Below are 57,671 nucleotides of genomic sequence, written 5' to 3'. Positions count from 1 at the left end.
TATCTCTGTCTTTTTTGGCCTTGTCTTTGTTTTGTCTTATCTTTTCTTGTTTCTGTGAGACTTTGTTGTTGCGTTATTAGACAGGTTCACATACCTGCCCGGAAAGAACAATATGTATCATTTGCAGGAGGCTGCCATCGTTCAAAAACGACATATTTCACCAATGACAATTGCGCGGGCGAAAATGACAATCCACCCGAAAACCCTTGCTGCGTAAGAGTTTTCGGGTTCTCACAAGTGACAATGCAAATTCGACATATTTACGGCGAAAGGCAATAGTCCCTACAATTTAAACATGTAAGCGTTAGCATTCATCGGGCCGGAAAGAGCAGCCCCGAACAGAACAACCAGACAAAAGCCGGCACGGGCGTGAAAGGAGAGATGGAAGGACATGAAAGAAAGTGTGGAAATTGCAGGTCCCGAAGGTGTGGATTTGCAGCAGCCGAGAATGGGAAGATCACCAGGGAAAATGAGGAGACTGGCAAGCGGGAAGTCGACCTGGTCCAAAATGCTGCAAAATTGGGAGCTGTACCTTTTTGTTGCTCCAGCCGTTTTATACTTTTTAATTTTCCACTATGCCCCGATGTACGGGATTCAGATTGCATTCAAAAACTTCATTCCTGCCAAAGGAATTTTGAACAGTGAATGGGTCGGCTTTCAGCATTTTGAGCGGTTCTTCAATTCTTATTATTTTGGAGATTTGCTCTGGAACACGTTGAGCCTCAGCTTGTATGAGCTGGCGATCGGGTTTCCGCTGCCGATTATTTTGGCGCTGGCCTTCAATGAAGTGAAGAATGGTTTTTTCAAGAAAAGTGTGCAAACGGTTACGTATGCGCCGCATTTTATATCGGTCGTGGTCATGGCAGGAATGATCATTACGTTCCTCAGCCCGTCATCCGGTATGCTGGTCCGTCTGATTGAGCTTTTTGGAATCGATGCACCGAAATTTCTCGATGATCCCAGCTGGTTCAAGACGGTATATGTAATCTCGGGCGTCTGGCAAAACGCAGGCTGGGGAACGATCATCTATCTGGCCGCACTGTCCGGGGTTGATCCTCAGCTTCATGAAGCTGCTATCGTCGACGGGGCAAGCCGCTTTAAGCGGATGCTGCACATTAATTTGCCAACAATCGTGCCGACCATTTCGATTCTGCTTATTTTGAATATGGGAAATGTGCTTGGCGTGGGATATGAAAAGGTACTGCTGCTGCAAAACTCGCTCAATATGGAGTCATCGGATGTCATTTCGACCTTTGTGTACCGGTCGGGATTAGTCAATGCCCAGTTCAGCTTCTCAACGGCTGTCGGCTTGTTTAATTCCGTGGTGAATGCGATTTTGCTCGTAACAGTAAACCAGATTGCCAAACGCACCAGTAAGACAAGCCTATGGTAGAAGGAGGGTCGGCTGATGGTCACAGCCATGAAAGAATCCAGGTCTGACAAATTATTTTTAGTATTCATCTATCTGTTCCTGGCAGCAGCGCTCGTCGTCGTTCTGTATCCGCTCATTTATATCCTTAGCGCTTCAATCAGTACACCGAAATTCGTAAGCTCGGGAGAAATGTGGCTGCTGCCGAAAGGGCTGACGCTGGACGGCTACAAGCTCGTTATGCAAAATCCGAAAATTTGGATCGGTTACGGCAATACCATTTTTTACACCGTTCTCGGAACGTCCATCAATCTGCTCGTTACGCTGCCTGCGGCGTATGCGCTGAGCCGCTCGGATTTTATCGGACGCCAGTTTATTATGGCGATGTTCCTGGTCACGATGTTTTTCAGCGGCGGGCTGGTGCCAAGCTACCTGCTGGTGAAGGAGCTGGGCATGATCAATTCGATCTGGGCGCTTATCCTGCCTGTATCGGCCTCGGTATGGAACATTATTGTCGCCCGGACATTTTTCCAGTCAACCATTCCGAAGGAGCTGCAGGAGGCGGCCCATATGGACGGCTGTACGAATATGCGCCTGTTCTTCCAGATTGTGCTGCCGCTGTCGGCACCGATTATCGCGGTGATGGCCTTGTTCTACGGGGTATCGCACTGGAACAGCTATTTCTCATCACTCATCTATCTCAATGATGAAATGAAGTACCCGTTGCAAATGGTGCTGCGCCAAATTCTTGTTCTGCAGGAGATGACTGCCGAGACAACCGGCGCTTCAATCAGCGGCGACATTGCGGCTGCAATGAACAACAAGGCTGAGATTGCCGCCCTTGTCAAATACGCTGTCATTATCGTATCGACGCTGCCGATTATCGTGGTGTACCCGTTCCTTCAGCGTTATTTTGTTCAGGGTGTCATGATCGGTTCTGTGAAGGGTTAAGAGGATTGCTGCCTGACCGAAGGATTCATTTTTCGAAAGCTAAGGCAAGTATGGAGGGTAATAACGAGGTTCACCCGGACTTCGATTATTATAGAATGATAAGTGAGGGACAAAAGGGAGGACTTGAACATGGGCAAGGGGAAAAAAGGTTGGGCGCTGCTGCTCGCAGTCGTCATGCTGACCACAACACTGCTGTCAGCTTGCGGATCGCCGGACAAGAAGGAAGACAAAGGAAGCGGCAGCAAGTCAGGAACGGTCGAAGTCAGCAAGGAAGGCTTCCCGATCGTGCCGGAGCAAATCAACCTGACGCTGATGGCGCCGGATGTCGGCGTGCAGAACTGGAATGATATGGCCGTATTGAAAAAGATGGAAGAACTGACGAACATTAAATTTACGTATAACAATGCGCCGAAGGACAGCTTCGATACGAAGAAGAATCTCGTCTTCTCCAGTGGCGAATACCCGGATGTATTCCTGGCTGCGGGACTGACGGCGGCGGAGCAGATGAATTACGGGGAACAGGGCATTCTGATCCCGCTTGAAGGCCTAATCGACGAATATGCGCCAAACATGAAGAAGATTCTCGAAGAAAATCCGTCTATCCGCAAATCGATTACGGCACCGGACGGACATATCTACGCGCTGCCTGTCGTTGATTTCAACCAGCCATGGTACCGCAATCCAATGTGGTATAACGGCAAGTTCCTGAAGAAGCTTGGCATCGACAAGCTGCCGGAGACGACAGAAGAGCTGTACACCTACCTGAAGCGCGTGAAGGAAGAAGATCCGAACGGCAACGGCAAGAAGGACGAGATTCCATTGTCCTCCGTTAACCTGAGAGATATTCGTACCTGGCTGCTTGGCGCATTCGGTGTGTACGAGGAAGAAGTCTATGTTGATGACAATCAGAAGGTTCACTATACGCCAATGGAAGACGGCTACAAGGAATATCTGAGCTATTTGAGCCGTCTGTGGAATGAGGATCTGCTGGATCACGAGAGCTTCTCCCAGACTTCCGAACAGAAAAAAGCCAAGGCCCAAAACAATCAGGTCGCGTTGTTCTCCGACTGGCATGCTTATATGACGATGGGCGGCGAGCCGGGCATGGAGGACCCGATGTTTGTGCCGGTCAAGAGCGATTTTGTAGACAAGCCTGTCATTGCCCGTAACCGCGGCATTACCATTGGAGCATTTGCCATCTCCAACACGAATAAATATCCGGAAGCGTCCATACGCTGGGTAGATTACCTGTACTCCTATGATGGCGCACTGCTGTTCAGCAAAGGGCCGGAAGGCATGCTGTGGAAGTACACGGATGAAGCGACGAAGAAGAAGGAATATTTGCCGGTTGAAAATATTGAGACTGTCCGCTCGACGTTGACGCCGAACTTCGGCATCGCAATCCCGTCGGTGACAACAGATGAGCTGCTCAAGGGCTTGAAGACAGATTTTGACCTGTGGGTAGACAAGGAGTCCAAGGAGAAGCTGCTTGATAAAGGTTCACGCATTCCATTCCCGATTCTGTTCCTGACCTCGGAAGAGCAGGCAGAGGTGAACGTGCTGAGTTCGGATCTGAATACGTATGTCCGCCAGATGGAAGCCAAATTCGTTACCGGCGCGGAGCCGATCAGCAATTGGGACAAGTATGTCGCTACAGTAAAGAAAATGGGCGGCGACCGCATGCAGGAGATCTATCAGGCTGCTTATGACCGTTGGAATTCCAACTAACCCAAATTTGAACGCCAGATTTCAGACAGGAGGCTGCAAGCAGCTATGAAAATTACAAGACATCCAGAGAACCCGATTGTTGTGCCGGGAGGTTATGATTGGCGCAAGGTAACGGTGTTTAACCCTGCTGTTATTATCGATAACGACAAGTTCTATATGATCGAACGGACGGCTGAATCGCTCACCCCGTGCAAAAATTTCCTCGGGCTGCTGGAGAGCGGGGACGGCGTGCATTTCACCCATGTCAAGGATGAGCCGATTCTTACGCCGGATATGCTGGGCTTTCCGTACGGCAGTGTGCAGGACCCGCGTGTTGTCAAAATTGACGGCACATTCTATATGAACTATGCGCTGCGTCCTTGTGCGATGAGCTATTATCCGACGGGTGCAGGCATTCCGAAGCGTGAAATCCCGGTCTACCCGGACGGCTGGGGAGAGCAGGAGGGGCACTGGCTGACCCGTTCCTCGATTGTCAAATCGCAAAACCTGATCGATTGGGAGTTTGTATCGGATACGACACCGCTGGATATTAATGACCGCGACAATATTTTGTTCCCGGAGAAGATTAACGGCAAATTCGTGCTGCTGCGCCGCCCGGAGGAATATGTGGGTGAAACTTACGGAACGGAGAAAGCCGCGATGTGGATTACGTATTCCGAGGATTTGATCCATTGGGAGGAGCCGAAACTGCTGGCCAAAGGGGAGAACATGGACTGGGAATGCCGGAAAATCGGCGGTTCTACCCCGCCTGTGAAGACGGACAAGGGCTGGCTGGTGCTCTATCACGGCGTCGATGACGAGGTTGTGTACCGTGTCGGTGCGCTGCTGCTTGATCTGGAGAACCCGGAGAAGGTCATTGCCCGGACGCATAACTTCATCATGGAGCCGGAGACGTACTATGAGAAGTTCGGCTACCAGATTCCGAATGTTATTTTCCCGACAGGCAATGTTGTGAAGGACGGACTGCTGTACATCTATTACGGTGTAACGGATACGGCGATTGCACTGGCAACCGTTCCGCTTGATGAACTGGTGGACTATATTTTGAACGAACCGAAATAAGGGATGAAAACAGACCGGGCCCAAGGAAAGAAATCTCCTTGAGTCCGGTCTTGTTTACAGGGGCTGCATGGCTGGCCGCCGGAGCAAGCCGGCTTCTGCGATACAAGGGATATCATTTGAGGTATCCGGTTCGTCTGATTTCCGCCGGCAGGTGATGCAGTTTCACGATGCTTAATTGGAGTCCAGCGCCATCGGTGAAGCGCTATGCTGCTTGCGGTACTGGCCTGGTGTGCAGCCGGTCTCCTTTTTGAACTTGCGGATGAAGTTCGGCGCGTCCAGGTAGCCGACGCTCTCAATAATTTCTTTGAGCGGGGCGCTGGTATGGATCAGGAGCCGCGTCACTTCATTCAGGCGGCACTGCCATATATATTGCGAGAAATTGACGCCGCTCTTATCCTTGAAGCTGCGGCTTAAATAGGAGGCCGACACCGAATATTTGAGCGCGACATGCTCCAGGCTCAGCGTATAGTCGGCAAAGTTCTGGTCGACATAGGTGACGATATCATCCATCAGGCTGGGCTGCTCTGTCTCGGCCGCAAGCTCGACCTGCTGGCAGACCTGGCTGGCGAGGGCGCTCAGCTTCGCCTCCAGCTCCTCCAGTGTCTCGAAGGAGGTGAAGGAGGAGATGCTGCGCAGAAGCCCGTTCATCCCGAGCTCTGATGCGGTGCGGAGCAGGGAGTTCAGCAGATCAAAGCAGATGCAGCGCAGCAGGGCGACCGGCATGGCCTCCTGCTTGATCTCCTGGATCATGCTGCTGATCATTTGCAGCGCGACCGCTTCGTTCCCCTGCTTCAGGCTTTGCTCCAGCTTGAGCACGGACTTGCGAGGGAGCCAGAAGCTGTCGCTCGCCGTGCTGGTGCCTGACATATCTGTTAGCTGGTCAAAGTAAGTGACCCGCCCGCCGGAAGCGAGCCGCAGATGCTCCAGCGCCGTGGCCGCTTCGATGAACGACTGGTTCAATCCCTTCAGATCGGGATAGACTGTACCTGCCCCAATGGCTGGCAGACTGTGCGCATGCTCGATAATCATAATATGAATGGCCTCAATGACCTGGCGGATGCGCTGGTTCTCCGGCAGTCGTTCGTCCGGCAGCAGGGAGATCATCAGCGCAAATTGATGATTGGCTGCGAATTCGACGCCATACACCTGCGCATGAAGATCAGGCAGCTCAATGTGGCTCAGCATCTCCTGCAAGAGCTGCTGGTCTTCCCAGGTACGCTCTGAATCCGCTGCTTTATCCCAGGCCAGAATCGCGGAGAAATAGAGCGCGCCCGATTCGGGAATTTCCAGGCCGGACTGGGTAATCATCCGCCCGATTTCCGGATCATCCGGCTTGCCGTGCTTGAGCAGCAGGAGCAGGCACTGGTTGCGGACATACGGCTCCTGCATATCAATCCGTGCGTTATACTCATGAATGGTCTGTTTGATCCAGTCCCATTCATTCGGGGCTTTGGTCATCTCCTTGCCGCCGCCCTGTATCCGGGCAAATTCCATCAAATCCTGTATCGGATGGTACTGGCGCTTGGCGAGCAGCATGGCTGCAATGAGGCCGACGATGACCGTAATTCCGAATACAAGAAGAATGATCGTCTGAATACGGCCGACCCGCTCGAAGAACTGGTAGCTGGGCATTGCCGTTACATAGCTCCAGCCGTTCACTTTGGATTTGACCGAGACGACAGAGTGCATGACGCCGTCAAGCATCATGTTGTGAATGCCGGGCTCCAGCTCCGTAAGCGCTGTCAGATCAGCCGAGGGCAGACTTTTGCCGTTTGAGCTTGCGGTCAGCACCTCGCCGCTGCCGGAGAAGATATAGCTGTTCCCGGTGAAGCCGTTCAGGATGGAGCTCATGACGCCTGTCAGCCTGGATTCCTTCATGATGTACATGACCGTCCCATAAGGGTAAGGGGCATTGATTTTGATCGGGACAAGCACGGTCAGCATCGGTTCCTTGCGGGAGTGGACGGTGACATTTTCAGCAGGGCGGACGACCGTCATCTTGGACTCGTCCAGGGCAGCCACAACGTCCTCGCGCTTCCAGTTCTCATATTGATAGAGACGGTCAAACACGACGTTCACATTCGTCATGCCGTTATAGGAATAGATTTGGTTGTCGTGATGGTAGTAGAGGAACAATTCCTCCAGCATGCTGCTGTTCGCCTTATAGCCTGCCAAGGCTGCAATGGCTTCGCGGCTGTGCAATGGATGGCTGACCATATAAGGGGTGAGGCGCTCGTCATAGGAAATTTTGCTGGCGATTTCGAGAAGTCCGCTCATATGGCCGTCAAGCGTCGTCTTCACCTGGTTCAATTGATTGACATTGGATTGCTCAATCTCGGAGCGCAGGCTCACAACCGCATTCTGATAGATAAATATAGTTACACATGTAAGCGGAACCAAAAAAATAAGAATATAGGATAACGCATATTTTAAAAGCAGCCGGGATTTGAAATGGCTCCAGTTCATACGGATTTTGGCTGAGACGGCTGACTTTAGTGCGGATACGGTCACAGGGTGTCCTCCTTCAATTTGCGTGTTTCCAATCTGCTCCGTTATTAAACATTATAACGTTATATTTATTTTAATGCTAGAATGTGTTAAGCTGTTGGCAAATGAAACTTGCTGGATTGCTTATCCACACTGTACCAAGAAAGGGGGAAAGCAACAAGGATGGGAACTGTATTGCGCAATGTCCGGCTGCTGGAGGGGCATACATCACAGCCATCAACTGCCGATAGTCCGGTTGCCGGCAGAGGGCAGGCTGTCGATATTGTGTTCGATGGGGAACGGATTAGCCGCATTGTCCCGGCTGGCACCGGAGAGGGAGATACGCTGTGGGATGGCGCCGGGAGCGGAGCCTATGTGTCCAGCGGCTGGATCGATATGCATGTGCATGCGATGAGCGAGCTTCATCCGTATGGGGATGAGATCGACGAGATTGGCGTAAAGCACGGGGTGACAACAATCGTGGATGCCGGGAGCTGCGGGGCTGACCGCATTGGCGGGCTGTATGAAGCAGGCAAGAGTTCAGCTACGAGGCTGCTGGCCTTCCTGAACATCTCCCGCATCGGTCTTGAGCGGATCGATGAGCTGTCCCGGCTGGAATGGCTGGATGAAACTCTTGTGCATGATGCCATCCGCCAATACCCGGAATTTATCGTGGGCCTGAAGGCGAGAATCAGCCGCAGTGTTGTGAAGGAGCAGGGGATTGAGCCGCTCAAGATTGCACGTAGGCTGTCAGCAGGGACGGGGCTGCCGCTGATGGTTCACATCGGTTCAGCGCCGCCGGCTATTCAGGAGGTGCTCCGGCTGCTGGAGCGCAGAGATATTGTGACGCATTACTTGAACGGCAAGCCGAACAATGTGTTTGGAGTGGACGGACAGCCGCTGCCCGAGCTGCTGGATGCTGTAGCGAGAGGCGTGCATCTGGATGTCGGTCACGGTACGGCGAGCTTCTCCTTTGATATTGCGGAGAAGGCAAAGCTGGCAGGTGTTCCGCTGCATACGATCAGCACGGACATTTACCGGGGCAACCGTCTGAACGGTCCGGTGCACAGCATGTCTGCGGTGTTGACGAAATTTTTGTATTTGGGCTACAGCATAGAAGAGGTCATTCGTGCAGTTACCGTGAATGCCGCATCTTGGCTCGGCAGGCCGGAGCTTGCTGAAATCCGGGCGGGCGCGAAGGCGGATCTGACGGTCTTTACTGTAGAGCAGGGTGAACAAGAATTAATTGATTCAGAAGGCGCAAAGCGGACAGCAGAGCAATACATTCAACCAAAGGGAGTTGTTCGAAATGGATCATTCATTGCATGCTAGATACGGGTTGAAACGGGTGGTCAATGCGAGCGGAAGGATGAGCATTCTGGGCGTATCGGCGCCTACGGACGGCGTCATGAACGCGATGAAGACCGGGGGCCAGCAGTATGTGGAGATGGCGGATTTGGTCGAGAAGTCCGGCCAGTACGTCGCCCGCATCCTCGGCTCCGAAGCAGCTGTTGTCGTCAACTCCGCATCCAGCGGGATTGCGCTGACAGTAGCGGCAGCGGTGACACGCGGCAATCGCCGTACAAGCCTACGGCTCCATCAGGAGAAGATCGAGAAGAACGAGATTATTATGTTCAAGGGGCACAACGTCCAGTACGGAGCGCCTGTAGAGACTATGGTATGGCTGGGTGGCGGACAGATTGTGGAGGTCGGCTACGCGAATGAAGGGCGCAAGGAGCATATTGAAGAAGCGATCGGCGAGCGCACAGCCGCTATTCTCTATGTCCAGTCGCATCACTGTGTGCAGAAAAATATGATCAAGGTCGAAGAAGCCTGGGAAGTTGCGCAGAAGCACGGCATTCCGCTGATCGTCGATGCGGCGGCTGAGGAGGATATTCAGAAGTATGTGCAGTGCTCGGATCTGGCGATCTACAGCGGCTCGAAAGCGATTGAAGGCCCAACCTCCGGCATTGTCGGCGGCAAGGCAGCATATGTGGATTGGGTGAAAGTGCAGCTGCACGGCATCGGCAGAAGCATGAAGGTCGGCAAGGAGACGATCTTCGGCCTGCTGCAAGCACTGGATGAGTATATGGTCAAGGAAGACAAGAGCGAAGAGGAAAAGGCCGCACTCGAAGCGCTCCAGCAGGTTACGAAGCTTGCAGGCGTAAGTGTAAGCATTGTGCAGGATGAAGCGGGAAGAGCGATCTTCCGCGGACGTGTCCGCATTGATGAGCAGGCGGCTGGCCTGTCGGCCAAAACGGTCAATGATCAGCTTCGCGAAGGTCCGATTGCCGTGTATACACGGGATTACGGCGTGCGCCAGGGGTATTTTGATATTGATCCGCGCTCCTTGCAGGGTGATGATCTCCAGGTCATTGTGAATCGCATTGAAGACATTATAGGGGGGAACAAGTAAATGTCCGGAATTTATAATCGTTTATACAAAAATAAAGCAGCGCTCAACGTTCTTGCCAACAGTATTGAAAATGCAAAAGAAGTGTTCGAGGCATCCGAAGGGCATGTGATCGTCGGCGTTCTCTCCAAGGATTATCCGAATGCCGGGGCAGCCGTAGAGGCAATGCAAGCTTACGGACGTGAAATTGAGGATGCCGTATCCATCGGCCTCGGAGCAGGCGACAACCGCCAGGGGGCAGTTGTGGCTGAAATCGCCAAGTCCTATGCGGGCAATCATATTAATCAGATTTTCCCGGCAGTAGGAGCGACCCGCGCCAACCTCGAAAGCCAGGGCAAGGACAGCTGGATTAACAGCCTTGTGTCACCATCCGGCAAAGCGGGCTATGTCAATATTTCAACTGGCGTATACAGTGCAGGCGTAGAAGACAAAGCCATTGTTCCGATCAAGGCGGCGATTGCACTCGTTCGCGACATGGGCGGCAATGCGCTGAAATATTTCCCGATGCAAGGGCTCAAGCTGGAAGAAGAGTACCGGGCTGTGGCTAAAGCCTGCGGTGAGGAAGGCTTCGCACTGGAACCGACTGGCGGCATTGATCTGGACAACTTCGAGCCGATCGTCGAAATCGCGCTGGCAGCGGGTGTGCCGCAAGTCATTCCGCATGTGTATTCCTCCATTATAGATTCCGCTACTGGCAGCACCCGAATTGAGGATGTGCGAACGCTGCACAGCAGACTGAAAGCATTAGTTGACCGCTATGTCTAAGGTTGCCGCTTTCGGAGAGGTGATGATGCGCCTGGAGGTTCCGGGCTATTCCACTCTGGCGCAGGGCAGCAGTCTGGACTATTCATTTTCGGGAACCGGGGTCAACGTTATGTCGGCCCTCTCCCGGTTCGGCCATTCCGCCTATCTCGTCAGTACGCTGCCGGATAACCCGCTCGGGGAGGCAGCGCTGGCCTATTTGCGCAAGCTTGGCATTCATACGCCATGGGTTCAGCGGGGCGGCAAATATGTCGGCCAGTATTTCCTGGAGCATGGATTCGGCGCCCGTCCAAGCAGGGTCACGTATACAGACCGCCTGGGCAGCAGTTTCAATACAGTTGCGTACCCGGAGACAGAGTGGGGCCGGATTGCCGATGGACTCGATGCCGTGCATTTTTGCGGCATTACGCTGGCAATGAATGATTTGGCCCGGATGCAGATGAAGCGGCTGGCCGGTGAGGTGAAGCAGCGCGGCGGCATCGTTATTTTCGACTGCAATTACCGCCCTTCCCTGTGGGGCCCGGATGCCTACGGGCAGGCGAGGCCTCATTATACCGATATGCTTCAAGCGGCGGATATCGTGTTCATGAATGAGAAGGACGCGATCTTCACGCTTGGTATGGAGACAGGCGAATGTGATAGAATAGCACAGTTGGAGCAGTTGATCCCGCAGGTCGCGAGGGAATATGGCATTCGGACGATTGCAGGGACACACCGGCAAATTAACGGGGACAATACGCATACGCTGACGGGCTATATATATAAGACAAGCGCGGGCAGGGAGGCACAGACTAAGGCCATGGAAGCGGCAGGCGGTGGCGGATTCACCTACTCCAGGCCGCTGACCTTCCCGGTCTATGACCGGGTCGGTGCCGGGGATGCCTATGCGAGCGGGATTATTCATGCCGAATTGCAGGGCTACGATCCGGAGTATGCGGTGGAATACGCGGCGGCGGCTGCGATGCTGGCTCATACGGTTCCTGGCGATACGCCAATTTCCTCGGAGTCTGATGTGGTGAAGGCGATGTCGGACCGGACCCGTGATGTTGAAAGGTAGTGTGATGATAAGGTGTCCATTTCGCGTAAAAAAGGACCTTTATATTTGCAAGTCAAAAAGATTGTGAAGGACCGGATTCTGCACGGCATTTACCCGCTGGGGACGAACATTCCTCCCGAGCCGCAGCTTGAGAAGGAATTCCAGGTGAGTAAAATGACAGTGCGCAATGCGATCCGTGAGCTGTCAGTGGAAGGCTACGTGGAGAAAAAGAGCGGAGTGGGCACCATTGTGCTCCGGAATACGTCCCTCTCGAAGCTTTCCAAAGGGAAACGGTTCACAGAGCTGCTGGTCGAGGAGGGCCATCGGCTGGAGAAGAAGCTGATTTCGGCCGCTCCTGTCCGGCTTGAAGCGGGCACTGAGCTTGGCTCACTGTTCGGGGCCGCATGCCACCGGATCGAGCGGTTATATGTGCTCAATGATCAGCCGTATATTCATATTATCCACTTCCTGGCGAGTGAGACGCACGATCCTGATATTTCGGATATGCAGTCGCTGTACGAGCTGCTGGAGGAAAAAAATATCGTGCTGGACAATTTTCGCGACCGGTTCCTAGTTGATTTTGCAACACCGGAGACCGCGAAGCTGCTTGGCTTAGAGGCGGGAGCGCCTGTGCTCAAACGGCTGCGCTACTCCTACGATGCGGAAGGCCGGCTGATTGAATACAGCATGGGCTGCTATCATACAGAGCTGCATCATTATCTGGTCAATTACGATACGTAAAAGCAGACAGGTAACCTTTAGGCCCGGTAGTGGGTGTAAGTCTGATTATAACGAGCTTAGCCTGTGTGTCATCCCCTTTGCAGAAGGGAATGGCTCCCACAGGCTTGTTTGTGCTGGAGCCGGGCGATTCAGCCTTTATCAAGCAGTTCATTACGCTTGGAGAAAACGAAAATCCCGGCAGCTATGATTCCCGCAATGAGCAGCACGGCCAGCCAGTTCCGGCCCAGCCAGTCAAAAAATCCGGCCATCTGCGAGCACCTCCTTGATTTTGCTTATAGTATGACCAGGGATTGTCAGGGCAAATCATCGGGTGACTATATATTCATTAATCGCAGCAGTAGGTCCCAAGACAAAAGCATCAATGTATGGTTTAATAAGGAAATAACAGGTGCAGACAGCGAAATTTGATGAAGGATGGGATGCATGTTGCGAATGATGGAGAAGAATCAGACGAACAGAAAATTGGGTTCGCTACTGCTTCTAATCATAATGATGATACTGGTATCTGCTTGCGGCGGGGACAAGGGGCTGCAGGCTGATCCGAACAATAAGGGAGATATAGGCGAAATTATAGACCCGGCAGAGCCGGAACCACAGCCGGAGCCGGGATTCAAGGCGCCATTCACAGGCTTGAAGCTGGAGGAGAAGGCGGAAGCACGCCCGATCGCGGTAATGGTGAATAATTATAAGGCGGCGCGTCCGCAGTCCGGACTGACCCATGCCGACATTGTATGGGAAGTGCTGGCGGAAGGCGGCATTACCCGTCTTGTGGCGATCTTCCAGAGCTATGAGGGGACAGATAAGATTGGCCCGATCCGCAGCATCCGGCCGTATCTGATCGAGATGGGCGAGATGTATCAGGCGGTGCTTGTCCATGCCGGCGCAAGCAATGACGGCTATGCGATTCTGCAGCAGCAGCGCAAGCAGCATCTGGATGAAATCTCGAATGCGGGACCGTTCTTCTGGCGGGAGAAATTCCGCAAGCCGCCGCATAATCTTTACTCCAGTCTGGAGAAAATGCGCGAGGGCGCCCAGCAGAAAAAGTACCCGGATCAGGTGCTGATCCCGGCGATGCCTTTTGCCGCTGAAGGGGAAGTTCCTCCCGCCACAGCAGCTGGTGTAAAGGCGGAAGAAATTGATTTGTATTTTTCCTTGAAAAATTATCATGTTTCTTATACCTATGATGCAGACAAGCACTTATACAGCCGTTTTATTAATAAGGAACCGCATATTGACCTGGATAACGAGCAGCAGCTGACGGCGTCCAATCTGGTTGTGCTCGGCACCCGCCATAAGACGCTGGATGATGTGGGAAGATTGTCGGTTGACCTGACCAGCGGCGGTCCGGCGATGCTGTTCCAGGAAGGCAAGATGGTAGAGTGTGAATGGGTGCGCAGCACCAAGGATGATATTATCCGGATTATGAAGGACGGGCAGGAGCTGCCGTTTGTGCCGGGCAAGACGTATTATCATCTGGTGCCGCTGACACCGTCGTTTGAAGAGCATGTCACGATTGGATAAACCAGGCCAATTTGGCGAATAATGAAGGCGCAGAGCTTGCGCCTTTTTTTGTTGCTTCGAGAGCCGCTGCCCGCCGCTATTGCGGGCAGCCTATGGGAGGCTGCTCCCGGTGTATCTGTCACTGAAAGATGACGAAAGATCATCCAAATGTAAAATAATTTGAATGAATTTGTAAATCATCCATAGAAGTATTAACGACAAATTTTACATTGCGAAAACACTTGTCGAGAAAATGTGAAAAAAGACGATTTTTTTTCATAAACGTTGACACTGTCTTAACAATTCTAATGTAAAGTATGTTAAGATAAGTTTCGGCTGGTCAGCTTAGCAATAAGCGGAGCATGCCACTTACTGTTGTCCTGGTAAGGCATGACTTATTTTCTGAACCCTGCCATCTTGTGCCAAAAAGCAGGACGAGCCTTGGCCCGCCCGGAATTTCGGCCTTGATGATTGTGGACATTCAGAGCTGCTGGCTGTCGTTCCAACTTACAATAATGCTCACTGCAAAGGGGATTTTTCGAAGGTGAAGAAAAAGAATATATTTTTCAAGACGCTCGAAGACATGTCCGACACGATTGTAGAAGCGGTAGAATACTTCTCTGCAAACGTGGCCGACCTGAAGGATATTACGGTGTTTGCCAAGGACATGAAGGAATTCGAATCCAAATGCGACCGTTACGTGCATACCATTCTGACTGAGCTGAACAAGACATTCATTACGCCGATCGAACGCGAGGACATTATGGCGCTCACCACTTCCCTGGACGATGTGCTGGATGGTATTGAGGCTTGTGCTTCCCGTTTTGAAATGTATCATATTCAAGAGCCGGATGAGTATGTCATTCTCTTCGCTGACAATCTGGTTCGCAGCGCGCATCAGATCAAGAAGGCCATTTACCTGCTTAGCGAGAAGAAGCTGCTGGCGATCCGTGAACCTGCCATTGCGCTCAACGAGCTGGAGAATCAGGCGGATGACCTGCTGCGTGTCTGTGTGAAGAGCTTGTTCGCAACAGAGAAAGACCCGATTGAGCTGATCAAGCGTAAGGAAATTTACGAGCGTCTGGAGCAGACCACCGATTGCTGTGAAGATGTTGCCAATACACTCGAATCTATCGTCATGCGAAATAGCTAGGAGCGAGGGCCAACATAATGGATACAGCTTTTATTATCTTATGTGTCGTTGTTTTCCTGGCGCTTGCTTTTGACTTTATTAACGGTTTCCACGATACGGCCAATGCGATTGCAACGTCGGTATCGACCCGGGCACTGTCGCCGCGGGTGGCGATCCTGCTTGCTTCGACCATGAACTTCATCGGTGCGCTGACCTTTACCGGCGTGGCGAAGACAATTGGGGGAAGCGTCGCAAACCCTGCGCAACTGGAGCATGGGGTACAGATCGTTATAGCCGCCCTGCTGGCTGCAATAATATGGAATCTGGCCACTTGGTGGTTCGGTATTCCATCCTCCTCGTCCCATGCGCTGATTGGTGCGCTGGCGGGTTCGGTTATCGGAGCGGCAGGTATTTCCGGAATTAACGGAAGCGGGTTTACGAGCATTATTCAGGCGCTGATTTTCTCGCCGCTGATTGCCTTTACACTTGGTTTTATTCTGATGTGGGTGCTGAAGAAGGTTTTTGCCAACCGCAGCCCGCACCAGATCAACAAGGGCTTCCGTACGAGCCAAATTTTCACTGCGGCATTCCAGGCGTTCACGCATGGTACGAATGATGCACAGAAGGCAATGGGGATTATCACCTTTGCCCTCGTAGCCGCAGGCATTCAGGACAATCTGGATGTACCGCTGTGGGTTAAGCTGTCTGCCGCTACGGCGATGGCACTCGGAACTTCTGTCGGCGGATGGAAAATCATCAAGACGATGGGAACGAAAATATTCAAAATCGAGCCGATCAATGGCTTTGCTGCTGACGCGGCATCCGCTGCGGTTATTTTGACGGCGACCATTACGCATTTCCCGGTCAGTACGACACATACGATCACGTCCTCGATTCTCGGGGTGGGCAGCGCGAAGCGCTTCTCTGCTGTAAAATGGTCGGTTGCCGGACGGATTCTCATTGCGTGGGTTATCACGATCCCGATCTCCCTTGTACTCGGAGCGGTCCTGTTCAAACTGATCGAGTGGATCTGGCTGTAATTCATATAAGAAAAAGACTCTCCCTGCAGAGATATGCCCCTTGCAGCAGACAGGATGAACCCGTCATCCTGTTGCTGCGAAGGAAGCATATCCGGGGCGCGTAATAGCGCCGGGGAGAGTCTTTTTTTACATGGCCTAACGCCGTGAACGGCGTCTTGTGCTGCGTCCGGTTCCCGTTCTGCCGCCTGTGCGGCGTCTTGGTCCTGCTGTCCGGCGTGCGCTTCCGCTGCCTGTTTTGCGTCTGCGTCTGCGTGGTCTTCTTGTTGGTTCCAGCCACGCGTCATCATCATCAGACGCGGTAGTGGAGGCGCCCTTCTTGCCGAAGGTACCCATAATCAGCTTGAACATTGGCGCCATCTGCTGGAAGCTGGACACCATCTTCTGAACCTTGCCCATGGTGCCGATAATGCCGTCAATGCCGCCCATCCGGTCCAAGATGCCTTTGATATCGCCCAGCTTGTCGAGGGACAAGGGGCCTTTGCTATCGCTTGGGATGAGGGAGGTGCTGGAATCAGCGAACGAATCTGCCGCTCCGGCAGCCTGCCCTCCGCCTGGCCCAAAGGAATCGGTAAGACCCGGAAAGGCGGAGACTTGCCCGGTCTGGTTGCGGCTGTAATGGGAGCGATGGGATGGCGGGTAACGATGATTCACATCAATCACGACCTTTTTCAAAATTTCGCCTGCGAAACGGAGGCTGTGGCGATGATAGGCTTCTTCGATATTCGTGCCGATGTATGCGGCGGGATTTCATTGCAGTCTGCAAAATAGATTGTTGTCCGCTCGCCTAGCGTTTTCGTCAACTTCCGTCTATCCTGGGTTATTGTATGTGGTAGGCAAACATAAGGTTTGGACGGATGTCCCGAGTTGCCCGGATTTGTAAAAGTTTATGGAGTTTTGAGGGGAGAGGTCTCTTTTTCTCTGTAAAGCGTGAATACGGCAATGCTTGAAAAATCATACCAATACTTATACAATGTAGAAGAGGTTATAGACGTACGGTATGATAAATGGAGCATGTTATTTTGTCGGGCCAAGCCTGATCCGGGATGATCTTGTTGTCTCCGCGAAACGCTGTTCATGAACGAATGGGACAGCCGTTTACGCTTATATAGGGGTGAATACATCATATGCAACTGAAAAAATTGAATGATAAAGCGATAGACCAGCTGTTTGAGGCGGTATTGACGCTCAAGACGGTAGAGGAATGTTATATCTTTTTCGACGACCTGTGCACAGTGAACGAAATTCAGTCGCTGTCTCAGCGCCTGGAGGTTGCGCGCATGCTGGGCAAAGGCTCGACATACAGCCAGATCGAAGCGGAAACCGGGGCCAGCACGGCTACGATCTCGCGCGTGAAGCGCTGCCTGAACTACGGAAATGACGGCTACAAGATGGCCTTAGAGCGTCTGGAGCGTTAATTTTATGAAGGCTGGAATTTTGGTCATCAGCCACGGTTCAAGAGAGGAAGCCTGGGTTAAGCTGGTAGATGAGGCGGTAGCACAGATTAAGCTGTCGCAGCCTGTGCCGGTTGTCTCCTCCTTCCTTGAGATTGTGGAGGGGCGCTTGATTCAGGACGGCATTGATCAATTAGAAGCGGAAGGCGTAACAGATATGTACGTGCTTCCGCTGTTTGTGTCTTCGGGAAGTACCCATGTGGACGATATCGGGCAGGGCTTCGGAGAGCCGCCAGTTTCCCTTGAGCGTGAGGGTGATCTGGGGGCGTTTGTAATTCGCAGTGCCCGCGTGGAATACGGTCAGCCGATCGACAACGATTCGTTCATTGCTGAGCTGCTATATGAGAATATCCGGGAGCTGTCGGAGCAGCCCGGGCAGGAGGAACTGCTGCTGATCGGACATGGCAGCCGGGAGAAGGCCTTCCACGGCCGCTGGCGTGATGGCCTTGGCCAGCTTGCGGAGCGGGTGCGGGCGCTGGGCGGCTTTGCGGGTGCGAAGACGGCGATGCTGCTGCCGAATCAGGCCGCGTGTGTGATGGGTTCGATGAAGAAAAAAGCCCCGCAGCGGGCGGTACTCGTGGTGCCGCTCTTTTTGAGCAGGGGCTATTTTACAAATAAAGTGATTCCGTCGAGGCTGGACGGGCTGGAATATCGATATAATGGAAGAACGCTGCTGCCGCATCCTTTTGTCACGAGATGGATGGAGCAGCAGATTGAGGGCTGGCTGGGACGGCTTGCTGCTGGTGAATATACTGATCCTATGCGGATGCAAGAGGAAGGCGATTAAAAAAGCAGCGGCAAAAGGCTGAAGTGCAAGCAGCACAGCATTCCGGCGGGAAGGAGCGGGAAATCTAATGGACTATAAACGGGCACGATTAATTTATAACCCAACCTCGGGCCGTGAGGAGATGAAGCGGCGTCTGCCGGATATTTTGCAGCGGCTGGAGATGGGAGGCATTGAAACCAGCTGCCACGCCACCACTGGTGAAGGAGATGCCACGCGGGCGGCTACAGAGGCGATTGAGCGCGGCTTTGACATGATCATTGCGGCTGGCGGGGACGGAACGCTGTATGAGATCATCAACGGCATGGCTGAGCAGGAATACCGGCCGCCGCTGGGCATTTTGCCGCTGGGGACGACCAATGATTTTGCCCGGGCGCTGGGGATTCCGAAGCATTGGGAGTATGCCTGCGATCTGATCATTCAGCAGTATACACGGGCGCTGGATGTCGGCAAGGCGAACGAGCGATACTTCATTAATATCGCGGGCGGGGGCTCGCTGACGGAGCTGACCTATGAGGTGCCGAGCAAGCTGAAGACGATGATCGGACAGCTCGCCTACTATATGAAGGGCTTGGAGAAGATGGTGCGGCTGCGGCCGACCGAACTGCTTATTCAGGGGAACGGCTTTGCCCCGATCCATGAGGAAATTATGCTGTTCCTGATCTGCAACAGCAATTCTGTGGGCGGCTTTGAGCGGCTGGCGCCGGAGGCGAGACTGGATGACGGCTTGTTCGATGTCATCGTGCTGAAAAAATGCAATCTGCCGGAGTTTATCCGGATTGCATCGATGGCGCTGCGCGGCGAGCATTTGAACGATCCGCATGTCATCCATTTCCGCACGGACCAAATGACCGTGACCACGCCGGATTATGTGCAAATTAACCTCGACGGTGAATATGGCGGCAATCTGCCGGGCTCCTTCCAAGTGCTGCCGTCACATCTATCGATTATTGTCGATGAATCCGGGGATTCGTCGTATAATTAAGGGATGTGCAGGCAATGCGCCGGAGGAGCAATTTACCGGATTGACATGGCGGGCATACCGTTATAGAGTTGGAAGAAATGAAGCAGGCAATGAAACGGAGCGCAGTTAAAAGATGAGTATACCCGTACAAAAGAATGATGTTGTGGTAACCGATATAATCGGCTTGACGCATGATGGCGAAGGGGTAGGCCGCGTGGACGGCTTTACCCTTTTTATACAGGGGGCGCTGCCTGGCGAGCAGGTGCGTGCCAAGGTATTGAAGGTGAAGAAGCAGTACGGCTATGCCAAGCTGATGGACATGCTCCAGGAAAGTCCAGACCGTGTGGACGCGCCTTGCGAGATCTATAAGCAATGCGGTGGCTGCCAGTTGCAGCACATGAGCTATGAGGCACAACTTCGCTGGAAGCGGCAGCATGTCGTGGACAATTTGCAGCGGATCGGGAAATTGCAAGTTGCGGATGGAACGGGCATCATCGTGCATGACACGATTGGGATGGACGAGTCATGGCGCTACCGCAATAAGGCGCAAGTGCCATTTGGAATGGCAGAAGCTGGTCAAGGGACGACAGCGGGATCGCTCGTCGGCGGATTCTATGCGCGCGGCAGCCATCGCATTATTGATATGGATGAGTGTCTGATTCAGCATGAGCGCAATGATGATGCGGTGCGCAAGGTGAAGGAGCTCGGCAGGAAGCTTGGCGTGACCGCCTATGATGAAGAGAGCGGCCGCGGCTTGCTGCGCCATGTGATGGTGCGGAGCGGTTTTGTAAGCGGCGAGGTCATGATCGTGCTGATCACCAACGGAGCGCGTATTCCGCAGGTAGAGAAGTGGATTGAAGGCATCCGCGAAGCGATGCCTGAAGTGACGAGCATTGTGCAAAATGTGAATAAGAAGAAGACAAATGTCATCTTCGGTGATGAGACGAAGGTGCTGTGGGGCAGTGAGGTCATCTATGACGAGCTGGACGGCATTCGTTTTGCGATATCTGCCAGATCGTTTTATCAGGTGAATCCGTTGCAGACGGTTGCTTTGTACCGCAAGGCGGTGGAATATGCGGGATTGAACGGCACAGAGACGGTCATTGACGCTTACTGCGGGATCGGGACAATATCGCTATTCCTGGCAAGGCAGGCGGGACGGGTGTACGGTGTTGAGATTGTGCCGGAGGCGATTGAGGATGCCGGGCGCAATGCGGCGTTGAACGGCATTACGAATGCGGAGTTCGAGGCAGGTCCGGCTGAGGTAGTCATTCCGCGCTGGCGCGAGGAAGGCATCGTTGCCGACGTCATCGTCGTCGACCCGCCGCGCAAGGGCTGTGACCCTGCACTGCTGGACACGATCCTGAAGATGAAGCCGGAACGGGTTGTTTATGTGAGCTGTAACCCATCGACATTAGCAAGGGATTTGAGAGTGCTGGAAGACGGCGGGTATAAGACGGTTGAAGTACAGCCGGTGGATATGTTTCCGCATACAACACATGTGGAGTGCTGTTCACTGTTAGTGCGGAAGGACAATTAAACCGGAGATGTATTGGCGGAAATAGCAAAGAGGGGCGGCGAACCCCTCTTTTTTGTTGAATGAATGATTTTAATCCGTCAACTTAATCAGTTTTGTAAAATAATTCAGTCCGTCATCGTTAATATCATTTCTTCCATAAGCATCTAAAAATATATCCCTGTAATTATCAGTCTTCAAGTTATAATTTAGTGTCCATATTCCCCAATAGATATCGTAATGTCTGTCACCTACTCCACCATATCCTAAATCAATAAAACCTTTGAAAGAAAAGTTATCCATTATGATATTAGGTAAGCAGTAATCACCATGTATTATCACATTGTCGATAGCTGAATAGTTGTACTCATTCATAATACTAAGGTCTATCCCCTTAATATGTGCTTCATTCAACAATTCATTAGTTCTATTGCCATATGGACAGCCCTCGGTAGGTAGTGAGTGCAACATTTTTAGATATTCACCAAACACACATGCTAATTTACTAGGATTCTCAATGTATGGCACTGCCGTACCATCTTCACCACTTACTGCTTCTGTAAATAAATAGTCACAATCTAATTCTGATTCATAGGCTATGGCATTCGGTGCGAAGTTATGTTTATGTAAAAATTTTGTCATTTTGTATTCACGTTCAAGCGAACCTCTTTTGCTTATCTTTAGAAAAGCACGTTCTTCACCCGAAACAAAAAGTGTCTTTGCATTTTCGGAACAACTACTATCATAAATTGTTGCCCCTTTTATATACTGCCTAATGGTTAGCGGTATGGTCTGAATATCAAAGGAGACTTCCGTTCGTTCCATAAAATTTCCCCTCCTCGCACAATTCCTTAGTAAATCTTAATATAAAGTTCGGATTTTTTTGTGTAAAGTATGATTTCATTCAATTTTTCTTGATATCTTGAACCCATACTCGGCGGATATTTACAGCAAAGTAGTATTTGAAAAAATTTCAGGCGCGTCATACAGCCGTAAACTATGATTTGCCTTTGTTTCGTCGAAGGCTAGCTAGTGGGTGGGGGTTAGAGTTACATTGCTTATAAACGAATTGTGAGCGTCTGAGGGCGGAATAATATGCCGCCCCGACCTCATCCTGCACTTTGATAACTTGTTTCGGTGTGGCTACTCCCTAAGAAACCGTTTGTTTACCGTTACTTCAATGCTATGCTATCCTTCAATCCTGCTAACCCACCGCTCGAAGTGTTGGAGATATTTAATATGATTGAGCCTGAGCGTTGGAAGGTTAGTAGGCTAGACGTTGCGTTTGATTTCCCTACGCCTTATGAAGATTGTTTCTTATTACCGCCGCCGACTAACCTCAAAATCAACAGGCACGAGACAACCATATATTATGGGGCGGCAAAATCAGCCTGTTCGGTCTGTCAGTACGATAAGCAGAAACAACTAAAGGAAGTAAAGGGTATTGATTCAGTACCAATGACGAGAATCGAGTTCCGATTGAAACCAAAACAAAAACCGCTTACAAGGTACGATAAGGAAGACTTTATAAAAATGAAAGGCTTCCGGTTCGTCTCCAATACAAACGAGTTTACTGGTCTTCGATGCTTACTCAAGAGCGTTACCAACGGTAAACGTGATTGGAAAAGCCTAAAGCGGAGAGATAAACAGGCAATTACAGCGGCGGTCAAGGAAAGAACGGTTGACATGCTAGACTTGTTCCTAGAGTATATCGAGGGGGATATAGATGGCTTTATGCATCTATCGGATGTACCGTGAGGGCAAGGGATTCGATGCAATCGCACGAACATTGACACGCGAGGGAGTTCCTACACCTGCTCAGGTTATCGGCAAGAAAAATGCAGGACAATATTGGCAGGGTTCGTCCATTAAACTAATCTTGAGTAATCCGCATTATGTCGGAGACTTAGTTCAATTCAGACAGACGACAAAAAGCGTTACAGTTAAGGGACGAGAGGAATTGCCGAAAGAGAAGCAAATTATCGTCAAGGATACCCACCCTGCCATAATATCAAGGGAAGACTTTGAAGCCGTTCAAAGTACATGGAAGGGCGGAAGAAACAACAAGCGAAGCCGAAGGCTAAAAAGCACTTATATACGAATCACCTGTACTGCGCTGATTGTGGGAAAAGCTTGTGGTACGTCCAACATCGTAAAGGCTATGTTTGCGGCAATTACTACAAGCATGGGAAGCATGTTTGTAGCCAACATAGCATAAAGGAGAATGAACTTACTGGGGTTATCCTTGATGACCTGCGCCGCTTGATGAACACGCTCAATGAGAAGGATGTTATGGAACAACTAGAGTTCAAAGTAAAACAGGCGGCTAAACAAGCGGAAAGACAGGTTCAGTCATTATCAAGGCAAATTGAGAAGCTGAAAGAAGAAAAGAAATGTTTTATTAAGCTTCTTGCCAGTAAGACGATAACGGAAGCGGAGTATAAAGAGGTTACTCAGAGTAACAATGAGGAAATCGCAAGCCTACAATCCAAGCTATCGAGCCTTACTGCGAATAACAGTAGCGGCGGCGCGGAATGAAAGATTTTATCATTTGTATAGTTTTATTAAGCTAGCTGTAGTATTTCAGTACCCTAGATGTTGGTAATATGGTGGGTTTTATGATCGAAAATTGCGGTACAAGGGGGAAAAGGAGTTCCTTAATTTACCTTTTTAAATATTTTACAATGTTTGCTGTATCGATTCGGCCCCGTTTATTTTGCTGGAATATTTGGATTTTTAGAAGGACGGATCTCTTTACAGAAGGATTTAGCTGTGAGGAACTCGTTTGAAAGTCGAACGTTGGATAGTAAGTAGTAAGAGTTCGTAAAATGAAGCATTATTTTTTGTGCTATTAGAGAAGCGGGAAATTTACATATCGTTTGTGGGAAACATGCGTCTTTTGTATCATTACAACACGTTTGATCGTTTTAAATGGTGTATACCGATGTAAGGGATCAAGCTCATCCTAAAAAGCAAATGGAGCTATATTTTGTTAACTGAATTATGGTTATGTATGGATTTTGTTCAACCGCAAACCGAGATTGTGGTAGGATAACAAAGCTTTAAAATAATAATAAAGCATTTTTTTAGAAGAACCTGACCACAAACCGTGTTATATTAGTAGATATCTAATCACCTTAAATTTCCCAGTCAACCTGGATGGAGAAATCGTAGGAGTATAATTATATTTATTTGAAATCTATAAAATTTCATGAGATGAATCAAGTGAGTCAACCACAGGTATTGGAGGGCAAGGCAATATAGTAATGAAAACGCTTTAATTTTCTTTTTGATGGCTCAGGATCGATCTGAAATGAGGGAGTGACGGCAACCGCCCAAGCCCTTAATATGCTTACTATTAAACTGGATATTGAAAGAATGAACCGACGGTTTCTCCTCCGGTATGTATCCTTCTGTCAGACGGTTTTTACACCGATGCTGAAGAAGAGTGCGAAAAGACAATTCAAAATATCGACGCCCTTCCATGGGGAAAAAAGCCGTTCGACTAGTCACCATAATTGGTAACGAACGTGAACATGACGATAGATGGATGCGCTTGCAGTGTCACATAGCGTGGTGAATGGACAGTCGGTAACCATTATGGCTGTCACAGATGGACACGGTTCCGAAAAGTATGAATCATCCCATTCTGCGATTGGGATAGACGGCGGCCAGCTTGCTCATGAACTTGCTGCATGGCATAGAGCAGCTGTCCGCGCCGGCCATATATGCAAAGCCGAGATTCATTACGGAAACTCCGACGGGCCGATAAACGAAGCTGATATAGGGTGGGACTGAGAATGCGCTTCTTACGAGTATACCAAGAAAAGAAATATTGGTTAAGAATATTCCTGTGGATCGCTTGCGTCATTTTGCTCATCGTATTTTCTTTCTCCGCGCTGACTTACTATAGCGTCGAACGCAAGGTGCTTCAAAGTGAATACGAGAACAGCCAGAAGATTTTGTCGCAGGTGAAATACAATATCGATTACTTGGACTCGACAATTCGGAATTTGACGCTGTCCACATACGGCAACAACGATATCAAGGCGCTAATGTATTTGACGGGAGATGAAACTTACGATCATTTAAGCACGATCAACAAGCTAAATGCCACGATCATTGCCAACAATCCGTTCTTGCACTCCATCTATGTTTATAACAAACACAAGAACGTCTATTACTCCACGTTCGGGGATTTGTTCCATGTTGATGCCGAGCTGGATCAGGCATTGAAGTCGTATGATCGAATTCCTTTGTTAAAAGCGGTTGTGCGCAAGCTGCAAGTATCCGCCGCACCCGATCCGAAATCCATTACCGCCATGAGCTACATCATGTACGAGAATGTGGACGAGCAGAATCGGATGGACGGCGCCGTCATTTTGAACATCAAGCTGGACTGGGTCATCGACAATATCCGGGCGTTAAGCAGGAATGACACCGGGACAAGCAGCTTCCTGTATATCCTTGATAGCGCCAATCAATTTATCGAGACCGATTTGAGCGATCCGGTCGCTTCGAATCCGTTCGCCGTTAAAATCCGCGAGGCATATGCGCAATCCGCTGATCAACCCGCGCAAGGGGACGCCTCTTCCGGCTTCCTGTCGAAAAGCTTGCAAGGCGAGAAATACCTGATCTCATACATTCACCTGGAGAACACTGGATTGACGCTTCTCGAAGCAAGACCCTACAAGGAAGTTTACGCTAACCTGAAGCAACTGTTGGACACGATTCTGCTCATTACGGCCGTTGTGTTCATCGGGGCGCTGCTGTTAACGTTGTCCGTCACGCGGGGGATTTATTCTCCGGTTCGGAGATTAATGGAGCAGACGTCGATGGCTGGCCCCGGATCTGCTCAAGATCCGATTCTTCGCTCCGGCGCCCGGGACGAATTTGCTTATTTGACGGAAGTCTATCGCCAGTCTAAAGAGCAGTTGTACGAATACCAACTGGAGAAAAACAACAATACGAACATCATGAAGCTGTACTTCCTGAAAAAAATGCTCGTAGACAGCCTTGGCATGAGCGCATCCGATGCCGACGATACGTTTAAGCAGCTCGGCGCTTCGTTCTCCAGGGAGAAACCGTTCCTGCTCTGCGCGCTTCGGATCGACAACTATAAGCCGTTCATGCGCCGAAGCTTGGCCGAACGCGAATTGCTCCGGTTCGCGATCGCGAACGTGACCGCCGAGGTGCTGGCCAAGTCATTCGTCGCACTGACCGTCGACATGAAGGACGATTCGTTCACGATCTTGCTGGGCGCGGCGGACAGTGAAGAAATGGAGGAACAGGCGGCATTCTTGCTGGAGGAGGCTCAAAGCTATATTTCGCGCCACTACGGCGTGACCTTCTCTGCAGCAATCAGCGAGCCCGCCTCCGACTATACAGCGATCGCCTCCGCCTATAGCCAGGCATTCGCGAACAGCGCGTACCGTTACGTGTACGGCCCTATGTCCGTTATCACACAGTCCGCGATCGACGAACGGACAAGCGGCGCCGATCTTGAACAGACGCTGGAGATGGAGAGCCGCTTTATCGAGACGTTCAGGAAAGGCGATCTCGTGAAGACGGAAGAGAAATTCCATGAGCTGTTCCTCCATATCCGCAAGCTCGAGTATAGCGATACTATGCTCGTCGGGATGCAGGTCGTGAATCATCTCAAGAAAGCGATCTACGAGATGAACCGTTCGCGCAAAGAGCCGATTAGCATTCCGAAGCTGCTGCTCAACCGCGAACTTTTCGAGGAAGAGACGATCGACGGATTCGAGCGCCAATTGCTGGAGTCGATCGGGTCTATCGGGATCGAAAGGAAGGACAACGTCCTCGAAGGCAATAGAGTTGCAGCCGACACGATCAAGGAGATCATCGACAACAACTACTTCGACTCGGGGCTTTCGGCGACGGGGATCTCCAGCATGATGCGATTGTCCTCGTATAAGCTCAGCAAAATCGCCAAGGAGCATTTCGGTATGTCGATTCCGGAATATATCACTCAGGTCCGCTTGGCTAAGGCGGTGGAGTGGATGGAGAACTCCAAGCTCAGCATTCAAGATATCATGCGCAGGGTAGGCATAGAGAACGAAAGTTATTTTTATAAACTGTTCAAAGCGAATTACGGAATGACGCCAAGAGAATATATCGCGAGCAGGAGAGAAGACAGGGTGGCTAAATAAATGACATTTAATAGAGCAAAGCTCTGTTTATTAGTACAACTACATTTATATACGAAGCTCCTATTGTAGTTCAGTTAACTCAAGAAGGTACTGTTTCTCCAATTTTGCGGAGGGTGCAGTACCTTTTTGCTGTATAAAAGTATGACGCAGAAAGGACCCTCTAATATTCTGGCTTTACTCAGCTTCCGGCACTGTTTTTCGCAATAATCCGGTTATTTTAGATAAAAGTACAGTCGATTTTACGCATTTTTGCGTTTCGTACAGTGTTTTTTTGGTGCCGCGAAAAAATGAGCAGTATCCAGCCGACGGACGATTCCAGTATGCTCGAGGTACAACAAAGAGGCGGTCACGGATCGCCGAGAGGGGGAAGCCATAAGGTGAGAATTTGGACAGGGTTGCGCAACGAGGGCAGACAATTCTGGAGAAGCAAAAGTTTATTTTTCCTCAGCCTGCCCGCCTTGATCATCGTCTTCGTGTTTTACTACTTGCCGATGTTTGGAATCGTAATCGCTTTCAAGGACATTAACTATGCCAAAGGAATTTGGGGAAGCGATTGGGTCGGGCTGGACAACTTCAAGTTTTTCTTTCAATCCCAGGATGCGATGCGTATTACGAGGAACACGCTTCTGCTAAACGGAATGTTCATCGTCATAGGCACGTTCGTCTCCGTAATCATCGGTTTGCTGATGGCGGAACTGGGGAGAAGATGGGTGAGAATTTTTCAGACAGTACTGTTTTTTCCTTACTTTCTATCCTGGGTCGTTGTCGGTTTCATAACTTACATTTTACTGAATCCGACTTACGGCGTCATCAACAAAGCACTGGAGTGGATGAATCTGATTCCGGTGGACTGGTACAGCAATCCCGACTACTGGCCGGTTATTCTGACACTTACGTACTTATGGAAAAACGTCGGCTACACCGCGATTATCTTCTTCACCGGTTTGATCGCGATCGATCCAACGTATTTCGAGGCGGCTTCGATCGACGGAGCTACCCGGTTCCAGCAAATCCGCAAAATCTCGATTCCGCTTATCGCTCCGCTGATCACGCTGCTTGTCATGTTAAATATAGGCCGGATTTTCTATTCGGATTTCGGGTTATTCTACTTCATTCCGCGGGATGCCGGGATGCTGTATTCGACAACGGACGTCGTGGATACGTACGTATTCCGCGCACTTAGGGTGACAGGGGATATCGGCATGGCTTCCGCTGCCAGCCTGTACCAGGCGATCGTCGGATTGGTGCTCGTCTTCTCGACGAATCTGATCGTTCGGAAATTCAACAAAGAGAACGCGCTGTTCTAACGGAGGCGAGTGAAGATGCGCAAATCAAACATAGAAACAGCTGGAAACCAGCCATGGATTATCGTAGTTTTCATCATCTTGTCACTCTTGATCATATTTCCGCTTCTGTACGTGATCTCGGTATCAGTGTCCAGCGATGCGGACATCGCGCGGTACGGGTATAAGCTGATTCCGCAGAACTTTTCGTTTCAGGCGTACGACTATATTTTCCGGACCCCGAAGGGACTCCTGCAATCCTATTTGATTACGATCATCGTGACGACTGCGGGAACGACATTATCTTTATTGCTTACCTCATCGATTGCTTACGTCATGACCCGCAAGGATTACCGGTACAGCCGGCTAACGACGTTTTTTGTCTTCTTTACCTTATTGTTCAATGCGGGTCTCGTTCCTTCTTATATCGTTGCGACGAACGTTCTGCATATTCAAGATACGCTTTGGGCGCTTATTTTACCGTACGGCGTCAGCGCATGGTTCACGATGCTGATGAAAGGGTTCATGGACGGGTTGCCGTTCGAGATCATCGAATCCGCGAAAATAGACGGAGCCGGGGAATGGGGGATATTTGCCCGCATTATCCTGCCGCTGACCAAACCGGCACTGGCGACCATCGGCCTGTTCTATGCCCTCGCATATTGGAACGACTGGTGGCTGGCTATGTTGTACATCCAGAACGAAAACCTTGTCCCTCTGCAGTACTACCTGCAGCGAATCATGACGAATATCGAGTTTCTGACCAAAAACATGCAGGCAGGCATCAACGTTGATATGAGCGCAATACCGGCCGAATCGTCGCGTATGGCGATCGCGATCCTGGCGGCGGGCCCGATGATGTTCGCCTTCCCGTTCTTCCAGAAATATTTGATCAAAGGGTTGACCGTTGGGTCTATCAAAGGTTAACGGGGGCAAAATTCCACTCGTTTATCAGTCCATATTGGAATGATAATAACTAGATATAGGAGGGTTATTCTATGAAAAGAAAAGGGTTAAAGTTCGGCATAGTATTGCTGGCTCTCATGTTGTTCGTCAGTTCGATGCTTAGCGCCTGCAGCAGCAACGACACCGAATCAAGTGAATCAAGTGCTGTTTCGGATCTGAAGCCTTACGAAATTACATGGTATTTGCCGCAAAGCGTATTCCCGGACGCGAAGCTTGTTCAGGACGCGATGAGCAAAATTACGAAAGAGAAAATCAATGCAACGCTAGATATCAGGCTGGTCGACTGGGGAACTTATGATCAGAGGATGCAAGCGATTGCCGCTTCCGGCGAAAAAGCCGACCTGATCTTCACATCCAACTGGACGAACGATTACTTGACGAACGTGAACAAAGGCGCGTTCCTCGACATTACGGACCTCCTTCAGCAGCACGGTCCGGACATCCTGGAGCAAGTGCCTCCAGCCGCTTGGGATGCAGCTAAAGTTCAAGGTAAGCTCTACGCGATCATCAATACGCAAGTGTTGGCCAGAACGCCTGGCGTTCTGATCAATAAGGACTATTTGGATAAATACGGGTACACCGCGGACCAATTCAAGTCGCTGGCCGATCTGACTCCGTTCCTCGAAAAAGTCAAAGCAGGCGACCCGGACAAATATCCGTTCAGCTTAAAAGGCGACGTAGACATTATGAATAACTATGGGTCTGCGATGGGTCTCGAATCTTTCTCGTCCAAAAATCCCGGTGTCGTTCGGATCGACGACGACGCGAGCCAAGTCGTCAATCTGTATGAAACGCAAGAATTCACCGATCTTCTGAAGCAAATGCATGAGTGGTATAAAAAGGGGATTATTCGTAAAGACGCTGCAACGCTGAAGGATACGAGCTCCGACGAACTCGCGGGCAAATACATCTCTTCCACGTTCACGGTTATTAATCCGGATTCGCCCGCCAGCCAGGCTCCCAAATTTGGCGGAGGCGACGCGTCGAAAGTGGCTGCAGTCGAATTTTCCAAGCCGTACATGAGCACGGGCTCCATTATCGCGACGATGACGGCGATTTCGCGCACGTCTAAAGATCCGGAAAGAGCGATGATGTTCTATAACCTGATGTATTCCGATCCTGAACTATTTAACCTGATGAGTTACGGGATCGAAGGTACGCATTACACGAAAGTCAGCGACGACTTGATCAAGAAGAACGACAATGCGGGTTATTGGGTCGATTCCGGCTGGGAATACGGCAACATGTTCAACTCCTACCGCACGAGTGAGACGCAGCCGAAATGGTATCCGGCGGGCCCGGACAAGAACGCTGCGGCGATTCCATCCAAGCTGCTCGGCTTCTCGTTTGACCCGACCAATGTGAAGAGCGAACTCGCACAAACGGCTTCTGTCGTAGACGAATTCTATGCCGGTCTCATTACGGGCATCTCCGATCCGGATACGACGCTGCCGAAGATGAACGACAAGCTGAAGAAAGCCGGTCTGGATAAAATCATCTCCGAGATGCAGTCACAGATCGACAGTTGGAAAGCCTCCAAATAAACAACAAGAAAAAAGCCTTGAATGGGAGGATGAGCAAGAATGAACCGAAAGAGATTATTGAAGCGGACGCTGTCGTTAGCGTTGTCGCTTTGTCTGGCAGGCGGGGGACTCGCAGGGGCAGCCCCCGTTCCGCAAACTGTTGTTCAACAAGACGGAGAGTGGAGTAAGCTACAAGCTAAGATATCCAAATACTATGGCGAATGGACGGATACTTCCTATGAGGGGTTATTCGTCTCGACGATGCCCAAGACGGCTTTATTAGGGAATGGCGATGTTGGCGTAACTTCCGGCGGAGACGCCGAATCGAAAACCTTTTATATTTCTAAGGGCGATTTCTGGGCGTATAGAGGTTCTCCGATGCCAATTGGAGGCGTTACGATTCAGAAAAAACCTAACGGCACGCAAGCGCCCGATCCGCAGACGACATCGCTTGCTTATCAAAAGAAGGCTGCCTCAAGCGCTGATCATTCGGGATTTTCGGCAGATCGTGCAGTGAACGGGCAGTGGGGGAGCGGCTACGAAGGCTGGGTCTCGCCGGTAGGCAATGCGCAGTGGCTGATGGTTGATTTGGGTGCAGATACAACCTTCAATCGGTTTGTCGTGCGTCATGATGCAGCCGCACGGCCTAATGAAACGGCTAATAATACGCTTAACTTCAAACTGCAGACAAGCGCTAACGGTTCGACATGGACGGATACGTATACAGTGACTGGAAATCACGATGCAATTACGGATATTATGCTTCCTTTTCCTGTCACGGCAAGGTATGCGCGTTTGTTCATTATGAATGGAACGCAGGAGACGACACCGGATTCGATACAATACCCGAGGGCCCGGATCGGTCAGTTCGAATTGTACAACAATCCGGACTTGGTTGATCAGGAGAATACGCCACAGCTGCCGGAAGAGCCGGTATCTCTCACTTTGAATAAAAAGGCTACGGCAAGCTCCGCGCATTACCATCTGATTCCTGACCGGGCGGTCAATGGAGCATGGAGTCCTAATTCCGGCTACGAAGGCTGGACTAGCAGTTACCATGGAGACGGTCATCCGGGGCCTTGGTGGCTGGAGGTCGATTTGGGCGGGGAGAAAGCCTTTAACCGTTTAGTCGTTCAGCATGACGGGGCGGCACGGCCGGATCAATCCGCCAACAATACGAAGGCCTTCGAGCTGCAAACGAGAAACACGGAGGAGGAAGACTGGCAGACCGCTTATAAAGTGGAAGGCAACACAAGCGCCACGACGGATGTCCGACTGGATCAGCCGGTCACGGCACGGTATGTCCGGTTGTACGTTACAGAAGGAACGCAAGGAACGTCTGATCCAAGAGCCCGAATTGGCCAATTCGAACTATTCAACGAGGTACCCGATGCAGGCGGCGGATTGCCGCAGCAACCGGAGGGAAAATCCAAGACTTACGATCTTGGCGGCAGCTACGATCTAGCCAGGTATGTCGTCCGTCTCGGACATGCTTCGTCTATTGAGGTAGAAGCAAGCGAGGACGGCCAAAGCTGGGAGACGATCGGGGGGCAGATCAGCAGCCGTGACAAATTCGTAGATGTAACGACCGATTCATTCACAGCGCGTTACATTCGGGTAACGGCGGATGCAGCTTCAACGATTTTACAGCTGTCCGCATTTGAAACACCGGGATTGAATCGTTTCAAGCCGGAAGGGAAGCTGCATGAGATTCAGAATATTCTGGATGCCGAAGTAAAGACAGAGATGGAGATCGGCGGGACTCCTTTGTCCATGAGGACGTGGACGTCGGCAACGGAGAACGTCATTGTTACCGAATTGACGTCGAAAGGCGCATCGCCGGTTGATTTGCAGGCTCAGTTATGGGCGAAGTCCGGTGGCCAGCTTCCGGCTACGGCAACAAGCGATGGAAGCAGCGCTACCGTCACCCGCCAGACGACAATTGACAGCAGAGATGTCAATGATGTCAGAGCGCACGCCTCCAAGGCGGCGATGACGATGAAAGTTATCGGCGCAAACGGCGTTGCCGTTAACTCGGATGCCAATAAGGCATCAGGCACATTTGAGTTTGCTCTTGGGCCCGGTCAGACCGTCTATCTCGTAACGGCAATTGGGGGCGGAGGGCGCACCTACGATAGCAAAGGCAAGCTGCTGCAAGCTGCTGAGCCGGAGGTTCAAGCCGCAAGTCTGCTTCACGATATTGTCGGTCTGGCCGATATTCAATCGCTGCACGGCAAGCATCAGGATTGGTGGAAAAACTTTTGGCTAACCTCTTACATTAGTATGGATACTAGCGATCCGAAGCTGGACACGCTGATGAAATACTATTATGCCGCCCAATATGTACTTGGCAGCAGCATTCGCGAGGATAAGGTCGCTCCTGGCCTATACAGCCTTTGGCATACGACGGACAGCTCGCAGTGGAGCTCGGACTATCATATGAATTACAACTTTATTTCTACGTTTTATGGCGTCAACTCCAGCAACCGGGCGTGGATGGGACTTCCTGCGATTGACGCGATACTGGATTACGCCGGCGAAGGAGAGAAAAACGCTGCTTCGACGGAGCATTTGCTGAATATCGGCCATGGCGATCACGGTGTACAGGCCCGCCAGTTCGTGGAATCCAAGATCGCCAAAGGCGATATCGATCCAATTAACGGTATTCCTGACGCCTTGCTTTATCCGGTAAGTCTGGGCCCATGGGGGATGAAGATCGAAAGGGATTACAGCTATTATGGGCAGCTGCTCGACGCGATTTTCAGCACTTATACGTTGATTGAATATTACGACTATACACTGGACGAGAGCTTCCTTCCCGTCATGTACGATTATTTGAAGAAATGTCTCGCTTTGTACGAAGCATGGCTGGAGAAAGAGAATGGCAAATATGTACTTTATAGCGCGTATAACGAAGGCACTTGGGGCAAAAACTCGGCGGTAGAGCTGGCCGTGCTCAAAAATACACTGTCCCACGCGATAAAGGCAAGCTCGAAATTGAACATGGATGCGGACAAACGCGAGCAATGGCAAACGATACTCGACAATCTTGCTCCGCAGCCAACAGCCACTTATGCAGGCAAGACGATATTCTCGCTGGCAGAGAAGCATTGGAACAACAACCAATGGGAAGACCTTGCAAGACCAATTCCTTGGGATGGCAATATTCTTCCGATGGAAAGTGTGATACCGGGCGATCAAATCGGCTACTACTCGCCGGATACCGATTTGCAGGTCGCTCACAATACGATATCGGTATTTGTGGATGAAGCGATTGGCGGCGGGAAAAACGGGGCTTGGAGCCAATACAACAACTTTCCGAAAATTTTCGCCAATGCGGTAAGAGTAAGATACCCGGCGCAGGAAATCGTCGACAATTTTGCACTGACGATTGAAGAGCAGATGGAAAAGAATTTGACGATCACAGACGATTCTGATTTTCACGGCGCCGAGAAAAGCGGTGCTACTGAAGCGATTAACAGCATGATGCTTCTCAGCGATTTGGGCGTTATGAAGGTGTTCCCGAACTGGCTCAAAAACCGGGACGCGGAATTTAAAAACCTTCGCGCCAAAGGAGCCTTTGTCGTATCCTCCGCCTATCGGGCCGATACGCAGTCTGTTCGGTATGTCGATTTGACGAGTGAAGCCGGTCAACCGGTTACGATCGCTTCGCCTTGGATGAGCGGGATTGTTGTGAAAGACGAGAACGGCAGGAACATTCCGGCGGTAGCGGGCACGGCGCCTAACCACGCCAAAGAAGTGACGTATACCTTCAACACGACAAAAGGAATGAAGTATCGTATCGTTGCTGTGGAGAATGAATCAGGCGGTTCGGGAGGTTCAAACGGTTCATATCCGGGAACGAATAACGGCAATGGCAGCAATTCTGGAGGTCCTGCAACAGAGGGCGGCAATGGTGTTGTGAAAGCGCCAGAGCCAACCGTTGACGCGGCGGGGCTGGCAACAACAAGCATTGATGCGGCTGCGTTCAAGAAAGCTGCGTCTGCGTCTAATTCGATTCGTATTGAAGTGCCGGCTAAATCCGGAGCTAAAGGTTACGCTGTCAATTTGCCAGCGGAGGCTTTTGTCGCTGGAGCAGCTGTCAGAAGCATAGAAGTGGCAACGGAGGCGGGAAGCATCCGGGTATCCTCCAACATGCTTAAGGGAGAAGTGCCGGCTGGCAGCCAGCAAGTAACGCTGATCATAAGAAATGCGGATAAAACGGCCATGGATGCTTCAGTACAAGCAGATATCGGCAGTAGGCCTGCAGTAGAAATTAGCATCCAAGTGGATGGGGCTGTTCAAGCTTGGAGCAACCCGGCTTCTCCGATTGCCATATCGATTCCATATGTTCCGGCGGCTGCCGAGGAACTGGCAGACGCCGAGCATATCTTCGTATGGCAAATAGACGAAGCAGGCAAACAGCATATCATCCCGACAGGGAAGTATGATCCGGCGACGGGTACTGTAACGTTCAAAACGACAGTGCCGGGGTCATTCGCAGTGGGTTATGTTCACAAAAGCTTTAAAGACCTTAACCGATATGGCTGGGCCCGGAAAGCCATTGAAGTGATGGCGTCCAAAGGGGTCATTAAAGGGGTGGCGGCGGATACTTATGTTCCTTCGGCGCCAGTCAAACGGGCGGATTTCATTTTGCTGCTCGTGAGAGCACTAGGTTTAAGCGGCGATACAGCATCCGGCGCTTCTTTCTCTGACGTTCCTTCCGATGCCTATTATGCTGATGCTGTCGCTGTCGCTAAGAAGTTGGGTATTGTAACGGGTGTTGGCAACGGCCAATTCAATCCGGAGCAATCCGTCACGAGACAAGATATGATGGTGATGATTGGTCGGGCTATGACTGCCGCAGGACATAGCTTGAATCGCGGATCGGCTGCCGATTTGGCTGGCTTCAAGGATCGGGCCAATGTAGCTTCCTATGCCGTGCAAAGTGCGGCAACGCTTGTGAAGAGCGGTATTGTCGAAGGTTCCGGGGAGCAGATCAATCCCCGCGGCATAACCACTAGAGCAGAAGCGGCAGTGGTGATCTATCGCATTTATAATAAATAAAGCTTGATAAACACGAGAGCAGCTTCCTGATCAGGGAGGATGCTCTTTTTTTACGTGAAGGCGGGGAAGAAGGTGTGGCGAGAGTGTACGCCAAGAAACTCGGAAATTTTGCGATTTCTCATTGGTTGTTGCATAGGTTGAATATTAATCGGAAGGTAAGCGGGTACTGGGCAATCTTCTTCATGCTTTGTACGGCAACCATCATGAGCGCTTGCTCTGTTGCATATGATTAGCCTTCTCTTTCATTGATGTTGGTCTAAAATACCATCGGTCATTTACTTCGAAAATGTATTGTCCACTCGAACGGACAGTTTAAAATAAGGAATCCATACTAAACATATTCCAGCGGCTATAGCAATTGACCAATATGATGCTTTTAATTCTTCGCTAACAGCATCAACGGTCGTCGAGAGTAAGTATGTTCTGATGATTGCAGCTAGCAGATTTACACTATAAAGAATGATCATTAAACGCGGTACGATCGGTTTCACTCGCAAAAATTCAAATAACACATATCCGGTATAGATGATGAGTGCCCCATAAAATACGGCATCAAATATCAAAATAGTAGTCCACTCAGAATCATAAATTTCTATAAATGACCACGTCTCAAATCGTACGACCTCAGAGTCTGAAGACAACGCTGGTATCGTCTTGGTAAATAATTGGAATGCTGAAGAAAGCATTGAAAATACCATGCCTATAATGGGAACAAGCAACCAGCCCATTATACCTCTAGGGCCATGGATTGCTTCGTTCCATTCCATCTTCATTTCTGCTTGTTCGTTCTCTGCTTCTTCCTGACCCACTTGTTCCTTCACAAGCTCTTGCATTCATAATTCCCCCAATAATAACTTTGATTCAACGACTCTATATGGTATATCGCCATATGATTGTATTTTAGGAATAACAAAGCTTAAAAATAATAATAAAGCAGTTACGGAACAACCCGCGGTTCAGATCTACAGTATTGTACATAGGGAGGCATAAAAGGGAGTTGGCTTATTCCGTGATTATCAAATTGATTCATTCAGGTAAGTTTTATAGTTCTATTTTTTTACTATATATGGGGCAATTACAGAAAAATCAACGTCTAATTGAATATAATCATTTTGAAAATAAAAGGAGGAGTACAGTGAAGAAGGTATTTTTAATTTCAGTTCTCATAGGAGTGTGCTTTTTGTCAGCTTGTCAAAAGAACAATATGGGTACGATACCAGAGTTGAATAAAACTCCAGAGAGTCAGGTTATAGATCAATCAAATGATGAACAAGAAAAAAATGATGATACAAAGGAGGAGACAAGTAAAGAGAGTCTTATTGATCTTAAAGAATACGATGGTACTAAAGAAATTACTCTGCAATGGAAAAATCAGAAATCGTCAGCTAATTTTGCCCAAGCCCCCTTACTGCCATTTGGCTTGTATATTCCTAATCAGATGGAAATTTACAAGTTTGATGATGGGGACAAATGGGGATATGATAATAATAAGCAACACATCAGTTTGCTGGAATATGATGATATTTACTTCACAGACCTTAACCTACAGAATAATGAACTTCAAAAGTATGAAGAGTATGTAGGATCAAAAAAGCATGATGGACCAAGCCAAATCGAAATATTATTTGAGGACTATTTTGTCCTGGAAAAAGACAATAAAAAATATGTTCTAAGCCTTTACTATTTCGAAAGTGAGAAGGAAACGGCTCTGCCTATGTTCTTGGAGGTTTTAAAGCATATCAGATATGTCTCAGAATAAATCATTTTATCAGCAAAACAGCCCTGAAAGAATGGGCTGTTTTTGCTTTATTTATCTCTTCCGGGGTTTTGGGCTTCATCTCTGCCATAAAAAGTCCGAAGGCTTTTAAGGGACTAAATGAAGCTGATTATTTTCAATTTTCCAGTTAGAAAGCTGGCCTTTAGTAACTTCTGCTTGAAAGTTGTTGCTTTTGGTATCATACGTGACTACATTAGCATTCATAATTTCGTTTAGATTTGCGCTCAACAGCAAATTGTTATCCATTTTGTAGATGGTCGTTTCTGCTGCTGTACCTATAGTAGCCACTATCTCCTTAATTCCGTCTTGATCTACATCAGCTTCAATAGTATTTAATTCGAGGTGCAAAAGGGTAGGAGGTGAAGTGGTAAGTGAGACATAATCCGATATCGGGAAGTTTGCTCCAATCGAACCTGTCACTTTTATATAGGATTGACCCAAAACCTCAATTGTATTGATGGAATAGTCGCTGGCCCCTTCGTACCCAATCTGTCCGATTTCGTAGTTTCCTTCCTTAGTTCGGAGAGCAGCATATATTAATTTTTTATCGTCAATTTTTTTATAAACCACAATCGTGGAACCATCTAACTCTTGACTTGTCAATTGCATGGATTTTTCTATATCATCGATTTTGGTTAGCGGCTCAGCAATCGTAGTTGGTGTATATTTCACTTGAAAGTGCTTGGTTTCGGGTGGCGAAGTTATGGCGGCAGGTTGTTCCGTCGAACTGGCACTATTCGTTGTTGAAGGGAGAGAATTTTGCTCTGAACCCGGAGTACTGCATCCTGCTAAGATACTTAGTACAATTAATGCCGCTATTTTTTTTATAATAAACCAACTCCTTCTTGATTTTACTTTTCATTTTAACATCGGTTTCATGCGTCATACTTCTTACTTAGAGACGATATCTTTTGCATATTTGTTGTAGAAAATAACCATTTTCTTAAAAATAGTTCAAAATTCTGCATTTTGACCTTGATGAAACCAACTTTCTTTGTCATCAGCATCATCGTGCATGACACGATTGGGATGGACGAGCCATGGCGCTACCGCAATAAGGCGCAAGTGCCATTCGGAATGGCGGAAACTGGTCAAGGGGCGACAGCGGGATCGGGACAATATCGCTATTCCCGGCACGGCAGGCGGGACGGGTGTACGGTGTTGAGATTGTGCCGGAGGCGATTGAGGATGCCGGGCGCAACGCGGCGCTGAACGGGATTACGAACGCGGAGTTCGAGGCAGGCCCGGCTGAGGTTGTCATTCCGCGCTGGCGTGAAGAAGGCATCGTCGCCGATGTCATCGTCGTCGACCCGCCGCGCAAGGGCTGTGACCCAGCACTGCTGGACACGATCCTGAAGATGAAGCCGCAACGGGTTGTGTATGTGAGCTGTAACCCGTCAATACTCGCAAGAGACTTGAGAGTGCTGGAAGACAGCGGGTATAAGACGGTGGAAGTGCAGCCGGTGGATATGTTTCCGCATACGACACATATTGAGAGCGTTTGTCTGTTGATTTATAAGGGTTTTGAGTAGACGTACAGTGTGGTTGGAGACGAAATGGGGACGCGAGCAAATTCGCGTCCCCATTTCAGTACGATTTGGAGTTTGCCGAATACATTTCCATTTGGTGAAGGTCGATGATCATGTTACCATTTTTCAGTATATCGAGGCCAATGAGGCCGTTTATGTAATTGATGTCTTCATGGAAGACGTCAAAATCTATGCTGATATCTGTCATGATTAGATCACCAAGGTGGATTTGATCAACTCGTTTTCGAAACGAATATTCATCCACCGATCCCAACGCTTCTCACAAGTTTATTGCCGTTTTCGAATTTGATGCCGATATCTGATACAACATCAGAAGCTAGAAGAGAATGTGCCGCTCCAGTATCAATGACTAAACAGCCGGTTGTTAACGAGTTTCCTCTATAACAGATCGTTAAGGATGTTTGAAGCAAACTATCGATATCATCCATCTTTTTTTTCAAAAATTGGGTTTGCACGTTAATGAACCGTCCGGGAGTGGACGGTTTTTCTTACGTTCAGAAAAGGACCTCATCGTGATGTTTGTGTTCAACGCCTCGAGATTTTTTCAGGGTACATTTTCCGTTAATGATGATATGATTTAGATAATCAACTTAGTTATTGCGCTCTTGTAGATTGGGGTTGGATTCATAGTGAGGAGTATTCTCCGATTCGGTTCTCGTACGATCTGGCTTTATATAGCTGCTGCTTTTGTTGTTGGTTTGATTGTAAGCTATGCCGTCATTTCTGTACCGGACTCCCCTAAGTACCAAAGTGAAAAAGGCATTCTGGATTTAACGAAGGTTCATGTTAGTGAGAATCCGGTAAAGTTAAAAGGGGAATGGGCGTTCTACTGGAAAGAGCTGCTGTCGCCTGAGGACATACATAATCGCTTAGCAATGGACGGAAATAATGATCGCTGGATCAGCATCCCGGGCTCATGGTTAGGCTATCAATTAGATGGTCAGCAACTGAACGGTACAGGCTTTGCAACCTTTCGGGTGGTCATAAAGCTTAGCGAGCAGGATAGGAATGAGCGGCTTGCTCTGCGGATGCCTACCATTTTTCATGCGTATAAATTATGGGTTAACGGTGAACTACTGGCAGAAGTTGGTACAGTTGGTCCGGACAAGAGCAGTTTGACACCGCATCTGGCAACGAAGCTGGTGTTCTTTCAGCCCCAAAATGACAGGGTGGAGCTGGTTATGCAAGTAGCCAACTTCCATCATAGCCGAGGCGGCATCACCAAGTATATAGAGTTTGGCGGCAGTGATGTGTTAACGGTTAGGACAAATCTGAGAATCGCCGCTGAAATGTTCACCACCGCAGGCCTGCTTGTGATTGGCGTATATCATCTGCTGTTGTTCGGACTGCGACGCAAAGACAGGGCTCCATTGTATTTTGGTCTGTTCACCACGTTGTCCGGTATCCGATCCTTGCTGGTCGGCGAGCTCTTGCTCACACAGTTGTGGCCATCTTTTCCATGGGGATTGCAGTTCAAGATCGAATACCTGATTCTTTGCAGCATTGGTTATATCATGACGATGTACTTTGACAGCATTTTTCCGAATTATGTGTCACGTTGGTTTCATCTTGGCACGCGGATCGTTACCGGCGCATTCTGTATCGTTGTTGTGGTGACCCCTGCACTTCTATATACCAAAATGTTACTGATGATAGGTGTGATGGTTTTTCTGCATATGGTTTATCTGATGGTTGGGCTGGTCAAAGCGGCTTTGTCGCGTATGGAGGGAGCGCTAATCTTCCTGCTCGTGTCGGTGGTTGGTTTAGTTACTGTCGTCAACGATTTTTTATATTACAATGAATGGTCACGAATCGGAAATACATCTCCGCTTGGTCTGTTGGTGTTTACGATCGCACAGATGATTCTGCTTTCTTCAAGATTTACGAGGGCGGCATCGAACGAAGAGAGAATTGCACTTGAGCTGCAGGCCGCTAACGACAAGCTGACTGATATGAATATGAGTTTGGAGAGGACTGTGCAGGAACGCACACAGGACTTATCCGCAGCTCATGATGATCTCCGCACTTCGTATGACCGGTTGCTTCACTCCGAGCAAGGGAGGAAGAAGCTCCTTGCCTATATTACGCATGATCTGCGTATACCGCTCTCCAGCATGCTTGGTTATGTCGAGGCTGTGCGGGACAGAGTCAAGCCGGAGCGCGATGAACAGTACTTGAAGTATATCCGGGATAACACGATAAGGATTAACCGCATGATCGAGGAGTTGTCCTTCTTGTCGCATTTGGAGACGGGGCAAGTCTCGTACCGGATGGAGCAGGTTCATGTGGTTCACTTCTTGCGCCGGTTTTATGAACAATATGAGCTGGTTGTGCGTGACGCAGGGCTCAATTTCAGGCTGGATTTCAGAGATGTGGAAGATCAAAGCCCTAACGTGCCTGTTGTCGAAATGGATGCGCAAAGATTGGATCAGGCGTTGTTTAATCTGGTTTCGAACGCGATGAAGTTCACCTCCAGAGGCGGATTGGTGAGTATTGCGCTAGCTGTGTACGAGGTGAATCATACCCGCTATGCGATCATTAGCGTACAAGATTCCGGCACGGGTATTCCTCCGGATCAGCTCGAGCAAATCTTCGATCGCAATTACAGGTATGACCGACCGGGCGTGGAGAATAGTGTAGAGGGCAGCGGGCTTGGGCTGGCGATTTGCAGGGAAATCGTACAAGCTCATGGAGGAACGATTCGAGCGGAGAGCGACGGCAAGACGGGGTCAATATTCTATGTATCGCTTCCATGTATTCTTTAATTGTAGAAGAAAGAAGGTGACGGCATGACGGACATGCACAAAATTATGATCGTCGATGATGATCCCAATATATGCGAGATTGTTCAGGTTTATTGCGAGCGCGAGGGCTTCATATGCGCCTACAGCTATAGCGGGACAGAAGCCATGAAGCTGCTTGCGTCGTTCAAGCCGGATTTGATTGTACTGGATGTACTGCTGGCTAATGAAAACGGCATTGATTGGTGCAGGAACGCACGCAGCTACACGAATGCGCCGATCGTGTTTCTGAGTAGCCGTGAGGAGGACGAGGTCAAAATCAGGGCATTATCCTATGGCGGTGATGATTATGTGACCAAACCGTTTAGTCCGGGCGTACTTATGGCCAAGATCAAGGCTCACCTTCGCAGAGTGTCGGCGGGCAGAAAGGAACAACTGCTGGAGCTGCCGGGTTTGACGCTGGATTACTACGCACAGTCCGTCATCATGGGCAGTGATCCCATTTTTTTAACGAAAAAAGAGTTCAGTCTACTGTCCTATCTGGCACAAAACGTTAATCGTGTCGTCACTGTCGATACGTTGTTTCAGCTCATCTGGGGGATGGAAAGTCTGGAGGATATGAGAACGGTCGCTGTACACATCAGTAATTTACGTAAAAAAATCGAGGCTGACCCTGTCAATCCTGAGAGAATCATTACGATGCGTGGGGCCGGATATATGCTGGTTGCCAGAGGTGCGTTGCAAGCTCGAACATAGCGTTAAGGCTGGTAGTGTGACCACGACAGCCACGAACACACTACAGCTGGAAGGGTTAGAAACAAGCTGCTTTAAGTGTAGTGAGCTGAACCGTGTCATCGAGCAGCAATGCTGAATATTCAGAACGGGGCGTAAACATACATTTAACCCATTTAGGAATCTGTTTGAGTACAACTAAAGGTTCAAGCGATAATTCATGCTTGAACCTTTAGAGTGTCTTTCACCTTATCCATAAAAACATCTATGAAGAGTGAAGCTTATTTATAATATGAAGTAGTTAACGGTATAAAGACTGTAGCACCACTCTTGACTTGCCCATGAATGTACAATGACTTAATGCCTCCGATATCAACTTGGATAGTAACCAAGCCTTCTGCAGATTTAATGACATCTACTTTTTTCAAAATAATATTGTTGTTAGAGTCTTCGATTGTAAAATCAGTAATATCACCGTCAACAGCTGCTATCTGAAGGTACAGCGTTTGATGCTCTTTATTCGGGTGAAGCATGAAGTTAGAGCTGCGATCACCAGAACCTGTGTCGAAATAAGCTTCTTTATAATCTTTACCTTTAAAGGTTGTTTTGGCTGGATCTTTCGTATAATACATATCTTCGAATTCCTTAGCAATAGAGACACCGTCTACCTTCTCGCCTAGAATAATCGTTTTAGTAGCCGAATTATAGTCTACCGCTACACCAAGCGCATCAGATATAGCACGAATTGGGAAATAATTAGTATCTTTATAGCTGATCGGTGCAATAGCGTTGCCGTTTACATCACGCAACTCCGTATAAGTTCCATCAACTTGTACTTTTATTTCAGGGTTAAGATAAGCTTTAATCTCTTGGAGTTTAGTTGCCGCCAGTGCTCCAGTTCCCATACTAGCTAACATGGATACGCTAATAATCGCTATAAATGCTTTCTTTTTCAATCAAATCCACATCCCTTTTCGAAAGATATTTTATACATTACATTACACTTTAAACATAATTTTCACCAGTGGGAATAGTTCTTAGGTGTGAATTCAAAAATAAAATTAATACTAACTACCTGTATTAAAAGTTTCTCCATAACTCGAAATCTGCATCAGCGATGGGATGGAAGCATTTAATATTTATTCGCCGTTAAAGAGGTACGGTGAACCGTATCATAAATAGAGCGAAGTCCGTGGCAGGCACAGTCCCCAGACAAAGTCACTCTAATTAAACTTAAAGATAGAGCCTTTATACGCAATTGCAGCGATGAATACTTCGTTCGTATGAAGGGATAATGTAACGTAAACGGCTGTTTATAAGAAAACAACCTCCAATTCCACCTATGATAAAGTGGAGATGGAGGTCGTTTTTGCATACGAAATTAGTGATAATTGGAGACTGAAAATTATAAATGAGCCTTTGGGAAAGCTCGGTCGGAATTTTGAGAAATTAACGAAGCAATTGCAGTACACCTTGCGGCTGCTGGTTGGCTTGAGCCAACATAGCTTGTGCTGCTTGGGTAAGGATGTTGTTCTTAGTGAAATCCATCATTTCCTTCGCCATATCTACGTCGCGGATACGGGCTTCGGCGGCAGTCAGGTTTTCGCTGGCTGTGCCGAGGTTGGTGATCGTATGCTCCAGACGATTTTGGTAAGCGCCCAGGTTGGCGCGCTGGGAAGAGATGGAGTTGATCGCGTCGTCGAGCACGCTCAATGCGGCGGTCGATTTATCGCTGGTCGACAGATCGAGTGCATACTCCGTGTTGTCGTTGCTCGTTCCGTCGGTTGCCGAGGCAATGGCTGTATAGTACGCGACTCTGCCGTCGCTGGCTGTTACGGAGCCGGTTGCCGCGCTGCTGACTTTCAGTGTTTGGCTGCGCATATCGCTGATGCCGACGGCAATCGTCTGCCCCGCATTCGCGCCTACCTGGAAGCGCAGGCCGTTGTCGATGGCGTTGGCGCCTTCCGTGCTCGTGGCCCCGCTTGCCGCGTCCAGCTTCAAGGCTTTCGCCAGATCGCCGGCTGACATGACGACCGACCCGGCCGCGCCGCTCGTGCCGGTCTTAATTTCGAAGGCGCCGTCCTTTATATCGACGGTTGCGTTGGCAAGCGAGCCGCCCGCTGCGCGGATTTGCGATTGCAGTTCGGCAGCGAGTCCGCCCGCCGTATACGTGCCGGCCGTCAGCGAGATGGCCACGTCGTTGCCGTCAACTGTGATCGTTCCCGTATGGTTGGCATTCTTCCCTTGTGTATACGAAGCGGAGTTCAAGCCCAGGGAGTTGACCGCGCTTCCCGTCACGTTCGTGATCGTGCTGTCCGTGCCTGTCAGGTTGTTGGTGAGCACGAGTTTATTGTCCGCATCGAAAGAAGCTACAACGTTGCCGGCGCCGAACGCCGAATCCAGCTTGCCGTTCAGATCGGCAAGCAGGCTGTTCTTGCTGGTGGCGTTGGTGAAGTCGTAGGTGGCATCGGCCAGCTTAATGCTTTTGCTTACGCCGTTGACGGTCAGATTCAGGGTGCTGTTGCCGCTTCCCGAAATGCTCGTCGAGAACGAATCTGCAGGGGTCGCTTTGAGCAGCGACGCCGCTCCGCCTCCGTCGATTGTCAGCGTATCGGATGCGTTCTTGGCTGTGAAGACAACCTTGTTGTCTGCGTCGAAGCTGACGTTAATATTGCCTGCGCCAAACGCGCTATCGAGCTTGGACTGCACGTTTTGGATAAAGTCGTTTGCGCTGTCGTTGCCGCCCGCGCTGTAGTCGGCGGTATCCAGCGTTACTGTCTTCTGCGTGCCGTTATACGAAAGTGTCAGCTTGTTCGTCTCGATGCCTTGCGCGGACAATCCGGTCAAGCCGAGCGCCGAGGCAGCCGTGCCGCCGATATTGTCGATCGTGCTGGCTGTCCCTGTCGTATTGTCGGTCAATACGAGCTTATTGCCGCTGAAGGAAGCGACAACGTTGCCTGCGCCGAACGCCGCGTCCAACTGGGAATTTATATCGGTAACGAAACTGTTTTGCTGGGTCGCATTGGTCAGGTCCGTATAGTTGCCCGACAGTGTAATCGTTTTGTTCGTGCCGTTCATGCTAAGCGACAGAGTGTTGTTGGCTGCTGGCGTGCTGGTCGTCAACGAATCGGCAGGATTCGCCTTAATGACTTTGTTCAGCATGCCGCCGCCGTCCAGCGTCAGTGTTTCGCCGAAGTTTTCGGCATTAAATTGCAGCTTATTGTCGCTGTCGAAAGAAGCCGTTACTTTGCCTGAGCCGAACGCTGTATCCAGTTGGGTTTGCAGATCGGCAAGGAAGTCGTTGCCGCTTGTTCCTGCGCCGCTGTTATTGTAGTTTTTGACATCCATTGTGACGGTTTTCGTTGTACCCTGGTACGATAACGTAAGCGTGTTGTTCTCTGTGCCTTGTGCAAGCGTTGCGTTGTTCAGTCCCAGGCCGGCGGCGCCGTTGCCGGAAATGCCGGTAATCGTGCTGCCGGAGCCGGTCGCGGCGTTGGTCAGCTTCAAGTGGCCTGCATCGAAGGAAGCGACAACGTTATTCGTTCCGAATGCGGTATCTAATTGCGTTTGCATATCGGCCAGGAAAGCCGTTTGACCCGCCGGGTCTGTCAGATCGTAGCTGCCGCCCGTCAAGGAAATCGTTTGGGTCGTGCCGTTGACTGTCAAGGCAAGCTGGTTGTTCTGCGCTACGGTTTGCGTGGCGAAAGAGTCCGATGGGCTAGCCAGCAAATGCGAAGTGACCATGCCGCCGCCGTCTATTTTGAAAGGCGTGGCTGTGCCGGCATAAGATACCTCGATCTGCGAGGTTGTCGCATTGAAGCTGACACCGATATTCGGGTCACCGCCAGCTGCCGCCCGCATAGCGTCTTGCAAATCCGACGCGAATTGGGCGATGCCGTTGCCTGCCGTACCGTCATAGTTTTTAACTGCTAATGCAGCCGTATAGGCCGTGCCGTTAATCGAGAACTGAAATTCGTTGTCGCTGGCCGTTACATTCGGGCCGACAAATTCGCCCGCGCCTGCGCCGGCGGCTGTGTAGGTTTTCGTTCCGACGGTTTCCTGATGCGCTGACGTCGATACTTTGAATGCTGCGTTGCCGGTCAGAACCGTGGAGCCTGTAGCCGTTGCGCTCGTCGTCGCAAGGTTAGGACCCGCGCCGTTTGGCGTGAATACGGCTGTGCCTGTAACGGTAGTGGCAAAGGCGCCGATGTTCTGCCCGGTGAGCGTACCGCCTGTCACGATCGCTTTCGTTTCTCCGACATTCGGGCCGGAGTTGGCTGCAGACGGGTTGGTAAACACCGCCGTGCCGGTTACAGTCGGGCCACCGACCGCGGAAATTTGCTGGGATGTGCTGGAGAGCGCCGCGCCTTTGGTTGTTGCGTTGGTGGCCTCGCTCAGAATGTCGATCGTGCCGCTCACTTGCCCGCCGTGAACATTCGCCGTAACGGCCGACTTGACATTGATTTGGCCGTTCAGCAATTTCAGGTTATTGAACTCGGTCGTATTACCGATCCGGTTGATTTCCGAAGTTAATTGATTGATTTCCTTTTGCATGGCGTCGCGGTCTTGGCTGGTGTTCGTGTCATTCGCCGCCTGGTTGGACAGTTCGCGCATACGCTGCAGAATGGATTGCGCCTCGTTCAACGCACCCTCCGCCGTTTGAATCAGTGAAATTCCGTCCTGGGCGTTCCGTCCCGCCTGATCCAGCCCGCGGATTTGCGCACGCATTTTTTCGGAAATGGCCAAGCCTGCCGCATCGTCGCCCGCACGATTTATGCGTAGTCCGGAAGACAGCTTCTCCAGATTTTTGGATGAACCGCTGGTGTTCGCCGATAATTGCCGATGTGTGTTCAGTGCTGCAATGTTGTGGTTAATTCTCATTTCTCATTACCTCCATGTGGTGTGTTTAGGATGCCTATCCATTGGCATCCTTTGAAGCGCATACCCTGTACTCACAAGTCATTGATGGATTGCGCGCGAATCCAAAACAAGGATTTGTAAGTCAAACTGCTATCTTCCCTGACTTCACCACTCGTCCTTAAATGGCAGAGGCCTCGACCTATTTGGTCGTTCCTAAGGCTTTATTTCTTTCTTCCCATAACTCTCCACGAACAATAGAAATATGTTTCGGTGCTTCGATCGCCAAGCGTAAATGGCCTTCATCGGTCTTAATGATCTGTACCATAATGTTGTCGTCGATCAGCACAAATTCTCCGGGTTTTCTCCTTAACACGAGCATTGGATCACCCCCTTATGCGGCTTATTATATGGATATAAAAAAATGAGCAAACAGGTCGCTGCCCTTCTTCCTCCTGAAGAATGACGGCGACTTATTTGCTCATCCTAAGTCTCTCAACGATTTAATGAATTATTCAATTGTCAAAAAAGGCATTTAAAAAACGAAAAGACGAATAAATAGGCATCTGTTTCAAATGTTCCTCCTTGAAACAACATGCGTATTTACTCGTCCATGAGTAATCGGATATATGATTAATTTATATATCGACAATTTATTTGAAATGTTTAGTCTTTTTGTGAAAAACTTTTTTGACAGTTATTCATAGCTTTTTATGGATCAAACCTGAAATAAACCCGTAAAACTCGTAATTGATGAATATTGTCCGAATTACTTGTGACGATCAGGCGGGGGCATTGAAATTAGGAGCGTTGCTTAGAAAGAGGCAGCAAAACTAGTTTCTTCCCCATAATTTAAATCCGGACAATACCTATGTTTTATCCCGGAGTAATCAGCTAAAGCTTGCAGGAACGTTAACCTGTTCTCAAGCGCTCTTATTCATAAAGAAGGGCGAATCCGAGGATTTCGGGTGGCAGCACCGGGGAAGAAACCGCAGCAATGGATAGACAGCTTAATCATGGGCCCGATAAGGAATTGGATATGGAGACGATCCGACAGGCTTCCTAAATTGCATCCAAGGAAGGCAGAGCCGGATTTGTTATGGGACTTCCTAGAACTGGAATTTCGTAATGCCGGTACCGTAGGGGAACAATCCTGTTGGGGAGAAATTGGTTGTAGAGGTTTAGAAAGACATCAACCGGAGTCGAGAGAGACCCACGGATATTCAAGACCGCCATTCTACTGAGGGGGTTTAATTCGTAATGCGACGCGGGAATCCGTCGTTCTTGGGCAAGCCCGCCAAAGCATATTTGCATCCGGTCCATTTATTCAACGGAGACGGTCCAAGTCAATTTTATGCTTGCCCATTCGTTATCCGGATAACCGGGGATAGCATTTTGTAACTGGAAAATTAATTCAGACCATTTGGAAGTATTGGAAACGGAATGCTCGCAAATGGTCTAATTAAGGCTCTGGCAATTACAAATGGATGTCCTTCGTCTCATGAGGGCTTGTCGAATAAGGAGTTAAGCTGCAAACTGCCGCTATTGGACCCGTTCAAAGCTGCCGAAACGAAAGCCTGCATTAAAAACCGGGATACTTGTGCTTAGTCTTGATTAAGCAATTCTCCGCGAATGATAGAGATATCTTTTGGCGCTTCAATAGCCAAGCGCAAGTGCCCCTTTTCACTTTTAACGATCTTTATAATAATTTTTTCGTTGATCACGATGTATTGTCCGGGTTTTCTTCCAACGACCAGCATCAGACTCACTCCTTTACCGTGAAGGATCTTTATGTGATTTGAACATCTTTTACGGGAATTATCTTACTTCGTTCATATTGAAGTTTCCTGCTGCTTCTCCACCCAATGCCCCTGGGTGTCTGACTTTGTACTTTCGCTTGCTGCATAGGCAGCAGGGAGGGGCAAGCTCAGTAGCAACGCTAAAAAACTGACCATTCGTCTTTTCATAGCGTATTTTATCATGGCAGATTAGCCCATTAATGAAACTTAAAGAAAACTTTAAGTTGGCGCTCGAGATAAAGCATGCCAAAGGAACAGACTACAAAGATAATGGCCTGTAAAAACGTTGATCCGATGCGATAGTTAGCGACTGTAGCAGATGCCGCGGCAAAGCTGTCGCTTCCCTTATACGGGGCATGTGGAGAGCCGGGTTTTATGACCTTCACGAAGGATGGCACAGATTTTAAAAACAGGTGCTGAAGGATAAAATCGGGGTTTCGGTTGTACCGGACCTTGGTTTTAACGTCGAGAGTATCGACATATCGGTGGATAGTAAATGATAGTATGGAATAAGGAGAGATAAATTCCAAGAGAGCGTCGTTTGCAGGGCGTTTCGTAATATTAGGTCAGCCAGAGATTTCTGGTTGGCCTTTTTTTGTTTCATATAGAGACAATCCACATTTTTATTCCAATATTTTCACGACTGTATGGTACTACAGGCATGCAGCAGCTAGTATGGAGCAAGCCAAGCATGTGGCCCAGCAGGCGGCTCTTGCAAGAAGCAAATCGAAGGCTAAGAGGAAGAGAAGGAGATTATACCCAAACCTGAAGGTACGTCCCACTAATACCGAAATGAATTATGGCGCAGGTCGAAAAATTCGATTGCTGCGCCATAACGAGTGGTTTATTTTTTCTTAATATACATTTCACCCAGAATCTCATGCACATGATATTGATCCAGGTTAAGGGACTGCTTAACGAATGAGGATACAGATTCTTTGGATAGGTCATACATGGTCTCAATTTCTTTAGAAAAATAGCACCACGAATTTTTGTCCACCCAGTTTTGTAACGTTGGAATTTCGGCAGGAACGGGGGTGTCGCCAAGGACTTTGCTTAAAGCCGACACAAAGGCTTCGAGCTTTTGCGCACCGACTACTTTTATTCCCGTGTTATCCTCATTGACAATAATAACTGTAGGGAATCCGGATACGCCAAAGCTTTTTGTTAAATCAAAATCTTCCTCCATCAGCTCATAAGCTCTATCCTCACTGGCCGTTTGAATAACACGTTCTCCATCTAAACCAATCTGATTCACAATATCGGTTAGAACCTGATTGTCACCGACATTTTTGTTGAATGCAAATACAGCCTCTCTGGTTTGCCGGAGAAAATCATGGGCTTTTGCGGGAGTCTGGTCTTGAATGACCTGAAACACTCTTGTTGCCGGGTATGAAGATTGAATAGGGTTATCATGCCAGAGCGTACCATCGATTGGCATGCGCGAATGAATCCCAACCTCTCTCCAATGATCAGCTACATCAGCTGGTTTTTGTATACCGTTAGACCGATCTGAAAACCCATTCCAGCCGGGCAGCAACCCGCCCAAAACCGTTTTGAAATTGAAATAGTGACCGTACTGTATGAGAAAACGATTGAGTACGGGTTCGAGTGCCCAACAATGTGAACATATGGGATCCGTAAAATAATAAAGCGTAACTTTTTTACTTTGGTTGTTAAAATTGATTAGTTCGTTTGATGTTTCCTCATTTACACCACAAATACCCGTTTCAAGGTCACAGCTCATGTTGTTCATTGCACATCTCTTCCTTTCTTTAATGAATAAGAATCACGAATACACACGGCTTATCGGATTGTTTTTAATGCTTTTGACCACGATACAACTTGATCCAGTAATGACAATACGGTTGATTTATGAAATTCTGCCGGTTTAAAGGATGCCATTTCGACAAAATCAGTAAAGATGCTTAATGCAGGCTGTGTGGATACAACGGCCACTTGCGGGACGGATAGAATAAGCCGCAGCTGCTGTGCTGCAATCGTGCCGCCAGAAGAGCCATAGCTTACGATTCCTGCGGCCTTGTTATGGAACTCCTGGTTAAGATAATCAATCGCGTTTTTCAGCGCTGAGGTTATACCGCGGTTGTATTCGGGTGTAACAAAGATATATCCGTCCAGACTACTGATTTTTTCAGACCAGACCCTGGCTTCAGGAGTCTGATACTCCTTGGTGAAGGCTGCTGGAACGGGTTACTTATAGAGCGGCAAATTAAAGCTTTGAATATCAACAATTTCAAACTCAGCATCTGTTCTTTTGTCAGCTATTGATTTTGATTCAGTCGGCTACCTGCGGACTTACCCGGCCTTGTCTTGTACTGCCTGTAACAATACCAATTTTTAATATATAGGTTTCTCTCCTCTTACAGTTAAGATGTTATGGTCGGCCATGTAGACAATTATATTTAGTTACTTTAGAATAACAAGTACTATTATTATTCTTTCTAAGTATCAAAAAACGTACTAAAGGAGTTTGTCTATAGTGGAAAACACAAAAATAATTCAAGATATTTGCCCTGCTACTACTGCATTTGATGTAATTGGGAAGAAGTGGAACCTGCCTATATTATCTATTTTGTCTGAGACTGGATCTGTGCGGTACAATGAACTGAAAAGGCAGTTACCAGGTATAACCGGGACAATGCTAACCAAGTGCCTTAAAGAGCTTACGGAGAATGGTATTGTGCATAGGGAGCAGTTCTTGGAGATCCCGCCCAGGGTTGAATATTCATTAACGAGCTCAGGTGAAGAGTTAAGTCCAATCATCGAATCCATTGTAGCTTGGGGGAGAAAAAATATGGAGACGCTGCGGGTAAAGGATACTGTAATGCGCGATAAAAGCTAAATGTTGCCTGGAATGTGTTGGGATAAGTGAATATCAACCTTATCAGAACAAGCAATATGTTCGTGAAATATACATGTTGATAGCAGGATTGCTTTTATATATGCTATAGCATATAATTAGCTAATTAGTAACGCAAATTTAATTATGATGCAGAGAAGTGTGATAAATGATGAAGCTAACTAACCTGACAGGATTTCTGATTCATCGGACAGATGTAAAACTCACTAATTTTTTCACGAAAAAATTGAAGCCTTATAATGTTACACCTGAACAATGGGGTATTATAAGCACTCTTGATGAGCATCGGGCAACAACCCAGAAAGAAGTGGCTCTAGCTATTGATAAGGATCAGACTACCGTTGTAAGAATGATTCATTCCTTAGAGGCAAAAGGGATTGTAAAAAGAATTGTTAATCCTCATGATAAACGTTCCCATGACTTGTTTTTAAGCGAGAAAGGGGTGGAACTGAAGAAAAGCTTATTGGTCAATGTGATGGAAGCTCATGATTATATAACCAGATCGTTAACACAAGATGAGGTAAAACAACTGCATGATTTGCTTGGTAAAGTGTATTCGAATGTTCTGGATGATTAAATAAAATTGGAGGCGGCGGTATGAAAATAGAGCGGCAATATTTTGAGGAAGGACTGCCGATTAGTGAGTATATGAATCATATGCAGACACTAAAAGGATGAAAGTTTGTCTATCTATAAAATTTTCAGGTATCAGGGGATAGTTTTGACGGGGTAATTGGCAAATGGGCCGCGCGCGCCAAAAGTCCAGGAGATCGTTAATATAAAGAAGCAGTTCATGCATCTCTTGTAAAAGGTTAAATATATGCTATAGCATATAAATGCTTAATTAAACCAGATTGGAGAAATGAGCAATGTTTTTGAATATCTTACAGGTTGTTTTAGGTGTATTTTTTATATTTACTGGCACCACAATTATTTCCGGGAAAATGGCTAAGGAGTTTAAGCGGTTTGGGATGCCGTCGTTTTTTAATTTTCTTACCGGATTCATCGAAATAGTCGGGGCTTTGGGTCTAATAATTGGAATATGGATGCCTATAGTTGCATTCCTATCAGGTGCGCTTCTTGGATCAACGATGCTTGTTGCAGCTCTGACATTAGTCTTCATTGCGCGAGATCCTTTAATAAAAGCTTTGCCAGCAACCGTTTTATGTTTGCTTTCATTTATAATTGCAATATTGAGTTATTGAGAAGGGGCTTAAGTGCACAAAAAAGACAATTATTGTTGTAGGAGCTGTCTTTGCTTATGGTAATTTCGTCATGCAAGGCTTGCGTAAAGTGGAGATTGGGCTTTTGTTTTAACTGTCAGGTTTCTCAATCCATTGGTCGCTCATCCAATTTTTTAATCATTTTCAAGTAGCGCTATTGGCCCAAATTGAGGTCAAAATTGCCTGAACTGAAACCAAGAAGGGAAAGAAGTGTTGTCCTCATAGCGAGGATTTAATTGAAAACGTAATTGAGGAAGCATTTCTTGAGTCCTACAGAATCGGTTAAAATGGTGTTGAGATTGTTGTGCAGAGCGATTTAGGATGCCGAGCGCAACGCGGAGCTGAACGGCATTACGAATGTAGAGTCTAAAACAAGGGCCAGCTGAGGTTGTCATTCCACGCTGGTGCGAGGAGGGCATTGTCACCGACGTCTTTCATTGTCGACCCGCCGCGCAAGGGTTGTGACCCTTGTATGTGAGCTGTAACCCGTCTACGTTAGCTAGGGATTTGAGATTGCTGGAAGGACTGGTATAAGACGGTGGAAGTGCAACCGGTAGATATATCTCCTTGGACGGTGCATGTGGAGAGTGTGGCAGTGATGCAACGAATAAATACATAGAAATCCTTTGTTTTCAAAACTTTGCGGGTTTTATGACCTTCACAAAGGATGGCAGTGATTTTAAAAAAAGGTGCTGAAGGACAAGATTGAGGTTTCGGGTGTGCCGGACCTTGGTTTTGACGTCGAGTGTGTAGACATGTCGGTGGATAGTGAATAAGAGCCAATACTTATGAAATAGAACTTCCAAGAGAGCGTCCTTTGTAGGACGTTTTTTGTTTCATTTAAAGACAAAATCCGAATATTTATTCCAATATTTTCACGACTGTATGGTACTATAGACATGTAGTAGCTTTTAACTAAGAGCAACATTATTCCATGTCTACGGGGGGATTTTTTGTGAAGCTAAAAAAAGTTTCGATTCGAAATTACAGAAGATTCTTAGAGACATCGCTATCATTGGCTGATGATGTCACTTTGTTGGCTGGTGCTAATAATAGTGGAAAAACATCCTTAATTGAGCTTTTTGAAAATATCCTAAATACGGCGAAAACGGAATATTGTGTTTCTGATATACCTGTGACACTCTCAAAAGAATGGGTTGATCAGGCTTATTCTATGTTTATTAATCATTTCGAAAAAAATGAAGATAGAGAGAAGACGATTCAAGCAATAGTAAATGATCTTTTTTATTTAGATGTAATTCCGGGGAAAGAGAAACTTCTTATTTCACCCACAGTAGTTCAAATAAGGATTGATTATGAAGTCGATGAAGATATAAGAAATTTTGCTGATTATATAATGGATTTTGATCCTGACCAATGTTCTATATATTTTGAATACTCATTTGAGGTTACTTCTACTACTTTTAGCCAGTCACTGGACAAGGACTTCGAAAAGTTGAGAAGCAGATATGAAAAGCTCTCTGAAGATAGGGATCAAATTACAAAGATTGGATTCTTTAAAGAAAAAATATTAGGTACATACGTTTCTAGTATTGTTGAGAAGTGTTATTTTTCTGATATGCAATTTCAAAATAAAAATGAGATGGAACTTTCACATTTTCGTAAGTTATTCAATTTATACAATATTTATGCGGGGAGACCATTAGAGGATCAGAATACAGGTCAATCAAAAAGCATTAGTAAAAATGTGCTTGATCTTGCACATCATGATGATGCATGGAAAGCATTTCTAGGAGCATTACCAGATAAGATACTTCAACCAATTGAAGAACTAGGAATAACAGACATTGTAAGAAAGGTTTCAGTTGATGGACTTACCGAAACAATTTCATCAATAGCACAGGCTAATGGGGGAAATACAGGAAGCATAATGCTTGATTTAGAGATATCGGAGGAAACGATTAGCTCTCTTATAAACCAAATTACTCACGCTAAGTATGATCTTCAAGGGCATTACCTTAACGAAACATCGCAAGGATTGGGATACAGTAATATGATATTTATTCTCTTGCAGCTTGAAAGGTACAAGCGGAATATCGACCCATTGTTGGTTAACATTTTTATTATTGAAGAACCTGAGTCACACATGCATCCACAAATGCAAAATGTTTTTGGGAAATTTCTGAAAAAATACTATCAAGAAAAAAAGATCCAGGGGTTAATAACCACTCATTCTAGCGAGATGGTCAGAGTAACTGAGATGAAGAATCTTAGAGTGACAAGACCAATAACTCCGTTCATAAGCAATATTTTTGATTTCTCATCTTTTAAAGAAAGTGTAAGTCAAGACCCTGTACTTGATAATTTCTATGATTGGTTTTATGAAATCGGCTTCTCTGATATAGTTTTTGCCGATAGAGTCATTATTTATGAAGGTGACACAGAAAGAATGCTGATTAGAAAACTTTTTTCGTTGGATGATTTTACAGTATTAAACCAACTTTATATTGCATTTGTTCAAGTTGGGGGAGCATATGCTCACAACTATAGAACGCTCATAGAGTTTATGGGAATAAAAACACTTATATTGACAGATCTTGATTATAATAAAACGTCAAAAACAGAAAGCCATATAAGAGCTTCAGGAACAACAAATGCCACAATTAATAATTTTTACGAGATAACACATCCAGAAACCAAACCAACTGTAGCAGACTTGTATGAGTGGAAAAAGAATGAGGGGAACATATTATTTAAGGGCTGTGCATATCTAAATTATCAAGGGGAAAAGGACAGCTTTGCTCGTACCTTAGAGGAAGCTATGCTTGCTAAGTATTATAAAATAACAGCATTTGAGGAAAAAAGCCGGGAAGATTGGATCAAATTAAGAAATGATGATAAGTTGAAGTTTACTATTCCTCAAGAAGCGGGACAATATACAATTAGAGACATTGTTGAGCATACTTCAAAAGGAAAAACAGATTTTATGTACTCCGTAATTCTAAATAATTTAACTAAAATTATGCTGCCAGATTATATTGAGGAGGGGCTGGCGTGGCTGAAGAAATAGTAGAAAAAAACATCTATCTAGTTAATGCCCCGGCCGGTAGTGGGAAGACAACAACAATTAAATCAATGATTTTTAAACACCTGGTTAAATACCCCAATGACAATATTCTTTGTATAACATACACAAACAGGGCTGCAGAAGAATTAGGCAAGGATATGGATAGTAAAAAAGTTTGTTTTTCAACAATTCATTCTTTTTTGCACAATTTTTTAAAAATTTATTTTTCACACGAACAGATAATCAATTTGTACTTTGAAATATATGGATCCGAAATAATGAGGAGAATTTCCAATGAAAATGAAGATGAAAGAATAACCAGAAGTAATGAAAGGTACATTGAGAAAAACGGTGATTTGTCATTTGATTTGATTAAGGCCAATCTTAAGTCGATTTACTACAATGAGTCTCAATTTAACTCTCTATATTATGGTGGTTTATCTCATGATGATTTAATAACGTTCTCTAAATTGGTTTTCAAAAAATTTCCTGTAATTAACAGGAGATTGACAAAAAAATATCAACTTATATTTATTGATGAGTATCAAGACTCGTCTGCAAATGTATTAAAATTATTTTATCAAGCAGTTCACGCCACATCTACAGAGCTATATTTTCTGGGTGATAAAATGCAACAAATATATATGAACTACGATGGATCATTCGAGGATAAATTGTTAACTCTAAACCAATCAATTAAATTGACTACTAATTATAGATCAGTACCTGCAGTTATTAATATCTTAAACAAATTGTATAATAATAATTTGTATAAGCAAGAGCCTACAGAGAAAAACTTAAATATAGCAGTTGATCACTTGCCTAGAATTGTGTTATGTGATGATGTTTCCGAGAAGCTTAAGTTAGAAAAACAGAATTACCCTGATGCATTATTATTGTTCTTGCTTAATCAAAAACGATTTGACGCTATTGGAGCAGGGGATCTTTATAGAAAGTACAACAACATGGAACGATATTCATTTATACAACAATATAGCGCTGTTGATGTGCTTATTAATGATTCGCAGGATAATCCAGATAGTTTAGTTAAATTATTATTCATGGTTAACCAAATTGCTGAGGATTATAGTTTGAAGAGTCTAGGGAATATCGTTCAGTTGTTCAAACGAAATCC

42 protein-coding genes and 5 pseudogenes (1 of these 47 cut by a window edge) are annotated in these 57,671 nt (G+C 48.0%); 35 read left to right on the top strand and 12 right to left on the bottom strand.

The window, feature by feature from the left end; genetic code table 11:
- Positions 1-469: 469 nt before the first annotated feature.
- The 4 genes from H583_RS0101125 to H583_RS0101110 all read left to right on the top strand — a co-directional run bounded on the left by H583_RS0101125 (position 470) and on the right by H583_RS0101110 (position 5,110).
- Positions 470-1,393: an ABC transporter permease gene (locus tag H583_RS0101125; RefSeq protein ID WP_245585824.1), complete on the top strand. Its 924-nt coding sequence runs from the start codon at positions 470-472 to the stop codon at positions 1,391-1,393.
- Between the two features lie 15 nt (positions 1,394-1,408).
- Complete coding sequence (locus tag H583_RS0101120) at positions 1,409-2,320, top strand: carbohydrate ABC transporter permease (protein WP_028558860.1); 912 nt, start codon at positions 1,409-1,411, stop codon at positions 2,318-2,320.
- A 129-nt stretch (positions 2,321-2,449) separates the two neighbouring features.
- Positions 2,450-4,048 (top strand): extracellular solute-binding protein, encoded by a 1,599-nt coding sequence (locus H583_RS0101115; protein WP_028558859.1) that lies wholly within the window; start codon positions 2,450-2,452, stop codon positions 4,046-4,048.
- Between the two features lie 45 nt (positions 4,049-4,093).
- Positions 4,094-5,110 (top strand): glycoside hydrolase family 130 protein, encoded by a 1,017-nt coding sequence (locus H583_RS0101110; protein ID WP_028558858.1) that lies wholly within the window; start codon positions 4,094-4,096, stop codon positions 5,108-5,110.
- Between the two features lie 171 nt (positions 5,111-5,281).
- Here the strand turns inward: H583_RS0101110 and H583_RS0101100 are convergent, their stop codons facing one another.
- Positions 5,282-7,621: an AraC family transcriptional regulator gene (locus H583_RS0101100; RefSeq protein WP_342663500.1), complete on the bottom strand. Its 2,340-nt coding sequence runs from the start codon at positions 7,619-7,621 to the stop codon at positions 5,282-5,284.
- A gap of 159 nt (positions 7,622-7,780) precedes the next feature.
- On the opposite strand from H583_RS0101100, the gene H583_RS0101095 reads away from it, so the two are divergent.
- The 8 genes from H583_RS0101095 (at position 7,781) to H583_RS0101055 (ending at position 16,221) form a co-directional block, all read left to right on the top strand.
- A complete protein-coding gene (locus tag H583_RS0101095) occupies positions 7,781-8,929 on the top strand; it encodes an amidohydrolase/deacetylase family metallohydrolase (RefSeq protein WP_081666923.1) in 1,149 nt (382 codons plus the stop codon).
- The gene (locus tag H583_RS0101090) at positions 8,907-10,013 is read left to right on the top strand and encodes a DgaE family pyridoxal phosphate-dependent ammonia lyase (protein ID WP_028558855.1); all 1,107 of its coding nucleotides are present in this window, start codon (positions 8,907-8,909) and stop codon (positions 10,011-10,013) included. Before H583_RS0101095 ends, H583_RS0101090 begins: the two co-directional genes overlap by 23 nt.
- Positions 10,014-10,775 carry a 2-dehydro-3-deoxy-phosphogluconate aldolase gene (gene dagF, locus H583_RS0101085; protein ID WP_028558854.1) on the top strand — a complete coding sequence of 254 codons (762 nt, stop codon included), beginning with the start codon at positions 10,014-10,016 and terminating at the stop codon, positions 10,773-10,775.
- Entirely contained in the window at positions 10,768-11,829 is a 1,062-nt protein-coding gene (locus tag H583_RS0101080) for a sugar kinase (protein WP_036708047.1), read from the top strand. The genes dagF and H583_RS0101080 overlap by 8 nt, the downstream gene beginning before the upstream one ends.
- Positions 11,830-11,841: 12 nt before the next feature.
- A complete protein-coding gene (locus H583_RS0101075) occupies positions 11,842-12,549 on the top strand; it encodes a GntR family transcriptional regulator (protein WP_028558852.1) in 708 nt (235 codons plus the stop codon).
- Between the two features lie 432 nt (positions 12,550-12,981).
- The gene (locus tag H583_RS0101065) at positions 12,982-14,070 is read left to right on the top strand and encodes a DUF3048 domain-containing protein (RefSeq protein ID WP_342663499.1); all 1,089 of its coding nucleotides are present in this window, start codon (positions 12,982-12,984) and stop codon (positions 14,068-14,070) included.
- 523 nt (positions 14,071-14,593) lie between these two features.
- Complete coding sequence (locus H583_RS0101060) at positions 14,594-15,202, top strand: DUF47 domain-containing protein (protein ID WP_028558850.1); 609 nt, start codon at positions 14,594-14,596, stop codon at positions 15,200-15,202.
- A gap of 17 nt (positions 15,203-15,219) precedes the next feature.
- Positions 15,220-16,221, top strand: coding sequence for an inorganic phosphate transporter (locus H583_RS0101055; RefSeq protein WP_028558849.1), 1,002 nt, complete (start codon positions 15,220-15,222; stop codon positions 16,219-16,221).
- 135 nt (positions 16,222-16,356) lie between these two features.
- Here the strand turns inward: H583_RS0101055 and H583_RS35055 are convergent, their stop codons facing one another.
- A complete protein-coding gene (locus H583_RS35055; RefSeq protein WP_051235821.1) occupies positions 16,357-16,893 on the bottom strand; it encodes a hypothetical protein in 537 nt (178 codons plus the stop codon).
- Between the two features lie 452 nt (positions 16,894-17,345).
- On the opposite strand from H583_RS35055, the gene H583_RS0101045 reads away from it, so the two are divergent.
- The 4 genes from H583_RS0101045 to rlmD (H583_RS0101030) all read left to right on the top strand — a co-directional run bounded on the left by H583_RS0101045 (position 17,346) and on the right by rlmD (H583_RS0101030) (position 20,960).
- Positions 17,346-17,636 (top strand): YerC/YecD family TrpR-related protein, encoded by a 291-nt coding sequence (locus H583_RS0101045; protein ID WP_028558848.1) that lies wholly within the window; start codon positions 17,346-17,348, stop codon positions 17,634-17,636.
- 4 nt (positions 17,637-17,640) lie between these two features.
- Positions 17,641-18,459 carry a sirohydrochlorin chelatase gene (locus tag H583_RS31515; RefSeq protein WP_051235819.1) on the top strand — a complete coding sequence of 273 codons (819 nt, stop codon included), beginning with the start codon at positions 17,641-17,643 and terminating at the stop codon, positions 18,457-18,459.
- 67 nt (positions 18,460-18,526) lie between these two features.
- Positions 18,527-19,441 carry a diacylglycerol kinase gene (locus H583_RS0101035; protein ID WP_028558847.1) on the top strand — a complete coding sequence of 305 codons (915 nt, stop codon included), beginning with the start codon at positions 18,527-18,529 and terminating at the stop codon, positions 19,439-19,441.
- A gap of 112 nt (positions 19,442-19,553) precedes the next feature.
- On the top strand, positions 19,554-20,960 hold the full coding sequence (gene rlmD / locus H583_RS0101030) for a 23S rRNA (uracil(1939)-C(5))-methyltransferase RlmD (RefSeq protein ID WP_028558846.1): 1,407 nt from the start codon (positions 19,554-19,556) through the stop codon (positions 20,958-20,960).
- 69 nt (positions 20,961-21,029) lie between these two features.
- On the opposite strand, the gene H583_RS0101025 is transcribed toward rlmD (H583_RS0101030), so the two are convergent.
- Positions 21,030-21,761, bottom strand: coding sequence for an aminoglycoside 3'-phosphotransferase (locus tag H583_RS0101025; protein WP_028558845.1), 732 nt, complete (start codon positions 21,759-21,761; stop codon positions 21,030-21,032).
- A gap of 414 nt (positions 21,762-22,175) precedes the next feature.
- Between H583_RS0101025 and H583_RS0101020 the strand changes: the two genes are divergently transcribed.
- The 9 genes from H583_RS0101020 (at position 22,176) to H583_RS35040 (ending at position 35,948) form a co-directional block, all read left to right on the top strand.
- The gene (locus H583_RS0101020) at positions 22,176-22,694 is read left to right on the top strand and encodes a hypothetical protein (protein WP_028558844.1); all 519 of its coding nucleotides are present in this window, start codon (positions 22,176-22,178) and stop codon (positions 22,692-22,694) included.
- Positions 22,663-23,154: a recombinase family protein gene (locus H583_RS35050; RefSeq protein WP_081666922.1), complete on the top strand. Its 492-nt coding sequence runs from the start codon at positions 22,663-22,665 to the stop codon at positions 23,152-23,154. The genes H583_RS0101020 and H583_RS35050 overlap by 32 nt, the downstream gene beginning before the upstream one ends.
- Positions 23,070-23,474, top strand: a complete 405-nt coding sequence (locus H583_RS38030) for a recombinase zinc ribbon domain-containing protein (RefSeq protein WP_425414491.1) — start codon at positions 23,070-23,072, stop codon at positions 23,472-23,474. Before H583_RS35050 ends, H583_RS38030 begins: the two co-directional genes overlap by 85 nt.
- 1,023 nt (positions 23,475-24,497) lie before the next feature.
- A complete protein-coding gene (locus tag H583_RS0101005) occupies positions 24,498-24,734 on the top strand; it encodes a hypothetical protein (protein ID WP_154665767.1) in 237 nt (78 codons plus the stop codon).
- A 2-nt stretch (positions 24,735-24,736) separates the two neighbouring features.
- Positions 24,737-27,109 (top strand): AraC family transcriptional regulator, encoded by a 2,373-nt coding sequence (locus tag H583_RS0101000; protein WP_028558840.1) that lies wholly within the window; start codon positions 24,737-24,739, stop codon positions 27,107-27,109.
- Positions 27,110-27,486: 377 nt separating this feature from the next.
- Positions 27,487-28,416: an ABC transporter permease gene (locus H583_RS0100995; protein ID WP_245585813.1), complete on the top strand. Its 930-nt coding sequence runs from the start codon at positions 27,487-27,489 to the stop codon at positions 28,414-28,416.
- A 15-nt stretch (positions 28,417-28,431) separates the two neighbouring features.
- Positions 28,432-29,319: a carbohydrate ABC transporter permease gene (locus tag H583_RS0100990; protein ID WP_028558838.1), complete on the top strand. Its 888-nt coding sequence runs from the start codon at positions 28,432-28,434 to the stop codon at positions 29,317-29,319.
- A gap of 71 nt (positions 29,320-29,390) precedes the next feature.
- Positions 29,391-30,902, top strand: a complete 1,512-nt coding sequence (locus tag H583_RS0100985) for a DUF3502 domain-containing protein (RefSeq protein ID WP_051235817.1) — start codon at positions 29,391-29,393, stop codon at positions 30,900-30,902.
- 39 nt (positions 30,903-30,941) lie between these two features.
- Positions 30,942-35,948: a discoidin domain-containing protein gene (locus H583_RS35040; protein ID WP_051235814.1), complete on the top strand. Its 5,007-nt coding sequence runs from the start codon at positions 30,942-30,944 to the stop codon at positions 35,946-35,948.
- Between the two features lie 275 nt (positions 35,949-36,223).
- On the opposite strand, the gene H583_RS0100975 is transcribed toward H583_RS35040, so the two are convergent.
- On the bottom strand, positions 36,224-36,781 hold the full coding sequence (locus tag H583_RS0100975; RefSeq protein ID WP_028558836.1) for a DUF2569 domain-containing protein: 558 nt from the start codon (positions 36,779-36,781) through the stop codon (positions 36,224-36,226).
- A 176-nt stretch (positions 36,782-36,957) separates the two neighbouring features.
- Between H583_RS0100975 and H583_RS0100970 the strand changes: the two genes are divergently transcribed.
- Positions 36,958-37,707, top strand: coding sequence for a hypothetical protein (locus tag H583_RS0100970; RefSeq protein WP_154665766.1), 750 nt, complete (start codon positions 36,958-36,960; stop codon positions 37,705-37,707).
- A 105-nt stretch (positions 37,708-37,812) separates the two neighbouring features.
- On the opposite strand, the gene H583_RS0100965 is transcribed toward H583_RS0100970, so the two are convergent.
- Positions 37,813-38,397: a hypothetical protein gene (locus tag H583_RS0100965; protein ID WP_154665765.1), complete on the bottom strand. Its 585-nt coding sequence runs from the start codon at positions 38,395-38,397 to the stop codon at positions 37,813-37,815.
- Positions 38,398-38,831: 434 nt separating this feature from the next.
- Here H583_RS0100965 and rlmD (H583_RS0100955) point away from each other — a divergent pair.
- The 3 genes and pseudogenes from rlmD (H583_RS0100955) to H583_RS0100940 all read left to right on the top strand — a co-directional run.
- Positions 38,832-39,257 (top strand): annotated as a pseudogene (gene rlmD / locus H583_RS0100955) (23S rRNA (uracil(1939)-C(5))-methyltransferase RlmD); the annotation flags it as partial.
- A gap of 647 nt (positions 39,258-39,904) precedes the next feature.
- A complete protein-coding gene (locus tag H583_RS0100945; RefSeq protein ID WP_028558831.1) occupies positions 39,905-42,040 on the top strand; it encodes a sensor histidine kinase in 2,136 nt (711 codons plus the stop codon).
- A 24-nt stretch (positions 42,041-42,064) separates the two neighbouring features.
- Entirely contained in the window at positions 42,065-42,772 is a 708-nt protein-coding gene (locus H583_RS0100940) for a response regulator transcription factor (protein ID WP_028558830.1), read from the top strand.
- 257 nt (positions 42,773-43,029) lie between these two features.
- Here H583_RS0100940 and H583_RS0100935 read toward each other — a convergent pair whose 3' ends face one another.
- The 7 genes and pseudogenes from H583_RS0100935 to H583_RS35840 form a co-directional block, all read right to left on the bottom strand.
- On the bottom strand, positions 43,030-43,704 hold the full coding sequence (locus H583_RS0100935) for a stalk domain-containing protein (RefSeq protein ID WP_028558829.1): 675 nt from the start codon (positions 43,702-43,704) through the stop codon (positions 43,030-43,032).
- A gap of 493 nt (positions 43,705-44,197) precedes the next feature.
- A pseudogene (locus H583_RS38245) lies at positions 44,198-44,464 on the bottom strand (flagellin); the annotation flags it as partial.
- Between the two features lie 2,747 nt (positions 44,465-47,211).
- Positions 47,212-47,629 (bottom strand): annotated as a pseudogene (locus H583_RS38240) (flagellin N-terminal helical domain-containing protein); the annotation flags it as partial.
- Positions 47,630-47,807: 178 nt separating this feature from the next.
- The gene (locus H583_RS0100925; RefSeq protein WP_028558827.1) at positions 47,808-47,987 is read right to left on the bottom strand and encodes a carbon storage regulator; all 180 of its coding nucleotides are present in this window, start codon (positions 47,985-47,987) and stop codon (positions 47,808-47,810) included.
- Positions 47,988-49,209: 1,222 nt separating this feature from the next.
- Entirely contained in the window at positions 49,210-49,365 is a 156-nt protein-coding gene (locus H583_RS0100920) for a carbon storage regulator (RefSeq protein WP_028558826.1), read from the bottom strand.
- Positions 49,366-50,248: 883 nt separating this feature from the next.
- Complete coding sequence (locus H583_RS0100915) at positions 50,249-51,160, bottom strand: DsbA family oxidoreductase (protein ID WP_028558825.1); 912 nt, start codon at positions 51,158-51,160, stop codon at positions 50,249-50,251.
- Between the two features lie 50 nt (positions 51,161-51,210).
- A pseudogene (locus tag H583_RS35840) lies at positions 51,211-51,769 on the bottom strand (NADPH-dependent FMN reductase).
- Positions 51,770-51,904: 135 nt separating this feature from the next.
- Between H583_RS35840 and H583_RS0100910 the strand changes: the two are divergent.
- From H583_RS0100910 to H583_RS0100885, 6 genes and pseudogenes are all read left to right on the top strand, one after another.
- Positions 51,905-52,267: a winged helix-turn-helix transcriptional regulator gene (locus tag H583_RS0100910; protein WP_051235812.1), complete on the top strand. Its 363-nt coding sequence runs from the start codon at positions 51,905-51,907 to the stop codon at positions 52,265-52,267.
- A 169-nt stretch (positions 52,268-52,436) separates the two neighbouring features.
- The gene (locus H583_RS0100905) at positions 52,437-52,862 is read left to right on the top strand and encodes a MarR family winged helix-turn-helix transcriptional regulator (RefSeq protein ID WP_028558823.1); all 426 of its coding nucleotides are present in this window, start codon (positions 52,437-52,439) and stop codon (positions 52,860-52,862) included.
- 292 nt (positions 52,863-53,154) lie between these two features.
- Positions 53,155-53,490: a DoxX family protein gene (locus tag H583_RS0100895; protein WP_028558822.1), complete on the top strand. Its 336-nt coding sequence runs from the start codon at positions 53,155-53,157 to the stop codon at positions 53,488-53,490.
- A gap of 338 nt (positions 53,491-53,828) precedes the next feature.
- Positions 53,829-54,127: pseudogene (locus H583_RS37455) on the top strand (23S rRNA (uracil(1939)-C(5))-methyltransferase RlmD); the annotation flags it as partial.
- A gap of 336 nt (positions 54,128-54,463) precedes the next feature.
- Entirely contained in the window at positions 54,464-56,539 is a 2,076-nt protein-coding gene (locus H583_RS0100890) for an ATP-dependent nuclease (protein ID WP_028558821.1), read from the top strand.
- Positions 56,524-57,671: the 5' portion of a UvrD-helicase domain-containing protein gene (locus tag H583_RS0100885; RefSeq protein ID WP_028558820.1), read on the top strand. The gene runs 808 nt beyond the window's last position; 1,148 of the gene's 1,956 nt are visible here — the first part of the coding sequence; it begins with the start codon at positions 56,524-56,526; its stop codon lies off the right edge, out of view. Before H583_RS0100890 ends, H583_RS0100885 begins: the two co-directional genes overlap by 16 nt.

The organism is Paenibacillus pinihumi DSM 23905 = JCM 16419 (genome assembly GCF_000422505.1).
In the GTDB taxonomy this organism is placed as follows: Bacteria; Bacillota; Bacilli; order Paenibacillales; family Paenibacillaceae; genus Paenibacillus_D; species Paenibacillus_D pinihumi.
Note: the sequence above shows the minus strand (reverse complement) of the source record. Positions and strands in the feature narration are given on the sequence as shown.

Excerpts from the sequence above, each read along its gene's own strand:
- H583_RS0101095 (WP_081666923.1), top strand. The coding sequence starts at position 7,781 with ATGGGAACTGTATTGCGCAATGTCCGGCTGCTGGAGGGGCATACATCA.
- H583_RS0101025 (WP_028558845.1), bottom strand. The coding sequence starts at position 21,761 with ATGGAACGAACGGAAGTCTCCTTTGATATTCAGACCATACCGCTAACC.
- rlmD (WP_028558846.1), top strand. The coding sequence starts at position 19,554 with ATGAGTATACCCGTACAAAAGAATGATGTTGTGGTAACCGATATAATC.
- H583_RS0100925 (WP_028558827.1), bottom strand. The coding sequence starts at position 47,987 with ATGCTCGTGTTAAGGAGAAAACCCGGAGAATTTGTGCTGATCGACGAC.
- H583_RS0101055 (WP_028558849.1), top strand. The coding sequence starts at position 15,220 with ATGGATACAGCTTTTATTATCTTATGTGTCGTTGTTTTCCTGGCGCTT.
- H583_RS0100895 (WP_028558822.1), top strand. The coding sequence starts at position 53,155 with ATGTTTTTGAATATCTTACAGGTTGTTTTAGGTGTATTTTTTATATTT.
- H583_RS0100905 (WP_028558823.1), top strand. The coding sequence starts at position 52,437 with ATGAAGCTAACTAACCTGACAGGATTTCTGATTCATCGGACAGATGTA.
- H583_RS0100975 (WP_028558836.1), bottom strand. The coding sequence starts at position 36,781 with ATGCAAGAGCTTGTGAAGGAACAAGTGGGTCAGGAAGAAGCAGAGAAC.
- H583_RS0100990 (WP_028558838.1), top strand. The coding sequence starts at position 28,432 with ATGCGCAAATCAAACATAGAAACAGCTGGAAACCAGCCATGGATTATC.
- H583_RS0101035 (WP_028558847.1), top strand. The coding sequence starts at position 18,527 with ATGGACTATAAACGGGCACGATTAATTTATAACCCAACCTCGGGCCGT.
- H583_RS35050 (WP_081666922.1), top strand. The coding sequence starts at position 22,663 with ATGGCTTTATGCATCTATCGGATGTACCGTGAGGGCAAGGGATTCGAT.
- H583_RS0100915 (WP_028558825.1), bottom strand. The coding sequence starts at position 51,160 with ATGAACAACATGAGCTGTGACCTTGAAACGGGTATTTGTGGTGTAAAT.
- dagF (WP_028558854.1), top strand. The coding sequence starts at position 10,014 with ATGTCCGGAATTTATAATCGTTTATACAAAAATAAAGCAGCGCTCAAC.
- H583_RS0101120 (WP_028558860.1), top strand. The coding sequence starts at position 1,409 with ATGGTCACAGCCATGAAAGAATCCAGGTCTGACAAATTATTTTTAGTA.
- H583_RS0101020 (WP_028558844.1), top strand. The coding sequence starts at position 22,176 with ATGATTGAGCCTGAGCGTTGGAAGGTTAGTAGGCTAGACGTTGCGTTT.
- H583_RS0101110 (WP_028558858.1), top strand. The coding sequence starts at position 4,094 with ATGAAAATTACAAGACATCCAGAGAACCCGATTGTTGTGCCGGGAGGT.
- H583_RS0101080 (WP_036708047.1), top strand. The coding sequence starts at position 10,768 with ATGTCTAAGGTTGCCGCTTTCGGAGAGGTGATGATGCGCCTGGAGGTT.
- H583_RS0101090 (WP_028558855.1), top strand. The coding sequence starts at position 8,907 with ATGGATCATTCATTGCATGCTAGATACGGGTTGAAACGGGTGGTCAAT.
- H583_RS0100985 (WP_051235817.1), top strand. The coding sequence starts at position 29,391 with ATGAAAAGAAAAGGGTTAAAGTTCGGCATAGTATTGCTGGCTCTCATG.
- H583_RS0100940 (WP_028558830.1), top strand. The coding sequence starts at position 42,065 with ATGACGGACATGCACAAAATTATGATCGTCGATGATGATCCCAATATA.
- H583_RS0101000 (WP_028558840.1), top strand. The coding sequence starts at position 24,737 with ATGCGCTTCTTACGAGTATACCAAGAAAAGAAATATTGGTTAAGAATA.
- H583_RS31515 (WP_051235819.1), top strand. The coding sequence starts at position 17,641 with ATGAAGGCTGGAATTTTGGTCATCAGCCACGGTTCAAGAGAGGAAGCC.
- H583_RS0101115 (WP_028558859.1), top strand. The coding sequence starts at position 2,450 with ATGGGCAAGGGGAAAAAAGGTTGGGCGCTGCTGCTCGCAGTCGTCATG.
- H583_RS0101065 (WP_342663499.1), top strand. The coding sequence starts at position 12,982 with ATGATGGAGAAGAATCAGACGAACAGAAAATTGGGTTCGCTACTGCTT.
- H583_RS35040 (WP_051235814.1), top strand. The coding sequence starts at position 30,942 with ATGAACCGAAAGAGATTATTGAAGCGGACGCTGTCGTTAGCGTTGTCG.
- H583_RS0100920 (WP_028558826.1), bottom strand. The coding sequence starts at position 49,365 with ATGCTGGTCGTTGGAAGAAAACCCGGACAATACATCGTGATCAACGAA.
- H583_RS0101045 (WP_028558848.1), top strand. The coding sequence starts at position 17,346 with ATGCAACTGAAAAAATTGAATGATAAAGCGATAGACCAGCTGTTTGAG.
- H583_RS0101125 (WP_245585824.1), top strand. The coding sequence starts at position 470 with ATGAGGAGACTGGCAAGCGGGAAGTCGACCTGGTCCAAAATGCTGCAA.